The following is a 48,826-nucleotide window of genomic DNA, read 5'->3' on the forward strand; positions in this document are numbered from 1 at the left end:
ATGTCTCGATCGGCCGCGACGTCGAAAGCCAGGTGCTGGCCCGCGCTATCCACGCCCATATCCATCATCGCACCTTCATCAACGGCAACCGCACCGTCGTCTTCCCGGCCAGCCCCGGAAGCTACGCATCCGAACGCATGGGCTGAGAGATGGTCGAGGTCATCGACGGCAAGCTTGTAGCTGCATCCGTAATTCAGACGGTCAAGAGTGCGACGGCAGCGCTGGAAAAGATGAGCGGCGTCACCACCGGCCTTGCGGTCATCATCGTCGGCGACGATCCGGCAAGCCACGCCTATGTCGGCTCTCCGGCCGGAGAGGTTCCCTTCGATCCATTATGCGATCTTCTTCGCACAGAATGTGAACACAACGGCAACAGACCGGACACTGGCTTCGAAAACGCTCGCCGTGCCAGAACCGTTGACCCGCTATTTCAGTGTCAGTTATGGAACCGACCACCGGTGATGAAGCCAGCGTGCATTTCCAGGCCGATGGCCGAGTTAATGCCATAGGCCGGCTTGCCCGGTTGGCTGACTTCCCCGTAACTCTCGGTCGTTCGCTTCGCACCGGCGGCCGTATAAGCCTTGTCCTGTGCGATGATGGTGCTGGTTATCTTGCCGCCGTCCATGCGTTCGAACGCGATCAGTTGCCCCGCTTCGTCCGTCACGGCGATGCACATCGGCACCCCAATTGCTTCAGCACGCGCTCGCGCACCCTCGAGCAGAACGCGGGCGTCGGCCAGGCTCAATCTCTTAATGGTCAGCACATCGTTCTCCTTCGATTTCAGCGGAGCGCAGCAAGCGCGAACAAATGCTGCTCAGGGCGTTTCGCTAGAAAAGCAAGCGCGGCGGCGCCGACGAGACCTGAATTCTGGCCCAGCGCGGCACGCACTACGTTCACGTCCTTGAAAGCCGGCATTGCCCATTGGGCGATGTAGTCCTGGATGCCGGGCTGGAGGCGATCGAACTCGTGAGAAATCCCGCCCCCCACGACGACGATATCGGGGCTGAAGATGTGGATCAGGCTGGTAAAGCCCCGCCCGAGAATTTCCGCCTCCTCCTCGATCAGCTTACTGGCAAGGGTATCGCCGTTCCGTGCCGCCGCGAAGACGTCCCGCGCGTGAATCTCTCCGCCGTTCTTTCCGAGCGTCGTCTCTTCGCAGCCGATGGAGCGCGTCCGGGCGCGCAGGGTGAATGCCGTGCCGGAACCATAGGCTTCGAAACAGCCGTGATTGCCGCAGGGGCACAGCGCGCCGTTAGGCTCGACCGACATGTGGCCGATGTGCGCGGCCATGCCCTTGCGGCCCCGCACAACTCGCCCATCGGCAATGACACCGCCGCCGATGCCCGTGCTCACAGTAACGTAAACAAGGTTTTCGAGCCCTTTGCCCGCCCCGAACTGCCACTCGCCGATCGCCGCGGCGATACCATCGTTTTCGAGACTGACCGGAAAGGCAAACCGTTTCTGCAGCTCCGCCTTCAACGGAAAATCAGTAAATCCGGAGAGGGTCGGAATATCCCTTGCGATGCCGCTGACCGTATCGATCGGACCCGGCGTCGAGACGCCGATGCCCACGACCACGGAAGGCTTGGCTGCCGCCAGCAGGTTTTCGGTCAGCCCGCGAATTTGCGAAAGGACACGCTCAGGCCCGGCGTGGGCCTCCGTCTGCTCTTCCATGCGCGCCACGATCGTGCCGCGCTCATCTATGAGAGCCGCACGAACCTGCGTTCCCCCTAAGTCTATCCCGATGGCGATCTGATGCATGTTCAAACCGTGCGTTAGAGTGCGCGTAGCCACGCCATCCGCTCTTCGAGCGATGGAGCATTAAATGCCAGAGAACCGAGGACGACCGTTTCCGCGCCCGCCTGGCGCAGCAGCGGTACCGTGTGCTCACGGATACCGCCATCGGCAGCAAGGACGATACGGTGCGTCGCGCCGCTGGCCGCGATGACCCGGCCGGCTTCCTGAAGCCGCTCACCGGCCTTTTCGTCAAGTCCCTGTCCCTTGACGCCGATGGCCGTGCCGAGCAGCGTCACGAAATTCAGGCGTGGAACGAATCTGGCGATGCGCTCCACGGGTGTCTCGACCCTCAGCACCATTCCGGCCGAGACGCCGCGTCGGTCCAGAAGATCGATCGCCGTATCGGCAACCGCCTCGTTTTCGACATGGATGCTGATGAGATCGCTGCCGGCATCGGCAAACTGCTCGATCTGCGGCAACAGCACATTGTCGGACACCATCAGGTGAACATGGATCGGCCGCGAGGAGACCTTGCGCACGCCCGCTACCAGATCAGGGAAGAAGAGCATCGCAGGCGCGAAGTGACCATCGGCGACATCGATATGCAGGACGTCGACAAACGGTTCCACACGCGCGAGATCATCGGCAAGCCGCACGAGATCGGCCGACCACACGGAAAACTCAGCGATCAATCGGTCGCTCGGCAGGTTGGCGATCCATTTTCTATTAGGCTTGCTCATATCTCAGACTCTTCAGGAAATTGCCCATCGCAAGCCGGAAATCGGCAACGTACTTCTCCCGGTTTTCCACTTTGGGCGTAATTTGAACGAGGCGTGCACGGGGTATGATGCGGGCCAGGGTGTGCGCGTGGGTGAGCGGGTGAATCAGGTCCTTCTCATGACCGATCACCAGCGTTGGAACTTCAAGGTTGCGAACCTCAGCTTCCGTCACATCCGGCCCATCGCCGGAAATCGCGGTCAGGAGTGCCGCGGTCACCTCGATCGGAGTCCGTGAAAAGAAACCGGCAAGCGATGCCAGATTGTCAGGCGCCTCCGTTGCGAGGCGGCGGCCGATCGGTCCGTCGAGAAAGGCGACCTTTGCCTCTTCAGGCGGCATGGTTTTCAACAGTCTGCCCACTTCGGCATTCGGCGCCATGTTTTCCGGCCCAGCCTCAATAACCCATGCAGGTCGAGCAACCACAAGTCCGTTGACGAGATCGGGCCGCTTGACCGCAAGTCGCAGCGCGATTGCTGCCCCCATCGAAATGCCGCCGATCACCACGGGCTCCTGCAGATTGCGTTCGATGTATAATGCAATGTCGTCCGCGGACGTCGCGATCGACAGCTTGTCGAGCCTGCCCGGCTGTGAGCGGCCATGGCCCCTTGCCTCCACCGTAATCCGGCGCAGCCCCGGCTCGGTCGGAAAGGCTTCGCGCGTCTGGCCAGCATCGCCGCAAAGGCCGTGCTGAAAGACGACGGTCTGCCCTTCGCCGGCTGCGTCGACATTCAGCAGCGTGCCGTCGGAGGTTTCGAACGGGCCGATGGCCGTGCTCATGAGGCCACTCCGTCCTGCAGATGGTTTTTCAGGAAAGCTGAGACGCCGGGCGCTTCGCCTACCGACAGACCGTGGGTGATCAGGCTGCCTTCAAAGCCGATGCTCTTGAGACGGCCGAGGTAATGGCCGTAGTCGAGCACGCCCTTGCCGGCTGTCGCGAAGCTGCCGTCCGGATTGCGATCCTTGGCATGGGCCATGACGATGCGATCGGCCAGAAGGTCAACGGCGCCCGATACGAGAGCGCGCTGCTCTTCAAGGCTTGCGATCTCGAAGAGGTTGGCCGGGTCGAGCACAATCTTGATGCGCGGACTTTTTATTTCGTCAATGAGCCGGCGAGCCTTCGCCGCCGAATTCACAACGTTGGCAAGCTCCGGTTCGATGCCGAGATCGACGTCGTAGCGGTCGGCGATACCAACCGCCGTTTCCATGGCTTCCAAGAGATCGCGCCATGCTTCTGGCGTATTGTTATCCGGATGCTCCTTCCACTGATCTACAGGATCGCCCGTGCCGGTGCACAGCGTGATGAGCCTGGTGGACATGCCCGCGCAATTGCGCGCAATGACCTCAAGCTTAGCGTGACCGACGGCGCGAACGTCCCGGTCGGGGTGGATCATGTTGTAGGTGCCGGACACAGCGACAACGTCCACGCCGGTAGCGTCTGCTGCATCGCTTACCGCTTTGGCCTGCGCTGCCGAAATGTCTTCCGGCATGGATGGCAGGCCGGAACAGGCCATGTTGTATTGTGCGCAAACGAACCCGGCCGCCGCGACAGCCTTGAGGACCATTTCGGGATCGTTGCCATCAAAGGTCTTTGCAAATATCCCGAGCTTCATCACACGCCACCCGTGGCGTCGGCAAGTGCAACAGACTTCCCGCTTTCAACGGAGCGGGCAATCGCGACCATAGCCTGGACCGAGGCCAACCCGTCGTTGATGTCGGCACCTTCCATCGGTGCATCGTCGAGAATGGTGCGTGCGAAGCCTTCGACCTGGCGGCGGTAGAAGTGGCCGTCGGCGCCGAGAACCCGGTGGGTGGCACCATCTGCCTCGCGGAAGATATCGACCTCGCTCGACTTATAGTACCAAGGGTTGTACGTCTTGCCGAGAATGCTGCCGTTCTTGCCATAGATCTGGAAACCTTCGTGCCAGTCCATGCGTACCTGAACCGTCAGATCGAGATGGCCGAGTGTGCCGGAGGCAAACTCGACATCAATGAACCAGCACCAGATGCCGGAGCGCTCGGAAAGCCGCGCGTTCACAGACACAATATCGCCGGCGAAATAGCGCGCGGTATCGATCAGGTGGCAGCCATGAGCCAGCATATAGTAGCGGCGAAGATCAGCCTTGGGGTTCGTAGAGGGCCGCTTGGCATGTGCGCTGGTCACGATCAGCGGCTGCACCGCATCCGTCATCGGGTAGCGGTGAGTATTGTCACAATACCAAGCCTTCAGCGCGATCAGATCGCCCATCTCGTCACGGATGAAAGACTTGGCAGCCTGCAGGCCTGCGTCAAAGCGCTTCATGTGACCGACCTGGAAGGTCTTGCCGGACTTTTCGACGGCGGACTTGAGGTCCACGCATTCCTCGACGGTGACGCCGACCGGCTTTTCGCACAAGACATGCTTGCCCGCTTCCAGTGCTCGAATCGAGGCCGGAACGTGGAAGGCATCGGCCGTTGCGATGATGACGGCGTCGAGATCCGGATCAGCCAGCATCTTGTCGTAGTCGTTATACGATTTTTGCGCACCGTGGGTGATCACCATGCGCTCGCGCAAATCGTCCGCGACATCGCAGATAGCATAGAGATCGGCGTTTGCGGCCTTCGTGCAGGCTTCGAAATGCGCTGCCTGGGCGATCTGACCGGCTCCGAGCACGCCGACGCGAAGGCGTCTTTCCTGTTTTGCTGGCATTGGTAAGTCCTTGGGTCGTTAGCGTTTAGAGAGCGACGCCGGTCTCGGCGTCGAAGAGAACTGCTTTTGATAGATCGAGTGCGAAGGATGCTTCCTCTCCGATCCGGACCGGGGTGCCGGTGGGCAGGCGCGACATGATTTCGCGCTCACCTGTGCGCAGGGCCACGAACACGTCCGGGCCAGTGGGCTCGATGACATCCACATGCAGCGTCAGTGTTGGATTGGAGGAGTTGCCGTCCGTCGCCAGTGAAATCCATTCCGGCCTGAGGCCCAGAAGCACTTCCCTGCCGGGGGCAGGCATGTCGATGACTGAGGTGGGGACCGGCAAAGTCGTATCCGCGCCTTTAATGGAGAGGCACTGGGAGCCGGAGGTGACTACGGCGGGGAGCAGGTTCATTGGCGGCGACCCCATGAAGGTCGCGACGAACACGTTTGCGGGCCGATCGTAGATGTCTTCGGGCGTACCGAACTGCTGCAGAATACCGTCCTTCATCACGGCAATGCGGGTCGCCATCGTCATGGCCTCGATCTGGTCGTGTGTGACGTAGACGATGGTTGCCCCGAGTCGCTGGTGCAGTTTCTTGATCTCGGTGCGCATTTCCACACGCAACTTCGCATCGAGGTTTGATAGCGGCTCGTCGAAGAGAAAGATTTTCGGCTCGCGAACCAGCGCTCGTCCCATGGCAACACGCTGACGCTGCCCGCCCGAGAGCTGGCCTGGGCGCCGCTTGAGCAAGTGGCGGATCTGAAGCAGATCTGCAACCTTGCCGACGCGCTCGACCCGTTCGGCTTTCGGCATCTTGCTCATCTCCAGCGAAAAGCCGATGTTCTGCTCGACCGTCATTGCCGGGTAGAGCGCATAGGATTGAAACACCATGGCGATGTCTCTTTCCTTCGGTTCAAGGCCCTGCACAGATCGACCATCGATGGTGATCGAGCCCGTTGTGTGCTCGTCCAGCCCCGCGATAATGGAGAGCAGGGTCGATTTACCGCAGCCTGAAGGACCGACAAGGACAAGGAACTCCCCGTCTTCAATGGAGATGTTGATGTCCTTCAGGACCGTCAGACTCCCGAAGCTTTTGTTGATGTGATTGATCGCCAGGTTGGCCATCGTCGTTATCCCTTCACTGCACCGGCCATCAGACCACGAAGGAAGTACCGCCCTGCCGCCACGTAGATAATTATGGTGGGCAGCGCGGCGATCATCGCGGCGGCCATGTCTTCGTTGTAAGCTTTGGTGCCTGTTGATGTATTGACCAGGTTGTTCAGCGCGACCGTCACCGGTTGACTGGAGCCGGCTGCGAACGAAACGCCGAACAGAAAGTCATTCCAGACCCCCGTGAACTGCCAGATGATGGACACCATCACGATCGGCCAGGAGATCGGCAGTAGTATCCGGAAGAACACGGCCCAGAACCCGGCCCCGTCGATACGTGCCGCCTTGAAGATCTCCGCCGGCACGGTCACGAAATAGTTTCTGAAAAACATCGTCGTGAAGCAAATCCCGTAAACGACGTGAACGAGAACGAGACCGGGTATCGTGCCGGCGAGTCTCAATTGCCCCAGGAGGCCGGCCATCGGGATCAGTACGATCTGTAGTGGGATGAAGCAGCCGAACAGGACCAGGCCGAAAAGGATATTGTCGCCCCTAAATCGCCAATTTGCGAAAATGTATCCGTTCAGTGCTCCGAAGCCCACCGACAGCAGTGTGGCCGGTATGACAATCAGGAAGGAATTGCCGAAGTAGCCCTTCAGCCCCCCGCAGGTAACCCCGATGCATGCTGAATGCCAAACGTGCTTCCATGCTTCGAAGGTGATCGCTTTCGGAAACGACAGAATATTGCCGGACCGAATTTCGTCCATGCTTTTCAGGGACGTGAAGATCATGGAAACAAGGGGCGCCAGGAAAACCGCGGCTGCGATAATCAGGCATCCATAGATAAAGCTCCGGCCGAGAATACGGGTCACTTTTATGTCGGTGCCCTTCGATAGGATTGCGGCGCTTTCCGCATCAAGTCGCAGGCTCATTGCGCAGCTCCGAATAAAGATAGGGGATGATGATGCTTGCCAGAGTAACGAGCATGACGGTCGCGCTGGCCGCGCCGACCGCGAGCTCGTTACGCGTGAATGTCATCGAATACATGAACGTCGATGGAAGTTCGGTGGACACGCCAGGACCACCCTTCGTGAGCGCGACGACAAGGTCGTAGCTCTTGATGGCGAGATGCGCCTCGATCACGAAAACCGTGAGGAAGGCTGGCCGGAGGGCCGGAATGATGATGCGCGTGTAGACCTTGTGTATGGGCGCCCCGTCTATGCGGGCAGCGCGAAGAATCTCGGCATCTATCCCGCGAAGGCCAGCCAGGAAAAGCGCCATGACAAAGCCGGTTACCTGCCAGACGCCGGCGATGACGATCGTGTAGATCGCGCGGTCGGGCTCAATCAGCCACTGAAACGAAAAAGACGTCCAGCCAAGCTCGCGCATCATGTGCTCCAAGCCGAGGCCGGGGTTCAACAGCCACTGCCAGATGACGCCCGTAACCACGAATGAGAGCGCCATCGGGTAAAGGAAGACAGCCCGGAACACACCTTCGAAGCGAATACGCTGATCGATCAGGATGGCGATGAACAGGCCAAGGCAGGTCGCTCCAATGATATAGAGACACCCAAAGATCGCCATGTTTTCAATGGCCGTGATCCATCGGGGGTTTTCAAAAAGTCTTCCATACTGTCGCCACCCAACGAAAGTGAAGTTGGCGAACATCTTTGATCCGGTGAAGGATAACAGCGCCGTGTAGGCGATGAAGCCATAGACGCAGACCGTGATGACCGCCAACGATGGCGACAGGACGATTGCTGGCATTACCTTGCCAAGGCGTTTTGAAAAGGACATCGGCTGGCTCGGAATCAACAGGTTGGCGTCCCCGTCTCCGACGGGCGCGCAACCTCGCTGCAGGATACCCCCGCCGCCTCGTGGACGGCAGGGGCAGGGAGGAGCTGGTTACTTCGCAGCCTGGATGGAGCTGATCAGCGCAGACACGGCATCCTTGGACGACATGTCCGAGTTGAAGTGCTGAGTCACGACGTCGAAGATCGCGCGCTGGATCGACGCGGGCTCCGCGTGGCCGTGAGCAAGCGACCCCATCAGCGTGCCGGCCTTCTCGGCCGTCTTCAGGTCGGCCATGGATTTCTGAGCGCAGGCATCGAACTTGTCACCCGGCACGTCGGAACGCGCTGGGATCGATCCTTTCACGAGATTAAAGGCTTGCTGAAATTCAGGCGACATGACGCTCGATGCAAGTTTGGTCTGTGCATCGACCTTGTCGGCACCAACCGGGAACATCGCGAGAAAGTCCGTGTTGAAAAGGAACGAGCCCTCGGTTCCTGGCGCGGTAACGCAGAGGATATCGACGCCCGGTTTCATGCCGGCCTTGACGATTTCGCCCTTGGCCCAGTCACCCATGAGCTGCATTGCTGCATCCCCCTTAAGGACCATTCCAGTTGCAAGGTTCCAGTCGCGGCCGGAAAAATTCGGATCGACATAACCGCGGATCTTGCGCATTTGATCGAAGACCTTGACCATTGTGTCCGAGCCAAGCGCGGTCTCGTCCAGCTCGATGATCGCTTTCTTGTAGAACTCCGGCCCGCCGAGCCCCAGAACCACGTCGTCAAAAATCGTCGTGTCCTGCCAAGGCTGTCCGCCATGCGCCAGCGGCGTAATTCCCTTGGCTTTGAGCTTTTCCGCAACCGCGTTGAACTCGTCCCAGGTTTTCGGTGGCTCCAGCCCGTTGTCCTTGAAAACTTTAGCGTTGATCCAGAGCCAGTTGGGCCGATGTATGTTAACCGGAACGGCCTGCCACTTCCCATCATGAACAGCGAACTGCTTGATCTGATCCGGGACGACCTTGTCCCATCCCTCTTTTTGGGCAACCGAGGTCAAGTCGCCGAGAAGACCCTGCTCGGACCACTCGTTAACGGCCATTCCGAGCAGCTGAGCAGCCGTCGGGGGATTGCCGGCGGCGACTCGCGCTTTGAGAGTGGTTGTTGCAGCTTCACCGCCGCCTCCGGCGACCGGCATATCCTGCCAACTGACGCCCTTCTTCTGCAGATCGTCCTTGAGGACGCCCACAGCTGCAGCCTCTCCGCCCGATGTCCACCAGTGCAACACCTCGACGCTTTCAGCCGCAAACGCATGGCCGCTGACCGAGGCGCTCAGTGCAGCCGTCAGGGCCGTTATTTTGAACGATAAACGCATGTAGTCCTCCTCCAACCAAACCGGCACCATGCCGGATCTCAGACAAACGACGCTCCTCTCGTTTGTTTCGATTGCAAACAAACATACTAGGGTTTATGAGTCAAGGGAGTTTGTTGTGGAGTCGAACAATGCTCGTTGGGATTACGTTTCTGCTGATATTTCAGCTCTTTGGCGAAGTCATCGCCTATTACCTCCATGGCCTCGTACCCGGGCCAGTTATAGGCATGGCTTTGATATTTGGCGCGCTGACAGCATCGAAGAGAACTCCGATCGGCAAGCTGATGCAACCGACCGTCTCCACATCCCATGCCCTATTGGCGAATTTTGGAGCCCTGTTTGTTCCAGCCGGCGTTGGAATCATCCAGCATTTGGACCTCCTTGCCGAAAGAGGCCTGACGCTTTTCGTGACGATATCCGTCTCAACAGTTGCGACGCTGATCGTCACCGTGTGGTGCTATCTGGCGATCAAGCGGCTGATCGGGGGGACAAGCCATGGATGAAGGCTTGTGGGTTTACCTTGCAGCGTCCCCGCTCTCTTGGCTTTCCGTAACGCTGTTTGTCTGGATAATCGCGCTCAAGATCGCAAGGGCGCTTCCCGCCAATCCTCTTGTCAATCCGGTTCTGCTGTCGGTCGTGACGATCGCATGCCTGCTTTCTGTCTTTCACATTAGATACCAGACCTATTTCGCCGGCGCGCAGTTCATTCATTTTCTGCTAGGGCCAGTGACTGTGGCGCTCGGTATACCGCTTTATGAAAAGCTTCATCTGGTCAGGGCCAATCTTATTCCGATGGTCGTGGCGCTGTTTGCCGGAAGCCTGACGGCGGTGACTTCCACGATTTATTTGGGCCGCTTCTTCGGCTTCGATCAGACGGTCATCGCTTCTCTCGCTCCAAAATCTGTCACGGCGGCGGTCGCCATGGCTATCTCGTCTGGTTTACACGGCGATCCTGCCTTGACCGCCGCCGTCGTCATTATGGCCGGCATTACTGGCGCCGTCGTTGTGACCCCGCTGATGAACGCGATGAAGATCCGCGATTACAGTGCGAGAGGGTTCGCCGTAGGGCTTGCATCGCACGGAATTGGCACCGCTCGTGCCTATTCGGTTGACCCGGTGGCGGGTCTTTTCTCAGGACTCGCCATGGGCTTGAATGCGCTCGTCACTTCCTTGATTGTACACCTCTTTTTGTGAGTCTGATTTAACTGGAGGACACCAATGTCCATGCCGCGCGCCGTAAGGCACATTAACGAGGTCAGGGCGCTGGATGTTGTTTTTCGCCATGGCAGGATCAGCCGGGCGAATATCGCCAAAGAGCTCGGCATGGTTCGCTCGACGGCAAGCAGCATCGTTGCCAGCCTGGCCGATGAAGGATTGCTGGTGGAAGACGACTCACAGGATGACAAAAGTGCCGGCACGGGCAGGCCCGGGACGTTTGTTCGCATCAATCCAAACTATGGGATGTTCATAGGCGCAGATATCGGCGTCGGTCGCATGAACGTCGTCGCTCTCGACATGGAGGCGTCGGTCATTGCGCAGTCGACGGCGGACTTCAGCCTCCTGGAGGCAAGCCCCGACGTCGTGGTGCAGAGGTTGGCGGATGTCGTTGAGAATATCAGGCAACGGCTCGGCAATGAATATCGCATCCGCGGCCTATGCCTGACCGCCCCGGGTGTTATAGATCGCAATGGCACGGTTTTGCGCGCTCCCATTTTGGGATGGCGGCAAGAACCGATCCTGGAGCGATTACAGCAGCGCCTGCCCGAAATTCCTCTGCTGATTGCCGAAAACGATGCAAACGCCTTCGCAATTGCCGAGATCTACCAGTCCAAGGACGAGCGCGGCGAGACCGAGATCTACATCTATCTGGACGCCGGTGTCGGCGGGGCGATTGTGAATTCCGGTCAGCTTCTCCGTGGACAGGATGGCTATGCCGGTGAGCTTGGCCACATCATTCTGGGTGACGAGGGCTTCGTTGAACTGGCAACCGTTTCGGGATCGTTCGAGAGCTTCATCGGGCGCGAAGCTGTGCTTGCGCGCTATCGCTTTCACGGTGGCTCAGCAGATGACATTCAAGCATTCATGGAAGCCGCCAGGCGACAGGAAAAAAGCGCTCTTTCGACACTTAAGGATTGGTCGTTTTATCTCGGAAGAGGAGTTGCGACCCTGACAAGTATTTTCAATCCCACGCGTATTGTACTCGGCGGACCGGTCGCCGCCCTTTTCGACCTTTGCCGTGAAGAGACGCTCGAGAAAGTGGCGCGCAATCTCCTCGACGGGCATCCGATCCCGGAAATAAAGCTCTCGTCGCTCGGCCTCGAAGGCCCCGCGATCGGGGGCGCATCAATGCTGCACAAGCAGATGTTGTCTGTAGACGAAAACCTTGTCTTCCGCCGCCCGAAAATGGAGGCTGGACGCGCTCAATGATCAGAATGACATAAGCCCAAGGCCCCGTTGACGAGCCTCGGTTTGATGCGTTCGTAACTCTCAAACTGGTGGTGGTCGACCTTCATCCGCCGCTTATGCGTCTCGGTAATGATGCAGACCTGACAACCTGCCGCGGTTGCGGCGGCAATCCCCACTTCGGCATCCTCGAAGACAAGGCAACGTGCGGGTTCGACCGAGAGGCGCTCGGCGGCCAGAATGAAGCAATCAGGCGCCGGCTTTCCCCGCTGTACGTCCTCGGCTGTTACGAGTACCGCTGGTGTCGGCAATCCGGCCGCCTCAATCCGTCTTTTGGCCAGTGCGGAAGGCGCAGAGGTCACGACGGCCCATCGGTGAGATGGGAGGCTGCTCAAAAAATGCTGTGCACCGCCGATTGCAATCACACCGTTGATTTCATCGATTTCCGCCTGTGTTATGGCGGCAGCCTCGGCCTGCGGATCGACATCCGGTAGGCCGAGGGAAGAGATTGTTTCGAAGGCCCTGCGCCCATGGATCGTGGGTAGAAACACTTCTGGATCAAGCCCGAACTTCCAAGCCCAAGCGCCCCAAACCCGTTCAGCAGCGGCAATAGAGTTGAGGATCGTTCCGTCCATGTCAAAAAGGAAGGCGTCGAAAGAAGAGGCGAAAAGATCGGGCAAGATGACACCTGACGTTGGATTGCCGCGTGGATTCCGATTTATTCGGGCGCAATGACACCTTTGCGCAGAATGACACTGCCATAGAAGCGTCGCTCTCCAGTGACCACGACCGTATGGGCGGCGCGGACGCGGTCCTTGAATTCATCCGGCTCGACTGCGGTGAGTTCGACCGCCCTGCCCTGCGCTTTCTCAAGGCCGGCACTGTAATCTTCGAAAACGGGCAGGATCTTGGCGGCATCGCCTTCAGCGATCATGCGCCATGCCACATGCGGTTCCTGTTCTTCCAGTGGAAAGATCTTGAGGATGGCTTCCAGCGCCCGTGGCCCGGAAACGCCGTCGAGACGGATGAGGCGATCATCGCCGGCATCGCACGGGAAGTTCGCATCGACGATAGCAATATCGTGCCGATGCCCCATCGCTCGGAGAGCGTAAAGCAGTTCCGGAGAGAGAATGGGGTCGATTAGCTTCAGCATCTGCTTCCTCCACTGGCTGGCTATTTGCGTTTGTATTATACAAATACAAATTTGGAGTCAAACCCGTTTGGCGTTCCGCGTCGAATTAAACGGCAGGCAGTTCGGGAAGGTCGAAGAGGCTCTCGCGAAGAAGAGCGGCAGCGCCAATGGCAGCTCCATCCCCACCGAACCGGGCAACGGAGATAGGGGGGACGTTGAAGCCGTGGACGAGGTTTTCAGAGAGGAGGCTCTCGACGCGCTCTGCCACCTTTGGGTAAAGGACGGCGAGTGGCCCACCCAGCACGATCGTTTTCGGGTCGAGAATATGAATGAGGTTAAGGATGCCGGTTGCCAGTCCCAAGGCCCATTCATGAAGAGCCTGGTCGAGAGCCGGAGATCCTTCCCGGGTCACGAGTTTGGCAAGACCTTCCGGGATTGGGACACCATTCTCGATGAAGGGCAGAAATCTTTGGTAGCCAGCGAGGATTTCGAACGTGTGCGTGGCCGCCATTCCAGGCCGCCCACCCATCACCATGTGCCCGACTTCCCCTCCAAGTCCGTGTGCGCCCTCGACGACCCGCCCCTGCCGCAAATGCGCGCTGCCAATACCCTGTGCAAGCAATAACAGCAGTACGTCGCTCAGATCGCTTTCCGACGAGTCGGCGGCGACCGCGCTTGCAAGAGCCACTGCGTCATTGCAAATTTGAAGCGGCAGCGAGGGTTTCATCGCTTCCGACATGGCTGAAACGACGTCGACGTCTCGCCAGCTCAACCATGGCGCGGAGATGATTTTCCCGTCGCGCACGATACCCGGCGCGGAAATACAGACCCCGCGCACCCTCGATGCCCGGACCTTTGATACGTCAACCAGTTCCTTCGGCAAGGCGGCGAGCAATTCGATCACCCGCTTCGGCTCGTGATAGCGGTCGGCAATCGACACGATCCGCTTGGCAACCACGCGCATCGAAAAGTCGATCAGAACCGCGTTGATCTCGGCCGAGGAAATATCGAGACCGATAAAGTAGGCGCCTGCCGGATTGAGCGATACGAGAGCCCCGGGGCGCCCGGCTCCATTGGCCTCGGCGCTTTCGTTGAGGTCGATAACGAGATTTTCTGCAAGAAGCTGCTTTATCGAATTGCCGACGGTCGCGCGCGTCACGTTCAGTTCGCGCGCAATATCTGCGCGCGACAGAGGAACGTCTCTGCGCAGGACGCGCAGACAACGCACGGCATTCATGTGTCTCAAGACACTGTTCGTCGTCAAGTTTCCTCCCACTGACAGCATTGTCGATCAGGAGCTGTTGTCAGGCACCGGCAATGCACTCGAATCATTGCTTAAAATACACCTCCACGCACTAGCAGATGGCAGCGTGCAGGCAAAGGTTTGAGCGAAGGACATCGTCATGCAATCGACCATCCCCCGTCCACCAACAGGTTGGCGCCAGTCACAAGGGATGCGGCAGGGGATGCGAGGTAGACCACGGCTCCGACAACGTCATCGGTATCACCGATCCGCCCGAGCGGGATATGGCCCACGGTACGTGCATAAAAATCCGGATCGGCAAGGACCGGGCGGGTCGAATCCGTCCATATGAAGGTGGGCGAGACCGTATTGACCGTAATGCCATATTGCGCCCACTCGGCTGCCAGGCATCTGCTCAAGTGGTTGATAGCCGCCTTGCTCATGCAATACAGGGCTTCACCGCGAAGCGTGACGGTCCCGGCCTGTGAACTGATGTTGATGATGCGACCGCTCTTCCGCTCGATCATATGGCGGGCAACCGTTTGCGTGACGAGGAAGGTGCCTTTGATGTTAACATCGAGGATCTGGTCAAGCGCCTTTTCGTCGACGAGTTCCGCGAGGTTTCCCGGCGCCACGCCGACGTTATTGACCAACACGTCGATTTTTCCGAATGCCGCGACAGCTTCGGCAACCGCTTCGGCGATTTGACCGCTGTTTGAGATGTCCATCGTGACGGCGAGAGCGCGTCGGCCAGTGGTCTTCAGTTCCACAACGAGATCGGCAACCGCCTCCACGCTTCGCACGCCGATGACCACATCGGCCCCGGCGGCGGCGCAGGCGAGTGCGATCGCGCGACCTATACCACGCGCCGCGCCCGTTACGAGAGCAACCTTCCCGTCGAGACTGAAGTTTGGTGCTTTGACTGTCATATTTCTTTCCATTCTCGGGTTGGTATGCCTCATGCCGTCGCGGCAAGGCGAGCCGGCTTGCGGCCAAGGATGATCATTTCGAGCGCGTCGTCCTGTGTCAGGTCTCGCGTCGGATAGGAACCGACAACGCGTCCGGATTTCATCACGGTGATCCGGTCCGACAGCGCGAAGACATCGTGCATGTCATGGCTGATGAGGAAAATACCCAAACCCTGCTTTTTGAGTTCCTCAATCAAGATGCCGACGTTTTTCGTTTCCTCGGGTCCAAGGGCGGCGGTGGGTTCATCCATGATGAGAATGCGCGCGTTGAAGTGAAGTGCGCGTGCGATCGCCACCGCTTGCCTTTGACCACCTGACATGGATCGGACGGACGCGTTCAGAGAAGGTATCCTCAACCGCATGCGCTCTATCGTCTTTCGTGCCCCATGCTCCATCGCTTCCGTGTCGAGGAAACCGAAGCGGTCGGTCTGCTCCCGACCGAGGAAAAGGTTAGAGACCGCATCGAGATTATCGGCGAGCGCCAACGTCTGATGGATCGTCTCGATCCCCAGTTCCTGTGCATCGTGGGGGGACCGGATATCAACGGTTTCGCCGTCGATCAGGATCTCGCCGCTGTCTGCGGGAAAGACTCCCGACAGCATCTTGATGAAGGTGGATTTGCCAGCACCATTATGGCCGAGTAGCGCGACGACTTCGCCCGGCATGAGCGATACACTGACATTCTCGACTGCGTGAACGCCGCCAAATGCCTTGTTGACGTTTCTGGCTTCGAGCAACGGAGTCGTCATGATGGCCTCCTTTCGCGCCACATTGTATCAATCCAGACGGCGAGTACGAGAACGCCCGCAAGCACCATGCTCTGCAGCGGGCTCGCAACTCCCATCAGGACCATCGCGCTTTGAAGACTTTGCATGATCAAGGCGCCAATGCAGCCACCAAGAATTGTACCGGCTCCTCCGGCAAGCGACGTCCCACCGATCACTGCTGCCGCGATCACATAGAGCTCCATCATCGTGCCCGCTCCGCTGGCTGCGGCGTTCAGTCGGGCCGTAAGAACGATCGAGGCCAATCCAGACAGGAACCCCATCAGAACGAAGACTTTCAGGACGACGCGTTGGGTATTGATGCCCGTCAACCGCGCGCTGAGTGGATCGCCGCCGACGGCGAACACGTGGCGTCCAAACCTGTGCTTTTTGGCGATGACCGTCATAAGCATCGTCACCGCGATCAGGATGAGAACGGGAACGGCCAATCCCATCGACTCTGTCGTTCCAGGCCGATAGTAGCTGTTCATGACTGCCACTAGACCGAATGCACAAACGCACCATAGTGCCGCCGGAACAATGTCGGATGCCGTTAATGCATTCTGTATGCCAAGCGACTTTTTGCGCTGGTACCTGCGAACAAGGTTGAAGACGACATAGGCGGTGACCGCGCCGGCCGCAGCCCAGCTCAGGGTGGCTCCAAGAACTCCGTTCTGTCCCCCGCCGAGATTCTGGAACGTCGAGCTCAGGGGGGCGATCGTGGTGCCATCGTTCAGTTCATAAGCAGCATTGCGCAGGAATAGCAGGCCACCCAGCGTAACGACGAACGAGGGTATGCGCGCGTAGGCGACAAGCGCGCCCTGGATCAAACCGATCACCATACCGCCCGACAGCATGACGAGGCAGGAGATCCACCAGGCGTGCGGGCTGTCGGGGAGCCAGCTGCTTTGCACGAGACCACCGAGGACCCCGAGAAAACCGACCTGAGATCCGACCGAGAGGTCGATGTGTCGCGTCACGATGACCAGGATCATGCCCGACGCCATGATGGCCACGACCGAGACCTGCAGAGAGAGATTGAACAGGTTTCGAGGCGACAGGAATACGCCGTTGGTAAGGATGTTTGCGCAAAGCCATATCAAAGCAAGGACGGACACCATCGCCACAAGGCGAGTGTCGCGGCCCCATCCCCCGACTGCTTGTAGCAGTCGGGGGAAAAGCTTCGTCGAGCTGGACGCAGGTTGAAGAACAGATGTCATGACAGAACTCCAGCTGGAACTGTTTATTCGCAGGCTTTTGGCAGGTTCTTCGTCACGCCTTTGCAAAGCACGTCCTTCGAGATCCAGCCGGCCTTGACCACGAGGTCGAGGTTGTCGCGCGTAATGGCGACGGGATCGAGAATTATTGCGGGCTGCGAAGCGCCGGTTGATGTCTTGCCAGGCTTTACGCCCGTCACCCCATCAATTTTTGTGCCCTTGATGATTTCGACGGCAGCATTCGCCGCGACGGTTCCAAGTGCGTTCGCGTCCTTCCAGACGGTCATCGTCTGGTCACCTTTGGCGATGCGATTGAGGACGTTCTTGTCGCCGTCCTGCCCGGAAATGCCGACCTTGCCAAGAAGGTCCTGGCTGGCGAGTGCTGCTGCCACGCCGTTGGCGATGCTGTCGTTCATCGCAAGCACTGCATCGACCTTGTTGTTCGTCGCTGTCAAGACTTGTTCCATGAGCGACTGCGCAACGTCCGGCTTCCACTGCTCAACGTTCTGCTGGGCAACGATTTTGATATCGCCTCTGTCGATTGCGGGCTGGATCGCCTGCATCTGACCGCTCTTGAAAACCTGCTGGATCGTCTGGGCAGGGTCTCCGTCCATCGCAACGTAGTTGCCCTTTGGCACAGCTTTCAGGAGAGCCTCGCCCATGACACGGCCGACAGCCACGTTGTCGAAGCTTGTATAGAGGACGTCGCCGGTGTCGATCGGAGCATCGTAGGCAATGACGGCGATGTTGCTGCGCTTGGCCTCGTCGATAACAGGAATGATGGCCTTGGCATCCTGAGCTACGACGACAAGCACCTTGACCCCACGTGCAATCAGACTTTCGATGTCTCCTGCTTGTTTCTGCGGGTCGCCCTGCGCATCGATGCCGACATAGGAAACTCCGGCCTTTTCGAGCACGGACTTCATTGCCGCTTCGTCGATTTTCCAGCGTTCATCCTGAAAGTAACGCCAGCTCACACCAACCGTGTCTTGAGCGGCAGCGGCAGTCGTCATCAAGGCGACAGCGGTCGCGACGCCTGCGAGCATATGTGGAAACTTCAGCATTCCGTTCCTCCCGTTGATAGAGCTGGCGCGCGATCTCCCGACGCGGGCCACAGCGCGAACTCCCATCGCGCATTTGTATTTGTTTAAAGCAGATACATATTAGAGTCAATTGGGCTGTTATTGAGATTTCATCGCCGTTTCAACTGCGCGATAGTTTTAGCAGTTGAAGAGATTCGAACCTCTAACCGATATGTTCTTCTTGGATCGCACCTAGCCCGGCTGATGCAATTCAAACGAGGTTTGGTGGCGCTCGATCCCGGGGACTGTTTGACCGAAGGAAGTTCGTGTTCGCTCATGCTTCGGATGATCGAACATCTGCTCAGGCGGTCCCTCTTCCAGAATCTTTCCGCGATGGATCACACGACCGGTCAGTGACTTCACGTGCAAAGCCCATCCGGTGGGTGACGACAAGCATCGTCATGCCGCTGCCAGCCAGCTCCCGCATGACATCGAGAACTTCGCCGACCATTTCCGGATCAAGCGCACTCGTCGGTTCGTCAAAAAGCAGCACCTTCGGCTCCATTGCCAGGGAGCGGGCGATCGCCACACGCTGCTGCTGACCGCCGGACAACTGGCTCGGATATTTTCTGGCATGTTAATTGGTCGCGTTGGTGAGGGCCGCAGCTGGCTTTGCTCTTGAAGGGAATCGAGCTATCGACCCGCCTCAGTATAAAACTAAGGCTCTGAAATCCTTTCTTTGGGATCGTAGGCTTAGCTGATACCGGGTGGCAAGATCTCAGCGCAATCTCCTGCAATGCGGTGCCTTGCCGAGCGGCGCTTAGCGTAGCTTCACCCGATTAAGTGAAATATCAACCTGGCAGAAATCCTGTCGCTCGGTAGCTTTCGACCATTGCATCGAACAGCGAGATGTCGGACCTGCTGCGGGCCAGGAGCTGCGCTCCCGCGACAGCGGCGAAGATCGCCCGCGCCCGCGCTTCGCTCCCCTTCTTATCCGTCAGGCCGGCATCGAGCAGCCGGTCCACAAGCCAGGCGATATTGACGTCGGCGAAGGTCTGCACCTCTTTGCGGACACGTTCCGGGAGATCGTCGTACTCCGCCCCAAGGAAGCTGCCAAGGCACAGGCGGTTGCCATTTTCCAGCGACATCCGGAACGTCTGAGGATACTTTCGAAGACTGGCTTTGGGATCGCCCTCCTCCTTCGCAACTTCAACCAGCCACGCTTTCGTGTCCTGCCAGTAGCGCTCGGCGATCGCCGCAGCGAGATCCGCCTTGCTCGGAAAGTGGTGGTAGATGCTGGCGGCCTTGATGCCGACCTCGGCTGCAAGCTCGCGCATGTTGAGACCGCCATAGCCGTGCGACTGGGCGCTCAAACGCCCCGCCGCGAGAATGGCTTCCCTTGCACTTCCGCTCATGCCGATATTCCTTCCGCTTCACCTAACAAATGTTAGATAGGGGTTGACGACGAGATTGTAAAGGCCTAGCTCTTGTCTGCCTACCAACTGTTAGTTAGATAGAACGCAATGAGCAACGAACTGATCTATTCCGACGCCACAAGGCTTGCCGAACTCATCCGCCGCAAGGAGATATCGCCCGTCGAGGTGGTACAGGCGCATCTCGATCGCGTCGAAGCGGTCGATCCTAAGATCAATGCGATTGTTACCGTGGCGGAGGGAGCCCTCGAGGCGGCCCGAAGAGCCGAAGCCGCAGTCCGAGCCGGCGAAGAACTCGGTCCGCTGCATGGCGTGCCGTTCACTGTCAAGGATTCCATCGATACAGAGGGTGTCATGACACAGCGCGGCTCACCGATCTTCAAGGGACGTTCGCCCGACCGCGACGCGACCAGCGTCGCGCGCCTGAAGAAGGCAGGCGGCATTCTGCTGGCCAAGACCAACCTGCCAGAGTTCTCCTACTGGATCGAAAGCGACAACCTGCTCTCCGGGCGCTCGAACAATCCATGGGATCTGGAGCGGACGCCGGGCGGATCGAGCGGCGGCGAGTCTGCCGCCATCGCTGCGGGCATGTCGCCACTCGGTCTTGGGACCGATCTTGCGATCTCGGTGCGGGGACCTGCCGCGCAGACGGGGATCACCTCGATGAAGGCGACGCACGGCCGCGTGCCGATGACCGGTATCTGGCCGCGTGCGCCGCGCCGTTTCTGGCACGTTGGTCCGATGGCCCGGTCAGTGCGCGACGTCGCTCTCGCCTTCTCGCAGTTGGCAGGACCAGACGGCGAGGATGCCTTCTCGTCGAGCACGGTTCCGTTCGACGCCGGGATCGGTAGACAGCCGTTCCGGCAGCTCCGCGTCGGATGGATGGTTGGCCCTGGGTTTGGCCCGGTCGATTCGGAAGTCGTCGCTACCGTCAAGGCGGCGGCTGAAGCACTGAAGGATGTCGGTCTTTCAGTCGAGCATGTCGGTATCCCAGCTCTCGAGAAGGACTTCGCCCTCGACGTCTTCAACCGTCTGCATGTGATGGAGATGAAGCCCGCTTTCCGCAAGGCGACCGCAGGCCGTCGGGACGACGAACTCTACAAGATGGCGAAGACGATGCTGTCGCTGCCCGACACGTCCATGGACGAATACATTGAGGCCGAGCAGGCGGCCGAGCGGCTGCGCGATGGCTATGCCGATTACTTCTCCCGTTACGACGCGCTGATCACTCACGTCCTGCCGATCCCGGCCCATAAGCACGGTGTTGAAGAGTTCGTAATCGATGGTCAGACGGTGGATGCGACCTATCTTCAGGGCGCAACCGTGCCTTTGAACGTCACTGGCCTTCCCGGTGTCTCAATGCGGTTCGGCAGCAGCAGGGAAGGCCTGCCGATCAACGTGCAGATCGTTGGCGCGTGGCAGGCGGAGTCGACCATCCTGCATGTCGCCTCGCTGCTGGAGAGAGTCAGCCCGACGCGCGGCCAGCACCCGACGCTCTGAAAATCTGCCCATCCGCACGGCCTTCTCGACTGGGAAGGCCGTGCTCCTATGCGACATCAGTGATCGGTCACCCCCGCCACCGGTCTGCGCGACCGCCATCCCGTCGCGCGCCCTAAGGTAGTCCTTTAGGCGGTGGCGTTTTTGTGTGAAGTCATGCTCTGCCGACCGATTTTGGCCGATGTCGATCGGATCGAGCGCCATCCGCCTTTGTCTCAAGCGCTGACCGGGATCGGGTTATCGATTATGCTGCGATTGAACACTTCGAAGAAGCCATGTTCGTTCGCGCCCGGATTGTCGCGCAAGGGCTTGATGGCATCGACGATCACTTCGGGTGCATTTGTGGCGAGCGCGACGAGCGTCTGCTCGATAAAATCGGGTAGCGGCATGGCGCGCGGGTCACCGCTTTTATAGATCAGGTCGGTATCCACCCACGGCGGGGCGATTTCCTGCACGCGCACTGTGGTGTCGCGCAGTTGAAAGCGCTGCGACAGAGCAAAGGAATGAAGCGCCGCCTTGGTCGCCGAATAGATCGCATTACCGGCGATCGGAACGAAGGCAAGCACGCTGCTGGTGTACAACACGGTTGCCTCGGGTTTCGTCTTCAGATGTTCGATCAGCGCAGAGGTCACACGGATGGGCCCAAGCAGGTTGGTGGTGATCAGGTCCTGCATGAGGGCGTCGTCAACCGGTCCGGAGACATCGTCGAAGGGCATAAATCCGGCGTTGTTGAACACCACATTGAGATCGGGGATGATTCTCGATCAGTTCCCTCGCGGCGGACTGGATGCTGTCGAGGCTCGAAACATCGAGCGCGATGGCCGCCATGCCGGGGTTGGCTGCGGTCACTTCGTCGAGCAGTGCAGTGCGCCGTCCGGAGATATCACCTTGTTGCCAAGGCGATGCAATGCTTCCGCCAGACCCCGCCCGATGCCGCTCGTGCCGCCGGTGATGAAGATGGTGTTGCCAGTCAGTTTCATGGGGTCAGTCTTTCACTTTAAAGAGGGTTGGAACGTTTTCAGGCTGCGGTCGTAAAGCGCGGAGCTGGCCGGGTGGCGGAGAGCTGCGGGCCGAGGGCGCGACGCGCCGCCTCATAGGCATTCCACAGCTCGATATCCCGCAGCGCAGGGATGGTGCTGGTCTCGCCCTGATCGAACCCGGCAAGGGCGGCATCGACCATGTCCTCGGCCTGCATCACGATCTCATTGGGAAGATGCTCGACCGGCAGACCGCCGAGAGCCCAGAAATCGGTCCGTGTCGCGCCGGGCAGCACGGCCTGAGCACGGATGCCGCGGTCTGAAAGTTCGTGGTTGAGCGAGGTGGTGAACGCCTGAACGAAAGCCTTTGTCCCGCCATAGACGCCGTTGAGCAATTCTGGCGCGACCGCAACAATCGAGCCGATGTTGATCACCGTGCCGCCGCCGCGCGCCACGAAGCCGGGCACTGCCGCGTAGGTCAGGCGCATCAAGGCGGTCACGTTGAGCCGGACCATGGCCTCCATACGATCGACATCGCTTTCCAGCAGCGTCGTGTGGGTGCCGATGCCGGCATTGTTGACCAGCGCAGTGATGCTGGCGTCTTCGCGCAGCACCTTCTCGACGCCCGCAAGATCGGCCGCGTCGCCCAGATCGGCAACAAGAACTTCAACCGCGCGGTTCGTCCTGTCCGAGATCTCCGAGGCGAGCGACTGGAGCTTGTCCTTGTTACGGGCAACAAGGATCAGGTCGTAGCCCCGCGCGGCAAGACGGTCGGCGTAGATCGCGCCGATGCCGGTGGACGCACCGGTGATGAGTGCAGTTCCCTTGTTGGTCATTGGTCTGTCCTTGTTCGAGGAGAAAGCGCCATCGCTTTCGACAAGGACGTTATGGACCAAACGATATTTGTCCGATATGACGTATAAACTACGTTCTTAGGACATGCGCTTTGGAGGGCTTAATGCCTCACGTTTCCATGGTGCTGACGCCGGGCTTCCAGTTTCTGGCGCTCGGCGTGCAGGCCGCCTTCGAGCTGGCCAATCTGTTGCGGGATGAGACTTATTACACCCTTTCGATCACCTCGGTCGAAGGCGGACCTGTCATGTCATCCAGTGGTTTTGCCGTGCCGACGACCAAGCTCAACGACGTGGGACAGGTGGACACGCTGCTTCTTCTGGCGGGCCTCGTACCCCCTCCGCAGCAGGATGAGACGACGCTCGCGACTTTACGCGCGATGGCCAAGGCATCGCGACGGGTCGCGGGGCTCTGCACCGGATCGTTTCTGCTAGGGCAGATGGGCTTTCTCGACGGACGGCGCGCCACCACCCACTGGTCTTATGCCAAGGAGATGCGCAAGGCCTTTCCAAATGTGCGGGTTGAGGACGACCGTATCTTCATCAACGAGGGGCCGGTCTGGACATCGGCCGGCCTGACCGCGGGCCTGGATCTTGCCGTGGCATTGATCGAGAAAGATCTGGGACGCGACGTGGCAAGCGCCATCGCCCGACGGCTGGTGATGCATCATCGCCGCGCCGGGGGGCAGTCGCAGCATTCTGAATTGCTGCAACTCGCGCCCAGCAGTGACCGCATTCAAAAGACGCTTATCCATGCAAAGACCCACCTCGCCAACCTGTTGACCGTCGAAGAACTGGCTGAGGTCGCGGCACTCTCGCCCCGCCAGTTCAGCCGTGCCTTCCATGCCGAAACGGGCCAGACGCCTGCCAAGGCCGTCGAGCAAATCCGCCTTGAGGCCGCTCGCCTGATGATCGCGGAGACCCGTCATCCCATGGAGAAGATTGCGCAAGAGTGCGGCTTCGTCGATCTTCGGCGCATGCGCGATGCGTTCATGCGCCAGTATGGACAGCCGCCGCAGACGATCCGACGGCTGGCAAAAGCCGCCTGAGAATAGCCGCGGAGGTAAAGCTCTTGATGCGGATCGAACCACTGACCTTGATGTTCAACGATCCCCGAACAGCTTAAACATCTGGCATTTTGATCATGAAGCATTGCAGCGTAGGTGATCAGTAACGTCGACTTTGCTCTTTTAACCGAAAGTCAGACGTGACGATGCGCTGAACGATTTCAACTCACTAAGCGATTTTAGCGAGCGCCCTTTATCGATGGATGCCGCAAATTCGGCGCGATGGCAACCACCGGATTGTGAGAAGCACTCAGTAAGTAAGAGCGAGGTGTTAGGTTTCGCGCAGCACACCTGGACGTCGGAGCATGTCGTAACTCTCTATGAAAAGATTCTTGACATCGAGATATATATTATGATTGAAGGCATCAACAGTTTTCTGATGGGCGGCATCAAAACAGAACGTTCGCCGAGTATGAACCAACGGGCCAAATCGGCATGCTTTTAAAGATCCTCGCATATTGCGCTCTTGCGACCCTCTGTGCCGCCACGGGAGCGACCGCTACCGAACTGCCGAAGCGGCAATCAGGCCTATGGGGGTTCGAATCTCCGGATAATCCGTTCATCAACGGTTCTCTTTGCGTTGACGATACAAACACTCACTTTATAGACACCGATGTCTGGAACGGATTTGATCAGGAGTGCAAAACAACCGACAGTGAAACGGACGGGGCAGCCGGGGAATTGCGAGCGATCTGCCACTCCCCTGCGACGGGCGAAACAAAGCTCACCGTGACGTATGACGGTGATTTTCAGAAATACTACCGGTACGCAGTCGTCGCTTTGTTCACGGGACTTGATGGTAAAGAGGACAGCTTTTCCTCAATTGGCGAAGCAACGTTCCTGGGACAATGCCCTGGCGACATGAAGGCGGGATCACGAAAGCCTGGCTTGAGACCTTCGTGAGGAGCGCTAATACATGCTACTCTCTTTCCAGCAAGCTTCTTGAACTCGAGTTACGTTAATGAGTCATACCATCAACAATCTGGACGCTGCCTCGGCAGCAGCCGAGCAATGGCGGAAAGAGCGTCCGGACATTGATCCCTTTCCCATGGAATTGCTCGGGCGGCTGGGCGAAATTACCCTACTCATCATGCGTGATCGCCTCACTCCGTTTTTTATGGAGCATGGCTTGCAAAGCGGGGAGTTTGACGTTCTGGCAACGCTGCGCCGCTCAGGCGCACCGTACGAACTTACGCCTACCCGGCTTTATGAATCCGCCATGCTCTCCTCCGGCGGCATGACGGCTCGCATTGACCGGCTTGAGCGAGAAGGCCTGGTGGAGCGGCGGCGCCATCCGACCGATCGACGTGGCATACTGGTGGCACTGACACCGAAAGGTGTCTCTTTGATCGATACCATGCTTGCAAAGCATGTCGAAAACGAGCGTCTCGCATTGGCGGGATTGACGGCGGCCGAGCAGCAACAGTTCAACGCCCTGTCGATCAAGCTACTTGCGGGCTTGAGGTTGAAAACATCGTAGTCACTTCTTCCGGGCACCGCGCCCAAGTCATACACGCTTCTCCTGACGGGAATCAAACGAAGCAAGGACAGTCCAAATTGTCTGCAATTAACCGATCCCGGTTTTTCGAATTATATGTCGCTTCGGGAGTTGCCTTGACACTCTTCCTTTGCGGGGGATCATCCGCTTCTGCCGACGGTGGAAACGGTAAGCGGCTCTATTCTGAAAGATGCGCCATATGCCACGGAACAGATGCGAAAGGTACGGGACCTCTGGCTGACAAAAGTGTTCCACCAACGCCAGACCTCACCACTGCCACGTTCAGGAAGCGCCTGTTCGACTACCCGGGTGTCATTGTATCATCGGTAATCCTCCGCCCGAACGGAAATCTGATTCCTGACACCCTGCGAGCCAACGGTGTAAAACTACCGTCCCATGCGTGGACGGTTAACGATTTTCGGGACTTGAACGAGTACCTGACCAAGGTGATTTTAGAGCACTGATTTCTTTCATCGATAGATTCCCATCCTGCCAGCAGTACAAAAACCGGAAGATGTTTAACTGACATGTCCTCCTCGTCCTTTCGTTTGAGAAGGTGAGACCCCGGCGGGACAACTTGCCATCAACGCAGATCGCCCACACGGATGTTTTCCAGCCGCACGGTATTCACAACATCGAGAACGGCGGCAACCACCACATCGGGCCGAGCGAACTGGATGTAGTGTCCGGAATCCGCCAGCAGCTGGTGCCGGCTGCGCGTTGACCAGGAAGACTCGTCTTCATGCAGCTTCCTCCAAACCTCACGACGACGTGTGTCGTCATGCCGTGACATGTTCTCTGCTTTTAGAGCGTCGTTGCTGAGCGGCGCCATTGCCGTGAGCACGAGCAACGGACGATCACCCAGCGTGCGGAGACTGCCGGCCTGCTCCAGACTACGATCGACGTTCAAATTCTCGGACACCACGGCCGCCAGCGATGTACTGATAAAGGCCTTCGCCTTCTCTGTGACGTGTACCGGAACATCATGTGCTCCGTCAGCCGTCGCCATGAGGCGGATGATCCCGGTCCGTGCAAGGCTCGCCGCGAACTGCATGGCCTCACTGGTGGAGTCCAGCTGGCCGTTTGCGCCTTCGGCGAATCGGGCGACCTGATCCGGATGCGAGGCGCCGACGAACACCAGGCCCGCCACTTGATCGCCGAATTTCCGGGTGTAGGCCATGCTGTAAGGTCCACCGATCGAATGGCCGACCAGAACGAAAGGTCCCTTCTCCCCGGCATTAAGCAGAACGGCCTGAAGATCCTCTGCCACGGCATCGGCGTGCTGCGGCGAGGACTTCGGCTCGCTCCACATAATTCCGGCGCGATCATAGGCACAAGCGCGGGTCACGCGGGCGACGCTGTCGTGTACCTTAGCCCACGAAAGCGTCCCGTAACCGTCCAGTCCCGCCTCGAAAATGACGGCCGGCGATCCCTGTCCACGGCAATCGAGGTGGATATTGCGTCCTCCGATGTCAATCAGTCTGCCCGGGGTCGGGTATTTTGCCCAGGTCCAATGCCGCGACAGCATCTCGTAGACATAGCTCACGGCGACCGGCAGAACGACCAGCGCAACCAGGCCCGAGGAAAAGAGCTTGAGTGAGAGCTTCATATAGACCGCCGGAATGGTCGAGAGATCTTCAGTGCCATGATATGGCTCCGTGAGAGAGGACATAATATTGCGAAGAAATTCAGAGCTCAGGTCCGGGAACGCGATGGCATCGGGCATAGACTGGAACGGGAGCTTACAAGGGTTTGACCATCCGAATAGATTCGGCCATGAAACCCTCACGCTCGTAGAAGTGGACAGCGCGCTTATTGTCGGCGAATACGTCCAGGTTCAGAAACCTGTATCCCTGTCGGCGCGCCCACATCTGTGCTTCATTGATCAGCCGACGGGCTTCACCTGTTCCTTCAGCTTCCTCAACAACGCCGATGATGGCGACGTGGCCGCATGCCTCATCGGTTACCCCATCGCGACCTGGGATCAGATGGACGTATCCAAGCGCTCGATCTTCAGCGGTTACAGCAATGAGAGTCAGCGCGCCCGGAGCGGCCTCCTCCAAGGTCGAGGCGATAAATCTTTCCTGGAAAACTTTCATCGTGTCGAGCGTGTGCCAGGAGGGACGTGGCACGCTATAGAAACGAGGCGCAAGACCAAACAGAAACGCTTTATCGCCTGCGGTCGCGTCTCTGATCGTGACGGTGTGGGACAACTCCGGATCCTCACTTACTTTCGGGCAAGCTGGTGAGAGCTGGACGTTTCCCAGGCACCCCAGCATCTCCATTGGAAACGGGTCGATACCAGGAGGCTTCCGGTCTCCACTGCGCTGCCGCAGATGCTGCCCGGTCCAGGTTCTTGAAATCTTCTTCCATATGATATATCTCGATATTAAGATTCTTTCTGTTGCGATAATATCATATGCATAATTCAGACATCGATCAACCACACATCGCTCAGCGGTTTTTCACCTCGAACACTTTTGCAATTATCGCCGTTGTCGCTGTTGCGCTGAACTTGCGGCCGGCACTTGCGGCTTTGGGCCCCGTTCTCGACCGGATCGAAGCAGGATCGGACCTGACATCGACCGGCGCTGGGGCGCTGACGACGCTTCCGGTTTTTCTGATGGGCCTGGGCGCACTGGCCGGCTCTTCCCTGCAGCGATGGACAGGAGAAGGACGAGGCATTGCTTTCGGGGTGGCGATCATCGCGCTTGCCTGCGTAGCCCGGCTCTTCTGGTTTTCCAGCGCCGGGCTTCTTGCCAGTGCGGCGGCAAGCGGTCTGGGCATTGCTGCCGTTCAAGCGTTGATGCCTGGGTTCATCAAGCGGGTCTTCCCGCTCGATGCAGGCCGCATCATGGGATTGTACTCAACCGGCATCATGGGGGGCGCAACCCTGGCAGCCGCGACAGCCGCCGGGTTGTCCCGTTTCGTGGGCTGGGAAGCAATGCTGGGACTGTGGGGACTGCCTGCGCTCCTTGCCCTTGTTCTGTGGCAAGGGGCATCGTCTTCGTATGCCTCCGTGCAACGGACGGTATTCCGCCAAGCCGTTGGTCGACCACCGTCACGAAGCGGCAGAGCCTGGCTTCTGCTCGTTTTTTTTGGCGTAGGCACGGGCGCCTATACGCTTGTCCTGGCATGGCTGCCACCCTTCTATGTTCAACTGGGGCGCAGCGAAGATGTCGCCGGCTATGTGCTCGCGGGTCTTACGCTGATGGAGGTTATAGCCGGTCTTGCTGTATCGGCATTCATCAACCGCTTTCCTGATCGGCGGGGACCGCTGGCCGCCGCTCTCTGCTCCATCCTCGGGGGCCTGATCTGCCTTATCATCATGCCACTGACTTTGGCCCTTCCGGCGATGATCCTGCTTGGGCTGGGGATCGGCGCGCTGTTTCCTCTGTCGTTGATCGTGACACTCGACCACGCCGACGAACCGGCAAGTGCCGGTCGGCTCTCGGCCTTCGTCCAGGGAGGCGGCTACATGATCGCAAGCATCATGCCCTTTGCAGCCGGTTGGTTGCGCGGCCGTTCAGATGATTTGTCACAAGCCTGGGTCATGATGGCTGTCGGGGTCGGTCTGCTCATCCTGCTCGCGATCCGATTCTCTCCCGAGGAGCGCATTATTTGACCGCATTCGCGACAAACCAGACCACAACGCTTTGCGTTGCAAAAGATCCCCCTATCATTTGATCCAAGAGACCGGAAGTTTCAAGAATGCGGTTATGCCGCCCCGACAACAATATTGATGAGGGTGCAATGAAGCAGGAGAAACAACGACTGAACTACGTCCTGTTTCTGGTTGCAGGATCAGGACTTGTGACCATCGCACGCGCAATGACGCTCTCGTTCCTGGCCATCAGACTGCAACAGTCGTTCGGGCTCGGTCCTGCCGTTATCGGTGCGCTGCTTGGTATTGGTCCGCTGTTGGGCGCTGTCGCGGCTCCTTTCGCTGGTTCCCTGTCGGACAGGGTCGGTCGCAGGACTATGCTGACGCTCACCCTGTTTTCAATGGCGTTTGCGCTGATCGGTATGGGATTGGCTGAAACCGTCGTCGCCTTTTGCTTTGCCCAGGTCGTTGCCGCAGTCGCGCTCGCGATCTATGAGCCGATATCGCGCGCGTTGATGAGCGACGTGTGCCCGCAGCCGCTGCGCCTCAAATATTTCTCATGGCGCTACACTGCGACGAATGCCGGCTGGGCCATCGGCCCGCTGATCGGCATTGCCGCGGGTGCGGCCTCCACCACTCTTTTCATCATTGCAGGCGCTGTCTATGTGGCGTTCGCCATCGCCTTGCAGCTGTTGCATGTGCCCATCTATCAACGTGATGAAGTTCCTCAGGCAACCGCACCCATCCCATTGCTGGAGAGCCTTAGGGCTGCGATCCGCGATCCCCGGCTGGCCCTCTTTGTCGGTGGCGGCACCCTGCTGATGGCGGTTTATGGCCAGTGGTCAGCGACGCTCGCTCCGTACCTCACTAGCCATGTCGCTGGAGGCATGGAAATTTATGCCTATCTCGTTTCGATCAATGGCGCAGTTGTCCTGATTGGGAATCCATTTGCCCGCAGGTTCCTCGAACGCGCGGGCGCTCTCAACGGCCTCGTGATCGGCTGCATTTTGTTTGCCTTGGGTGAAATCGGCTTCATGAGCGCCGCCGGGTTTTGGGGGCTGGCGATCGCGATGGTTGTCTTCACGATCGGAGAGATTCTGGTTGTGCCCTGCGAATACATGCTGGTCGACGGAATTGCGAACGACCGAAACAGAGGCAGCTATTTTGGTGCTCATTCGTTCTCGACTGTCGGCAACTTCATCGGACCGACACTCGGCGGCGCCATGCTTGGTGCGTTTGGCGGGGCTGGCATGTTCCTGCTGTTTGCCGGTTTTGCGGGGCTCAGCGCCATCTTATTCGCCGTTGGCACGCGCATGCCGCCTCCGAAAGTGGCAGCACAGCAATCCCCGGCGGGTTCATCGGAAGCTACCGTCGAACCACATATTCGCGGCATATTTCTTGTCGCATGAATCGTGCAGTCGCGGGGACGGTGTTCACCTCAATTAAATTGGAGAAATTTGATTGGTGCGCTTGAGGCGCGTCTGGTCATTTACCGGCCGTTGGGCAAAACGATTACGGTAAATCACGGGGCTGACCCCATAACATCGACCAAACTGAAGTCTCAGGTTTTCGGCGCTTCCAAGTCCGGTCACTCTGGCAATCTCATCAGGTGCGGTAGTACTGGTTTCAAGCAGGATGCGGGCTTGCTCCAGCCGCTCCCTCAGGATCCACTTGAGCGGGGATAAACCGGTCAGGGACTGAAAGCGACGCTGAAAAGTACGCTCGCTCATACCGGCGTGGCGGGCGAGAGAACTGATTGTGTGCGGATCTTGAAGGTTGGCCAGAATGTGATCGAGGATCGACGACAGCCGATCGGCCTCTCGCCTCAATGGCACGGGCCGCTCGATGAACTGGGACTGGCCGCCCTGACGATGGCTGTACATCACCAGGCGGCGCGCCACGCTGTTGGCAAGCTCCGCCCCGAAATCCGTCCGGACGATATGCAGGCACAGATCGATGCCAGCCGAACTGCCCGCCGATGTCAGGATGTCACCCTCATCGACATAGAGACAGGTCGCGTCCATCTCGATGGCAGGATAGCGGCGGGCCAGGTGCTCGGCGAAACGCCAATGCGTCGTGGCACGGCGGCCATCGAGCAAGCCTGCAGCTGCCAGCACGAAGGCGCCGCCGCAGATGGAGACGATCCGGGCGCCGCCCCGATGAGCGCGGACCAGGGCGTCACATATCTGGTCGGGCACAGGCGCATCGGGCCCGCGCCAACCGGGGACGATGATCGTTCCTGCCTGATGCAGATCGCCCTCAGTGCCTGTCGCAGTAATCGCCAGACCACCGCAGGCTTGAAGAACCTGATCCTCCAGCGAGACAGATTTGAACTGATACCAGCCGGGTCCTGCCTCCGGCCGATGCAGTCCAAAAACCTCGGCCGTGATGCCGAACTCAAAGGTACAGAGACCATCATAGACGAGGCTGACCACACGCTTATTTGCAGGAAAGGATTGGATCTCGTTTTTTGGCATGAATGCCGTCTTATCTGGCAATTCTGCCACTGGCAACTCGCGTTGTCGGCGTGCGACACGGGTCACTGGCCAACAAACCACGGAGGAAGCGCAATGAACCGCGATACCGAGTTGCTAGACGCAATACAGACCTATTTCGATGCCCTCTACGCCTGCGATCTCATACTCTTCGACAAGGTCTTTCATCCCGCCTGCAGCCTGTTCGACGCGGACGAAGGCACAATTACGGTTGACCCGATCGCCGACTATCGCCAGGTGATCGCAAAGCGTGAATCTCCCGCAAGCCGCTCGCAGGATCGCGAAGACGAGATCATCCTGATTGACTGGCTTTCGCCGGCTGCGGCCACCGTAAAGGTGAGGTTGCGGATTCATGCGAACGTCTTTGTCGATCATCTTTGCTTCGTGCGGGGCGTTGACGGCTGGCGGATCGTTGCCAAGGTCTGGCATCTCGAAAGTATACGGGCATCCTTGTAGTGGCCAAGATAGAAGCAGGAGATCAAGAACCATGATTTTGTCGTACGAAGAACGGTCGCCATCAATCGATCCGGAGGCTTGGGTTGCTGAGGACGCGACGGTCTGTGGCGATGTTGTTATCGGCGCAGGTAGCAGGATCATGCATGGCGCTCGCCTGGTGGCGGAAGCCGGGGGGTCCATACGCATCGGACGCAATTGCATCGTGTTCGAGAACGCGGTTATCCGCGCCACCAGTCGCCATGATTGCTCCGTTGGGGACCACTCTATCGTTGGTCCAAACAGCCATGTGGTTGGCGCCCAGATCGACGCCGAAGCTTTTGTCGCCACCGGAGCCGCCGTGTTCCACGGGGCGCAGATCGGACATGGATCGGAAGTCCGCATCAACGCAACCGTGCACCTGCGAACGCGGTTGGAACCGGGCTCGACCGTGCCGATCGGATGGGTCGCTGTCGGTGACCCCGCGCAGATTCTGTCGCCGGATCAGCACGAAGCCATCTGGGAAATCCAGAAGACATTGGATTTTCCTGGCTTCGTCTATGGCGTGGATAGAAGCGCGCCCGATGTGATGAAAACAATCACCTCGGGCTTGTCCGACACTCTTGGAAGGCATCGACGCGAAACCGATTGTTGATGTCGCGGCCGCACCGCGCGGCGCACGTCGGCCCTCGCCTGTTCTACCAGGCAGTTTGCTCATGCCACGAACGGGACTGCGGCTTCCCGTTCCAGCGCCGCCGCGACCGAAGGGCGAACCTCAATCCGCCGCATGTAAGCTGCGACTTTCGGCCAGTGGCCGAGGTCGATGTCAAAGCCCTTCATCCAGCCGAGGACCGTGAAGAGGTAAGCGTCCGCGACCGTGAAGCGGTCGCCCATCAGATACTCCCGCGTCGCGAGACCGGTTTCGATGAGATCGAAGCGCCGGGTCAATTTTATCTCGAAGAGATCCCGTACCGTCTCCGGCAGGTCTCTGTTGAACAGCGGGCTCGATCCAGCATGGATCTCGCTGGTGACGAAGTTGAGCCATTCCTGGAGCCGGGCGCGCTCCACGGTGCCATTGGCTGGAGCCAGACCCAAACCCGGATTCAGGTCCGCCAGATACTGGAGAATCGCCGGCCCCTCGGTCAGAACGTCCCCGGTGTCGAGCGCGAGCGCCGCCACGTAGCCTTTCGGATTGATGGTCAGGAAATCGCCAGGCTCTGACATGAGCTTTGTCTGGTTGTCGACCCGGACGAGATTGTAGGGAAGCCCCAATTCCTGCAGCACGATGTGGGGAGCGAACGAGCAGGTGGCACTGGCGAAATAAAGTTTCATAGGAGGTTTCCATTGTTATCGGCGGTTGGCGGACATTGACAGATCCCCTGGAATAAGAAAAATTACTGCCTTAGATTTCTGATATAAGCGTTGCTACTATGAACCTGACCCAAATCCGTAGTTTGATTGCGGTCGCCGAGGCGGGAAGCTTTACCGCGGCAGCGACGAATGTTGGCGTCACGCAATCAGGCATGAGCCAGGCGCTGGCGATGCTGGAGGAAAGCTTGGGCGTGAAGTTGTTGGCGCGCCACCGGCATGGTGTCGAACTCACTGCTTTTGGAGAGCGAGCGCTCGACCATGCCCGCGCTGCTTTGGCGCATCTGGACGCCATCGGAAAGGAGGCTGCCGAGGCCGCCGGCGAGGAAGCCGGCTCCGTTCGGATCGCGGCCTTTCCGAGTGTTTTCTCCACTGTGCTGCCGCCTCTCCTGCGACGCTTCCGCTCCCTCCATCCAGGCATTGAACTGATTGCACTTGAAACGGATGACAGGGAGGTCGAGGCCTGGCTTGAGGCCGGATCCATCGATGTCGGCGTCGTCCTCAACCCGCGAGCGGACAGCGATGCCGTAGTGATTGGACAGGATGCGTGGATCGCTGTTCTACCAACGGCGCATCGCCTTGGACGACGTGAAACCATCTCGCTCGCTGACTTGGCTGCGGAACCGTTTGTGCTCGCTACCGGGGGGTGCCACGTCCATGCCCGAACCCTCGCCGAAGCAGCCGGCCTTTCGCTCGCAGATGTGCGAATGGAGGTGCGGGACTGGACCAGTGCGGTGGCGCTGGTCAGGGCAGGTGTGGGCGTCAGCCTCGTACCGGAATCGACCCTACCCGAGAAACGGAAAGGCCTCCGGACGGCGCGGCTCGATCCGTCGTTGTGTCGCCGCTTCGGTTTGGTAGCGTCCCGGGTGCGCAAGAATGGGCGGGCGGCAGACCTCCTGATTGAATTGGCCCGGGGATGAGAGCCTGCTAACGGGTCTTCAAGTCATCTAGCCCTGATCCTTTGTCCTTACATGGCAAAGATTACCAAGGACCGAGCGCTAGCCTTGGCGCTCATATAGGCTCAAAGCTGAATCACTAGGTACTACAGCTCTTGAAGGGATGCGAACCCGCGGCCCGTCGGGTACGCCGTCTTGCAGCAGTTGAAGAGCTCCGGACCAGACGCGGTGGATCGGCAGGGTCACATCCGTTGGAAACGCCACTGGTCCATCGTGCGGGTACGTCTCAATCTTCGGCGCGTCTTTCAACCGGCATCGGCCGACTTGCGCTGCTCAGGGCCACCGGAGCAGCCGCGCACCGTCACAGTCAACCTGCGCTTCCCATAGTGTATAGAGCTGTCGCTGAATTCCCGTCAAACGTACGCTGTGGCAAGCTATCAATCTTCTGTTCCTTGACCCGTATAGCTGTCGCTGGGGACGGCATTGGCGGAAACATTGCTGCGTCGCTGTGCATGATGGCGAAAGACCGCAGCGGTCCCGTGATCTTGCTCCAGATCCTCTTCAATCCTGCCCTCTCCGACAAGTTTGATACACCGTCTTACCAGTCCTTCGCCGAAGGACCCTGGATGACGGAAAAGCTGATGTCGCAGTTTTTTGACGAGCTTGCACCATCGGCGAGCGTGCACGTACCGTCCCCAAAGGACGCGTCTATTCGCAGCCTTGAAGGGATGCCGCCAACATTGATCATGACGGCTGAAAACGACGTGATTAGAGATGAAGGTGAGGCCTATGCGCGTAAACTGATGCAGGCCGGAGTAAGAGTGAGCGCGGTAAGGTTCCTGGGCACGATCCATGATTTTGCAGTACTGGACCCGCTGGCAGATACCCCGGCCGCACAAGGAGCCGTTTCGTATGCCGTAGCGGCTTTGAAGAGCGCGTTCGAGCGATGACCCTGCGGCTCGCGCCGGGGCGGTTGAGAAAGGCGTCAATGTCTCCGCCGGAACGGATGCAACGCGCGTCGCTTCATACAATCCGTGGGTGTCCCTCTATTGGATGGTCACTGGCAAGACGGTCGGCGGCATGCAGCTCTATCCCCGCGCCAACTGCCTCGACCGCGAGACGGCTCTGCGCATGTGGACGGAAAAGGTCACCTGGTTCTCGAACGAAGAAGGCAAGAAAGGCCGGATCGAAGAAGGTCAGTTCGCAGATCTGATCGTGCCAGATAAGGACTTCTTCGCTTGCGCGGAAGATGAGATCTCCTTCCTCACCTCTGACCTCACGATGGTCGGTGGCAAGGTGGTCTATGGCGCCGGAGTCCCCGGCATCGCTTTCTCCAAATCAGTATCCAACTTCAGCAAACAAGGAAATTTTGAAATGTCAGATGGTTTTGTAACCACGAAAGATGGTGTGAAGATCTACTACAAGGACTGGGGTGCGAAGGACGCTCAGCCGATTCACTTCCACCACGGCTGGCCGCTCTCCTCGGACGACTGGGACGCGCAGATGCTCTTCTTCGTGCAGCAGGGCTACCGTGTCGTCGCGCACGACCGTCGAGGCCATGGTCGCTCTGCGCAAGTGTCCGACGGCCATGACATGGACCATTACGCAGCAGACGCCTCGGCCGTGGTCGAACACCTGAATCTCAAGAACGCCGTCCACATCGGCCATTCGACCGGCGGCGGCGAAGTCGCCCGCTATGTGGCGAAGTTCGGCCAGCCACAGGGACGCGTGGCAAAGGCGGTACTCGTTAGCGCCGTTCCACCGCTGATGCTCAAGACAGCGTCGAACCCTGGCGGCCTTCCGATGGAGGTCTTCGACGGCATCCGCAAGGGCGTCGCCGAAAACCGCGCGCAACTATTTCTGGATTTCCCGTCCGGGCCCTTCTATGGCTTTAACCGCCCGGACGCCAAGGTCTATCCCGGCGTTATTCAAAACTGGTGGCGCCAGGGGATGATGGGCAGCGCAAAAGCCCATTACGACGGCATCAAGGCCTTCTCGGAGACCGACCAGACCGAGGACCTCAAGAAGATCTCCGTCCCGACCCTCGTCATGCATGGCGACGACGACCAGGTCGTTCCGATCGCCGACTCCGCGGAACTTTCGGTGAAGCTTCTCAAGAACGGAACGCTCAAGGTCTATAAGGGCTATCCGCATGGAATGCTTACCACGCACGCCGATGTAATCAATCCGGACCTCCTCGCCTTCATCAAGGCATGAACGCCTTTTGCCCGCCCTCCAGCTCGGATGGCGGGCCATTCTTTCTGCTGAGGAGATTTACATGAAACGCATGCCGCTATCCGTGCTGCTGAGCTTCAATGGTGGCTACGTTGACACCGCAGGCTTTCTCGCACTCCAAGGATTGTTCCCAGCTCACGTAACCGGAAACTTCGTCACGCTCGGCGCGACTGTAGCGATGGGGAGTTCTGGCGCTCTTCCCAAGCTTTTGGCACTGCCAATGTTCTGCTTGGTGGTCCTCATGTCCAGAATTGCCGGTCTTCTTCTTCACCGGGCGGGAAAACCTGTCCTGCGCTGCTTGCTCACGGTGTAGGTCGTCCTGTTGTTCGCGGCTGCGGCTTTTGCCATCGTCTACACCCCCTTCGGCGCGTCCACGCCGATCATGTCGGCTACCTGTTCCGGCTCTCCGAAAGGGAGATGATCGAACGGGATCGCCATAAGGTCGAACGCCGGATCAAGGCTGCTAAATGCCCTGTCGTGAAAAGCCTCGACAGCTTCGACTTCGCTGCCATCCACAAGCTCAACAAGATGCAGGCTGCGAATGGATCGAGCGTCGGGACAACGTCATCGTTCTCGGCCCCAGTGGAACCGGCATGACGCATGTGGCGCTCGGCCTCGGGCTGGCGGCCTGCCAAAAAAGCCTCTCTGTCGGCTTCACCACAGCGGCCGCTCTGGTCAGTGAAATGGTGGAGGCCCGTGACGAGCGGCGTCTGCTCCGCTTCCAGAAGCAGATGGCCACCTACAAGCTGCTGATCATCAACGAACTGGGCTTCGTGCCGCTGTCCAAGACTGGCGCGGAATTGCTGTTCGAGTTAATCTCACCACGCTACGGGCGCGGTGCCACCCTGATCACCAGCAATCTTCCATTTGACAAATGGACCGAGACCTTGGGATCCAAACGTCTGACCGGCGCGCTGCTCGATCGCATCGCCCACCATGTCAACATTCTCGAAATGAACGGCGACAGCTATCGTCTCGCCCAAAGCCGAGCCCGCAAGGCAGGCTAAAACTCTTCTCAAAAAATCGCCGCCCCGGCATGAGCCCCGCTCGGGCTACGCCCTCCCGGGGGCTCATGCCGGCGCTATGGTGGCCGACTTTTGCTCCGCTCCGTGGCAGGTTTTTAATCCGCCGTTGACAAAAGCGAACCCCAGCTCGCGTTTCCATTGCTCATTTTTGGTTGCGATGAGTTCGGCAACCGCCAGGTTAACCCCTCCGAAGCCGATGAGCGAAACATTGTAGATAGTCATGTAAAGCCTCCATCAGTGTTATCCACGAAGGCTCCCATTGCCAACTTACGTTAGCATTTCGACCAAACTGCTTACCGGAGTGCCCACTTCTGTGCACTCCGCACGGGGGTTGACCAACTCAACATTCCAGAACGTTCACGGCCAATACGTGCGATCTCTGACGTCTCTAATTGTCCAATGTCATGGACGCTAAGTTATGTTTTTGCTATCTTCTGAGACGCGCGGTGAGTGACTAACTTCTTGCCATGAGAACGGGAAAAAGCGAGGCAGCCGATCCATTCGGCTCGAGCGCTGGCCGGCCTCATCATCAAAGAAGGAGCCAAGTTATGAAATCGCTTACAGGTAAACGTGCCTTTGTCACTGGCGCCAGCCGCGGCATCGGCGCCGCAATCGCACGCCGCTTCGCAGCGGAAGGCGCATTTGTCGCCATCGGCTACGAGCGGTCAGCCGAGGCCGCCAACGCCATCGCCAACGAAATTGAAGCAGGCGGCGGCCGCGCCGTCACAATCCAAATGAATGCTGCCGACCCGATCTCGATCAAGAAGGCGGTTGACCAGGCCGCCTCCGAACTTGGCGGCCTAGATGTCCTCGTGAACAATGCCGGCATTATCAGCTACGGCACGCTCGAAGAGGTCACTCTTGAGCAAATCGACGCCATGCTGCACGTGAACGTGCGGGCGGTCATCCTCGCGAGCCAGGCAGCGCTGCCCCACATGTCTGACGGCGGCCGTATCATCTCGACCGGCAGCAATCTGGCCACACGCGTGCCGGACGCCGGCAAGGCTTTGTATTCCGCTAGTAAGGCAGCGTTGCTCGCCTGGACGCAGGGCACAGCCCGCGATCTCGGCCCGCGCGGTATCACTGTCAACCTCGTGCATCCTGGCTCGACCAATACTGACATGAACCCCGCCGACGGTCCTCACGCCGAAGCCCAACGTCAGCGCATGGCCATCAAGCAATATGGTCGGGCCGAGGATGTCGCCGCAGCCTTTGCTTTCCTCGCAACCGACGAAGCGCGGTCCATCAACGGGACGGGTATCGTTGTGGACGGTGGAGCAAACGCATGAACTCCGCCGGCGACCATTCCGAACATCTCTTGAACAAAGCCCTGCTTTTGCTGCACCGGCGATAACAATCGTTGTTGCCTCCGTATTCATCGTTGTCGGGCTCCTTCCCCTGGTTTCGCAGGATCTGCGCATCCCCCTTGCAAAGGAGGGAGAACTGGCGGGCTGGTGGGCATTTCGGCGGCGGTCGCCGGTCCCTTCGTCACGTTGCTTGCGAGCTGGATGGCGCCGCGGGTAGGCGCTTCGCCGAAGGAAGCTTTGCTGGTCGCTTGGAACAGTAATTATGGCAAAGCTGATAGCGACGCCATACTCGCCGAAATCGGGATCGCCGGCTGAGATTGCGATTGTATCCACCGACGGACATCGGCGTCCTGCAAAAGACGCATCAAATCATCTATCTTCGCCTGCGTAACCTGGGCGGGTGCCGCGATCGACGAAGATGAATTCTTCTCAAAGAGCGCCTGGGCCGAAGACGCGGAAGCGATGAGCAGAAAGAACAATACGGTGAGCCATCTCATCGGAATTCTCCAATAGCTGTCAATCTCGGGCCTCGACCCGCACTTTGGCAAAGAGATGCCGGGGCACCCTCTCGTGACGCGCCGGCATAGATTCAGGTTACCCGATCATTCGTTTGGCTCGTTCGATCAGAGCCTTCGACTGATCATCTCGGCCATCATGATCGTGGTCACATTGGTCGGTGCTGAAACGATATCGGGCATGATGGATGCGTCGACCACATGCAGGTTTTCCGTACCGCGGACTGCTCCATTCTCGTCAACGACGACGGTAGGATCTTCGGCACTTCCCATCGGAACGGAGGACGTGGGGTGAGAATAGCCGTCGACCTGCTCGATGATCGCTTTCTCTAGCGAAGCGTCGTCATCGACATCCTTTCCAGGGAACATCTCCATCTCGATCATGTCGCTGAAGGGTGCCGTTCTGCCGATCCGGCGCGACAGCTTTACGGCTTCCATCATCCGGCGCAGATCGCTTGGATCCTGGAAGAAGTTGAAGCGGATCAGCGGCATGGCGCGTGGATCGCGACTAGCAAGGCGGATCGATCCGTTGGACTTTGGCAGTGTTACCGAGCAGGCAAGCACAATCGCACCGCCCGTCGGACTTTGAGCCGGGTCGAAGATATGCGTTCCCGAGACGTGTAGATCGAGCTCATCCGGGCCAGCCTCGCTGGAATTGGTCCAGACAATGGCCCCTGCCGCTGGCGTCATCGAACTGGCATCCGGCTTCAGAGCGTAGATATTGTAGTAGAATGGGTGTTCCTTCAGCAGGTTTCCAACGGGTGCGTCAACGACAACCGGAATATCCAGCTCGCGCAGATGCGAGGACGGCCCAATACCGGAGCGCATGAGGATAGCGGGGCTGCCATAGGTCCCGGAGGACAGGATGATCTTGCCGCCGGTGATCGTCTCCCCGCCGATGAGCTTGATGCCAATGGCACGACGCCCGCTAAGGAGGATGGAATCGACCTCGGCATGCCCCATAACTGTAAGGTTCGGCCTGCAACGCACATCGTCCGTTAGGTAGGCCATGCCGGTGTTGATCCGGCGGCCATCCACGACGTTCAGCGGATAGGGCGAAACCCCGTTCTGCTCGGCACCGTTGAAATCGCTGATACGGGCGAGGCCTGCAGCTTCCGCCGCCAACACGAAGGCTTGCATCGACGGCGTATTTTCTCCCATCGTTCTCTGTCGGATCGGGAACGGACCAGAACGACCGTGCCAGGCGTCATCTCCGGTCGGAGTATTCTCGAGCGATTTGAAGACTGGCAGGACGTCTTCAAAGGTCCAGCCCTTGACTCCGCGAGCTGTCCAGCGTGCGAAGTCGGACCTGCGCGCACGCATTGCGACAGCCGCATTGACAGCCGAACCACCACCGAGAACCTTGCCGCGCAATGCCCTGACATCATGCCCGAGACCAAAATGATCCTGCGTGCGGTAGCCCCAGTCATGCTCCGCATCGCCACCCACGCGGTTCGCATTAGCGATGACGTCGGGAAAGTCGGCGGCCGCATAGGCCGGGCCGGCTTCGATGAGCAGGACCTTCCTGCTGGCATCTTCGCTCAATCGGTTCGCCAGAACCGCGCCGGCAGAACCTCCTCCTGCGATGATGACGTCATATGTGGTAACGGTTGGCATATCCATCTCCTCTAGCAGTTGGCCCAATTTCGCCTCAACCACGGTTGAAAGCGGCGAGCATGAACTGTGCTGCACGGTCGAGTGCTGTTCTGGCGCTCTCGATATGCTCGACGTCGAGCTGGAAAACGTGGTGCATGCCTTCCCAGATCTCGAGCTGGACAGGGACGCCAGATTGAGCTGCGCGGTCGGCGAATTGCCGGGAGTCATCGAGCAGGCGCTCATCGGTGCCGACCTGGATCAGCAATGGCGGCAGTTTTTTAAGATCACCCAGCAGAGGCGACGCCAGCGGATCGGAGGCGCTGAACGAGCCGATATATTTTTGGGCGCAGTCCTTGAGGTAGTCATAACCGATCAGCGGATCGACAACGGATTGATCCACCATCGAAGCGCCAGAGAGGGTCAGATCAACCCAGGGAGAAAACACGACGCCGGCGACTGGCTTCACGTCCGAGTTCCCGTTGCCGAGTTGCGTCAACGTCACCAGCGAAAGTCCGCCGCCGGCAGAATCGCCGACGATAGCGATTTTTTGGAAGCCCTGAGCGATAAGCCAGTCCCAGGCAGCTAGTGCCGTGTTCGGCGCCGTCGGCAAAGACGCTTCAGGCGCAAGTGGATACTCGAGGATGAAAGCCGGAACCCCGGTGCGGGCAACGATCTGGCTTACAAAACCGCGATAGGCTTGCGACGAACCAAGAACGTAGCCGCCACCATGGATATAGAGGAATGCCTTGGAGGTGCTTGCCTGTTCCGGACGAACCCACCAGCCGCTGACGCCACCCTCATCGACAGCTTCGAAGCTTACGCCGTCCACAAGTGGGCTTGCCGAGATGAACGCTTCGTAAGTGGTGCGCAGGTCGCTCGTGGCCGATGCCCAGAAATCAGCAAACCGCTGGCGAAGGGCGTCTTCGCGGGCACGCTCTACGTCCGAAATCGTGACGACTTCGGTCTTGGCCTTGATATCAGTGGTCTTCAGAATATCCAGCATGGTCTTACTCCGTTTGTACCGCTCGTCCGGCGGCGTTCGAGGATTAGGATTTCGGGATTGCCCGATGTAAAGTCGCCGTCGAAGGCGCCTTCAGGCGCCGCCGTTGGTCTTCATCCAAGGCAGGATTCAGGGGATCGGTTTTGCCGCGAGAAGTACGAAATGAGCCTCTTCATTGGCCTCGATGTGAACTTCCGTTTCCGATCCTGCAGCCACCGTCGTTGCGGTTCCTGCAGTAAGGTCTCGGCTCTCGCTGGCCGCTTTGAGCGTGATCGTGCCCGAGACGGCATAGATCCATGCCCCCCCGGCCCTCCGGCATCAGATGTGAAAACTGTCCGCCTGAATGGAGGAAGCCATCCAGCATGGTCATTTCCTCCGGCGTTCCCTGGGCACCGGCGACGTGACCGCTGCGGCCAAGAACGACGCGGATACGAAAGTCCGGCGTTTCGATGACTGGCATGCTAAGCGCTTCCACATGAAGCGCTCGGGCCGGTTCCCTCTTCAGGCGCTCCGGCAGATCGACGAAGATTTGCAGTGCGTGGGTTCTTCCACCTTCCTCGGGCTTTTCCTCATGCACTGCACCGCTCGCCGCAGCCAACCAGTAAAGATCTCCTGGCTTCAAGGCGACATTATTCCGGAGTGTATCCCGGTTCAGAAACGCCCCTTGGGAATCTTCGAAGATAGCGGTGACAGCTGATATACCTTTATGAAGATGCGGGTCGAAGGTAGGGGCCGTCATGACAAAATGATCGATCATGAGAAGCGGGTTCATCCGACCATCGAACATCTTCTCGGAGAAGTGGATTGCGACGAATCCGCTGCCGATTTCACGTGGCAAACCGGTGACGATCGCACCTATTCTCGCCGCATCATCCCGCGGGATCTCAAATGTTGCAGCCGTTTGCATCTCGTTCGCTCCGTTGACAGGTGTCTGCCAACGAATTTGCGGCCAACTGCATCGGACGAGAAGTCGCTAATGTCCCAACCTTGCGTTCAAGAAACTGGACGATCCCTATAACAAGACTGCTTTCGGAAATTCCGCAGCCAGATGATCGAGAAAAGCGCGAACCGATGGAAGCAGGCCTTGCCGGTAAGGAATAAGTGCCGTCAGTGTGGAATCGCCTGCTAGCCAATCCGGCAGGATGCGCCTGAGGGCACCGGATTGAACTGCTGCCCTGGCGATGTAACCTGGTAGAGCGACCACACCAATTCCTTTGATGGCCGCTTGCTGAAGACCAACCATGTCGTCTCCAATCAGTCGGGGTGTCAGCGGCACCACAACTTCGTCTCTCGCCTGGCGCGCATGACGTAATCGCCAGACCGGCGAAACCCCGGTCCTCATCATGAACAGCGACGGATGAGTCTGGAGATCTTGAGGGCTTTTTGGAGCACCATTTTTTTCGATATAATCAGTTCCGGCAAAGAGATACCAGGGGGCGGGCGCAAGCGTCCGCTGGACGAGGTTGGAATCGGGAAGAGGATCGGAATGCGCCCGGACCGCGAGGTCAAAATTCTCACCGACGATATCCACCGTGCGGTCGGCAGCATGGGCGAAGATATTGACCTTGGGATACTTCACCAGAAAATCGGCAATAATATCCGCCATGGCAAACTGCATCGTTGCGACACCCGCCGTGCAGCGCACAGTGCCGGTCGGCTCGGTTAGCCGGTGCCTTATTGTCGTTTCCGCCATTTCGGCTTCACGCAGCATGGCGACGGCGTGGCGATAAAAGTCGCTTCCCGCGTCCGTCATACCGAAACGGCGTGACGTTCGGTTGAGCAAGCGGACCCCGAGTTCCTTCTCGAGCTCCTGCATACGGTGGCTGAGTGTCGACTTCGGCACCCGAAGTGTTCGGCCAGCTGCCGTGAAGCCTCCGCGATCGACGATTTGCACATAGTAAAAGAAATCATTTAAATCGAGCATCACACATCGTTCATTTGGTCGGACGTTGCGTTGTAGTTTTGACGGTTTTTGAGCCATTCGTCCAGACACTAGCTAATGCCGGATACTGAATTTGAGGGATTTGCTGTCTAAGGGTCGCGTTAAACGACTCTCTTGTTCACCTACCCGCTAGCGAGGAAGCCGATGTCTGCAGGCCATGAGCCACTAGCTCGCATTGACACGGTCTTGAGGGTTCGTCCCGAGCTCCAGTACTTTTGTCATTTCAGGCTCGTGGAGCCTATCCCATCCCGATGCAGGCTCAGGATGGGCAGCATTTCATATCGTCATCAGGGGCGATGGAGAGCCCGGATTTAAGCTTGTCACGCTCAAGGCAGGAGATGTGATCTTACCGCCACAGCCTGCAGACCAAGGGATGTAAGGCGCCTGCACAATCGCCATTGAGATACCGGGCGGACCGTGCCCTGTGGCGAAATCGGCGATCATTTGGTCAACGTATTCGCCGTGGCGCTGCAGATTGGTGTCACCCCGTACGATCGGCAGATGCGGAGCCGATGCGGCCTGAGAAAAAGCCGGAACGGAGAAGCTTGCTGAGGCAGCCAGAGCTGCCTGCAGGAGGTTTCTAGTGACGGTCATGGTTTGATCCTCTGGCGCAAGGGAATGCCTTTGGCTGCATCGGGTCCGATGCCCACTTGCGTAACGTTGATTTTAAGAGTGCTCGAAAGAAAAGTCGATTGGGAGCGTGGTCCCTGTTCAGGCTTTAGCGATGACAGAGTGTGAGAACTTCGTGCATTTGGTTCGTCTGCTCCTTGCGTTGCGATGAACAAAAGTTAGGAAGAACCTCAGGCATTGTGGATGGCCGTGCCGCCCATTCTCTTGTCCCAGAGGATCGTTTTACGATGGCCAAGTGCGGTCGAGTTCAGGCGCGTCTACGATCGGGCCGACCCGACAGATCTGCATTGAAACGACGAAACTAACATCACGCCGTCGTCCAATGGGTAGGACTTTAGGTTGCGTTTTTGCTGACTTTTGGGCTGCTCGTGACAAGGCTAACTTATCCTGGTCACGAACGAAATGAACCGCCGCGAGTGAGCTGAGCGGTTGAGTTCAAAAGGAGAAACGCAATGACCAACCGCACCTACGAACCTCTTACCGCCGACAATGCCGCCGTCATTCTGGTCGACCATCAGGTTGGTCTCATGACAGGCGTGCGTGATTATTCCACTGGCGAACTCAAACACAATGTTGTCGCGCTCGCAAAGGCGGCGAAGGCCTTAAACCTGCCGATCGTCGTCGTCACCACGGCTCGCGACAGCATGTGGGGGCCGACCATTCCCGAACTCGTCGAAGCGCTGCCGGGCAGCGAGATCATCGACCGTTCCTCGGTCAATGCTTATGACGACGAACGCGTCGCCAAGGCAATTGAGGCAACCGGCCGCAAGAAGTTGATCTTCGCGGGCATTTCTCTGGAAGTCTGCGCGGCTTTCCCGGCCATGACGGCAGTCGCTCGCGGCCTCGACGCTTATGTTGCGGTGGATGCTTCGGGCACCTTCAGCGAAACCAAGCGGCAAGCGGGCCTCCTTCGCATGCAGCAGGCGGGCGTCATCCTGTCCGACTACGCCACCCTCATGGTGGAGATCCTCAAGGATAACGGCCGCCCGGAAGCCGGAGCCGTCTACGCCGCCCTCGACATGCCCTGGGCCACTCTTGTCGGCCAGGTCGCCAAGGCATACGGCAAGTAAATCCCAACGACTATATCCGACCATCACGCGTCGCGAGACCTGTTCGCCTGAGCGGCTTAGCTAGCCGCTTCTGTCACGAACTCGACCGGTTTCGCGCTTGCGGTCACTCTTGCCAGAACTAGGAACGTTTCAACGGAGAGCTAGATATGGGCTAAGTAACAACAAACGACGGTACGGAGATCTTTTTTAAGGACTGGGGTCCAAGGGAAGCTCAGCCGAGTCTGAAGCAAAGCGCCAGTCTTCAACGACCATCCACTCCTCTGCGGTAACAGTCGACTGATGAATCTCTTAGCGGAGGCTGCCGGGCTCATGTCGCGAAGGGCCAACCAGGGCGAGGAGTGCTGAGCCGAGATCCTCAGATCTGCCCGGCTTTGCCCTGAAGAATGCTACGTTGGTCAGTTCAGCCATATCCGTGCTCCTCGCCCACGTCTGGTTACACCGCGTCGAGGGCAATAATCCTCGACTTGGCCGCAGCCTGCCACTGTGCGGCGAGCGGTGCATATTCCGGCGATGCGAAAAGCTGACGGATCGCATCCTTGTTCGGAAACTCGATGATGAGCATGTTGGTGGCGGCCCAGCCTTCCAACTCCAAGGGGCTTTCATCAATGGCGATAAGCTTGCCGCCGGCTTTGCCGACGAGCGGCAGTGCCTTCGACCGGTAGTCTTGGATAGACGTCATGTCGTGGATGTCGAGATCGACAACTAGATAGGCAGACATAGGTTTTTCCTTTTCTGTCGGGTATTTTTGGTTTCCGGGACTCACGGCGCTGTCAGGGGAGATGGCGCCATTTGACCATGCGGTCCTTGAGATCGAGCGTGCCGCCGTCGACGGTGAACGTGCCGTCACCGCGGTGATGCATCATTCGCCGCTCTTTGCGGTTCTTTGATCCAGATTCTCGTCGCCTCAAGGATGAAGAGGCTGTAACGGTCCGAGAGCCGGCTATCGACGACCCGACATTCGATGTTGGACAGGCAGTCGGAGAGGAGCGGGGCTGATACGTCCTTGGCAGGTAGGGTTTTTAGACCGAACCTCTGGAATTTATCCACCCGATCGCCCGAGCAGTTCCCGACGTCAACAACGGTTTCGGCGAGATCCAGACCGGGTACAGCTATGACACACTCTCCGGTTTCCCGCAGAGCCTGATAGCTGTGATCCCAGGGCCCAATGACACAACCGATCAGCGGCGGGTCATGCTGGATCATCATATGGAAACTCATCGTCATCACGTTGGGCTTGCCGTTATCACTCGTTGAGACCATGACGATCGGGCCAGGTTCCAGAACGCGATAAGCTTGAGATGCGGGTAATTCCTTCATGACAATCTCCCTTGAGAGGTCCCTGCATCGAGGCAGGGACCCTTCAGGACCGGTCTGTTACCAGCCCTGTTCTACTGGCAGGACAAACAGTTCAGCGACATCGACATGAGCCGGGGCCTGGGCCGCGAAGACGATGGTGTCGCCAATATCCTCGCCCTGGAGGAAGGTCATCTGGCCGGCCAGTTCATCCATCTGCTTGCGATACCCCGGATCGGTGATGTGATCGTAGAGCTCGGTGGCAACGGCGCCCGGCTGGATGCAGGTCACGCGGATGCCGTGTTTCTGGCCGACTTCCATGCGCAGGCCGTCAGAGAAAGCGGTGACCGCATGCTTTGTCGCGCAGTAGACCGAGAGGCCCTTGAAGACCTTGCGACCAGCAATTGAGGACATGTTGAACACGTGGCCGGAATGCTGCTTGATCATCTGAGGCAAAACGGCAGCCGTCGTGTTGAGCAAGCCCTTGACGTTCACATCCACCATTCGCAGCCACTCGTCGACCTTGAACTGGTCGATATCGGAGAGCGGCATCAGGCCGGCATTGTTAACGAGAATGTCGATCGAACCATACGCGTCGATCAGCTTTTTGACACCCGCGTCGACCGAAGCCGTATCGACAACGTCCAACTCGATCACAAGAGCTTCGCCACCTTTCGCTTCGATCTGTTTCTTAAGGTCTGAGAGCTTGTCGGTGCGGCGTGCAGCGATACCGACCTTAGCACCCGCTTCAGCAAGCTTTGCAGCAGTCGCCGCGCCGATGCCACTCGATGCGCCGGTGACCAGTGCGATCTTTCCGTTAAGGTTGGGCATTGTCTTCACTCCTTGTCTGAAGCCCACCACCGCGGTGGGCGTTTCGTTTTGACAAGGATGAAATTATGCCTTCCACCTCCAACCTTCTCTCGGGTCCTTGCTCGACCTGTCGCGATCTTGCTCGAAATCGCCACAGGAAAGAGAAAATCTAGCCTTGCCGGTAGTGGCTCGGCGGCAGACCAGTTTCCCGTCGGAAAACCTGGGCGAAGTGACTAGGGCTGGAATAACCGACAGACATGCCGATCTCGATGATGCTGGTACCCGTCCCCTGCAGAAGAAGCTGTGCCCGCGCAACGCGCTGGCGAATGAAGTAGCGCGAGGGCGAGAGCCCGGTCGCCTTCTTGAACAAACGACTGAAATGAAATTCGCTCATGCCGACCGTCTCGGCCAATTGGACGAGGTTGAACGGCTCGGCTAAATGTTCTTCAAGATAAGCGAAGGCCCGCCGAAGCTTAAAGCCGGGAAGTGCATTCTGGCGATCATCTGCAGCTTCACTGGCCGCGTAGTTCCGGATCAGATGCACGGCAAGGCTCTGGGCAAGACCCTGAACGAACAACTGGCTCCCCTTGCCTTCAGACGTCAGCTCCTGATGAATCAATGCAAGAAGGTGTGACAGCTGCGTGTCCTTGCCCCCCGAAATGTCGCGCAGCGCAGGAGGAGCGGAGCAGCCTAGCACTTCGTAGGCAACGCGCTCGAAAAGCGGAACTGAGAGATAAAGGTGCATGACTTGGAAAGGTGCGTCGCCGATGGCGCGCCAGCGCATCTGGTACGGTGTGGGAGAACGGGTCAGGAAGAAATCGCCCGCCGACACCGTATTGGCAACCCAGTCGCCATCCAGGTCCCGCTCCTCGACGACCGCTTCACCCGAGATCACCCAGACGATGAGTGGTTCTGCGACTGCGGGAACAAGAAATGGCTTGTCTTATGATTTCCACGCTTCTTGTTGAGATAAAGAAGCGCCGGAGAGGACGGCCATCCTTCTCCGGCGATGGGGGACGGATCGTGAAATGGCAGGTCGACGTTCTTGCGAATGCCGGGCCGAGCTAGAGTTTGATCGCCCCCA

At 58.6% G+C, this 48,826-nt stretch carries 51 protein-coding genes and 8 pseudogenes; 22 read left to right on the plus strand and 37 right to left on the minus strand.

The annotated features are described in order from the left end of the window. Nucleotides 1-146 (plus strand): annotated as a pseudogene (gene purU, locus HJB91_RS28725) (formyltetrahydrofolate deformylase); the annotation flags it as partial. Between the two features lie 3 nt (nt 147-149). Next, a pseudogene (locus tag HJB91_RS28730) lies at nt 150-305 on the plus strand (tetrahydrofolate dehydrogenase/cyclohydrolase catalytic domain-containing protein); the annotation flags it as partial. A gap of 131 nt (nt 306-436) precedes the next feature. On the opposite strand, the gene HJB91_RS28735 reads toward HJB91_RS28730, so the two are convergent. The 10 genes from HJB91_RS28735 to HJB91_RS28780 form a co-directional block, all read right to left on the minus strand. Then, complete coding sequence (locus HJB91_RS28735) at nt 437-763, minus strand: heme-binding protein (RefSeq protein ID WP_221127752.1); 327 nt, start codon at nt 761-763, stop codon at nt 437-439. A 17-nt stretch (nt 764-780) separates the two neighbouring features. Next, nucleotides 781-1,761, minus strand: a complete 981-nt coding sequence (locus tag HJB91_RS28740) for an ROK family protein (protein WP_221127824.1) — start codon at nt 1,759-1,761, stop codon at nt 781-783. Nucleotides 1,762-1,775: 14 nt separating this feature from the next. Then, nucleotides 1,776-2,477 carry a ribulose-phosphate 3-epimerase gene (locus HJB91_RS28745; protein WP_221156650.1) on the minus strand — a complete coding sequence of 234 codons (702 nt, stop codon included), beginning with the start codon at nt 2,475-2,477 and terminating at the stop codon, nt 1,776-1,778. Beyond that, entirely contained in the window at nt 2,464-3,291 is an 828-nt protein-coding gene (locus HJB91_RS28750) for an alpha/beta fold hydrolase (protein WP_221156651.1), read from the minus strand. Before HJB91_RS28750 ends, HJB91_RS28745 begins: the two co-directional genes overlap by 14 nt. Then, on the minus strand, nt 3,288-4,124 hold the full coding sequence (locus tag HJB91_RS28755; RefSeq protein WP_207245486.1) for a sugar phosphate isomerase/epimerase: 837 nt from the start codon (nt 4,122-4,124) through the stop codon (nt 3,288-3,290). Before HJB91_RS28755 ends, HJB91_RS28750 begins: the two co-directional genes overlap by 4 nt. Further along, on the minus strand, nt 4,124-5,200 hold the full coding sequence (locus HJB91_RS28760; protein ID WP_207244640.1) for a Gfo/Idh/MocA family protein: 1,077 nt from the start codon (nt 5,198-5,200) through the stop codon (nt 4,124-4,126). The genes HJB91_RS28755 and HJB91_RS28760 overlap by 1 nt, the downstream gene beginning before the upstream one ends. A 25-nt stretch (nt 5,201-5,225) precedes the next feature. Then, nucleotides 5,226-6,311, minus strand: a complete 1,086-nt coding sequence (locus tag HJB91_RS28765; protein WP_221156652.1) for an ABC transporter ATP-binding protein — start codon at nt 6,309-6,311, stop codon at nt 5,226-5,228. A gap of 5 nt (nt 6,312-6,316) precedes the next feature. Continuing rightward, the gene (locus HJB91_RS28770; RefSeq protein ID WP_409079597.1) at nt 6,317-7,174 is read right to left on the minus strand and encodes a carbohydrate ABC transporter permease; all 858 of its coding nucleotides are present in this window, start codon (nt 7,172-7,174) and stop codon (nt 6,317-6,319) included. A gap of 37 nt (nt 7,175-7,211) precedes the next feature. Then, entirely contained in the window at nt 7,212-8,093 is an 882-nt protein-coding gene (locus HJB91_RS28775; protein ID WP_221156653.1) for a carbohydrate ABC transporter permease, read from the minus strand. 108 nt (nt 8,094-8,201) lie between these two features. Further along, on the minus strand, nt 8,202-9,455 hold the full coding sequence (locus HJB91_RS28780; protein ID WP_221127826.1) for an ABC transporter substrate-binding protein: 1,254 nt from the start codon (nt 9,453-9,455) through the stop codon (nt 8,202-8,204). A 128-nt stretch (nt 9,456-9,583) separates the two neighbouring features. Between HJB91_RS28780 and HJB91_RS28785 the strand changes: the two genes are divergently transcribed. The 3 genes from HJB91_RS28785 to HJB91_RS28795 are packed head-to-tail and all read left to right on the plus strand — an operon-like array spanning nt 9,584 to nt 11,879. After that, nucleotides 9,584-9,955, plus strand: a complete 372-nt coding sequence (locus HJB91_RS28785) for a CidA/LrgA family protein (RefSeq protein ID WP_207244644.1) — start codon at nt 9,584-9,586, stop codon at nt 9,953-9,955. Beyond that, complete coding sequence (locus tag HJB91_RS28790; protein ID WP_221156654.1) at nt 9,948-10,646, plus strand: LrgB family protein; 699 nt, start codon at nt 9,948-9,950, stop codon at nt 10,644-10,646. Before HJB91_RS28785 ends, HJB91_RS28790 begins: the two co-directional genes overlap by 8 nt. Nucleotides 10,647-10,670: 24 nt before the next feature. Beyond that, nucleotides 10,671-11,879, plus strand: coding sequence for an ROK family transcriptional regulator (locus tag HJB91_RS28795; RefSeq protein ID WP_207244646.1), 1,209 nt, complete (start codon nt 10,671-10,673; stop codon nt 11,877-11,879). Here HJB91_RS28795 and HJB91_RS28800 read toward each other — a convergent pair. The 9 genes and pseudogenes from HJB91_RS28800 to HJB91_RS28840 all read right to left on the minus strand — a co-directional run bounded on the left by HJB91_RS28800 (nt 11,873) and on the right by HJB91_RS28840 (nt 19,616). Further along, a complete protein-coding gene (locus HJB91_RS28800; protein WP_259667438.1) occupies nt 11,873-12,535 on the minus strand; it encodes an HAD-IA family hydrolase in 663 nt (220 codons plus the stop codon). The two genes, HJB91_RS28795 and HJB91_RS28800, sit on opposite strands and share 7 nt — an antisense overlap. 38 nt (nt 12,536-12,573) lie before the next feature. Then, the gene (locus HJB91_RS28805; RefSeq protein WP_221156656.1) at nt 12,574-13,008 is read right to left on the minus strand and encodes an RbsD/FucU family protein; all 435 of its coding nucleotides are present in this window, start codon (nt 13,006-13,008) and stop codon (nt 12,574-12,576) included. A gap of 85 nt (nt 13,009-13,093) precedes the next feature. Continuing rightward, nucleotides 13,094-14,224, minus strand: coding sequence for an ROK family transcriptional regulator (locus tag HJB91_RS28810; protein ID WP_221156658.1), 1,131 nt, complete (start codon nt 14,222-14,224; stop codon nt 13,094-13,096). Between the two features lie 164 nt (nt 14,225-14,388). Beyond that, nucleotides 14,389-15,159 (minus strand): SDR family NAD(P)-dependent oxidoreductase, encoded by a 771-nt coding sequence (locus HJB91_RS28815; RefSeq protein WP_221156703.1) that lies wholly within the window; start codon nt 15,157-15,159, stop codon nt 14,389-14,391. A 29-nt stretch (nt 15,160-15,188) separates the two neighbouring features. After that, complete coding sequence (locus HJB91_RS28820; RefSeq protein WP_221108444.1) at nt 15,189-15,947, minus strand: ATP-binding cassette domain-containing protein; 759 nt, start codon at nt 15,945-15,947, stop codon at nt 15,189-15,191. Continuing rightward, a complete protein-coding gene (locus HJB91_RS28825; RefSeq protein WP_221156660.1) occupies nt 15,944-17,182 on the minus strand; it encodes a sugar ABC transporter permease in 1,239 nt (412 codons plus the stop codon). The genes HJB91_RS28820 and HJB91_RS28825 overlap by 4 nt, the downstream gene beginning before the upstream one ends. Before the next feature lie 23 nt (nt 17,183-17,205). After that, nucleotides 17,206-18,243 (minus strand): substrate-binding domain-containing protein, encoded by a 1,038-nt coding sequence (locus HJB91_RS28830; RefSeq protein WP_221156662.1) that lies wholly within the window; start codon nt 18,241-18,243, stop codon nt 17,206-17,208. Nucleotides 18,244-18,453: 210 nt separating this feature from the next. Next, a pseudogene (locus HJB91_RS28835) lies at nt 18,454-18,832 on the minus strand (ATP-binding cassette domain-containing protein); the annotation flags it as partial. Nucleotides 18,833-19,052: 220 nt separating this feature from the next. Beyond that, complete coding sequence (locus HJB91_RS28840; RefSeq protein WP_221156664.1) at nt 19,053-19,616, minus strand: TetR/AcrR family transcriptional regulator; 564 nt, start codon at nt 19,614-19,616, stop codon at nt 19,053-19,055. Nucleotides 19,617-19,724: 108 nt separating this feature from the next. Between HJB91_RS28840 and HJB91_RS28845 the strand changes: the two genes are divergently transcribed. After that, on the plus strand, nt 19,725-21,134 hold the full coding sequence (locus HJB91_RS28845) for an amidase (RefSeq protein WP_221156667.1): 1,410 nt from the start codon (nt 19,725-19,727) through the stop codon (nt 21,132-21,134). 212 nt (nt 21,135-21,346) lie between these two features. Here HJB91_RS28845 and HJB91_RS28850 read toward each other — a convergent pair. Together HJB91_RS28850 and HJB91_RS28855 are read right to left on the minus strand one after the other, a co-directional pair. After that, a pseudogene (locus HJB91_RS28850) lies at nt 21,347-22,111 on the minus strand (SDR family oxidoreductase). A gap of 38 nt (nt 22,112-22,149) precedes the next feature. Next, nucleotides 22,150-22,944 carry an SDR family oxidoreductase gene (locus HJB91_RS28855; RefSeq protein ID WP_221156669.1) on the minus strand — a complete coding sequence of 265 codons (795 nt, stop codon included), beginning with the start codon at nt 22,942-22,944 and terminating at the stop codon, nt 22,150-22,152. 122 nt (nt 22,945-23,066) lie between these two features. On the opposite strand from HJB91_RS28855, the gene HJB91_RS28860 reads away from it, so the two are divergent. The 4 genes from HJB91_RS28860 to HJB91_RS31315 all read left to right on the plus strand — a co-directional run bounded on the left by HJB91_RS28860 (nt 23,067) and on the right by HJB91_RS31315 (nt 25,988). Then, on the plus strand, nt 23,067-24,008 hold the full coding sequence (locus tag HJB91_RS28860; RefSeq protein WP_221156671.1) for a GlxA family transcriptional regulator: 942 nt from the start codon (nt 23,067-23,069) through the stop codon (nt 24,006-24,008). Between the two features lie 453 nt (nt 24,009-24,461). Beyond that, the gene (locus HJB91_RS28865; RefSeq protein WP_221156672.1) at nt 24,462-24,929 is read left to right on the plus strand and encodes a hypothetical protein; all 468 of its coding nucleotides are present in this window, start codon (nt 24,462-24,464) and stop codon (nt 24,927-24,929) included. Nucleotides 24,930-24,987: 58 nt separating this feature from the next. After that, on the plus strand, nt 24,988-25,506 hold the full coding sequence (locus HJB91_RS28870; RefSeq protein WP_259669982.1) for a MarR family winged helix-turn-helix transcriptional regulator: 519 nt from the start codon (nt 24,988-24,990) through the stop codon (nt 25,504-25,506). Nucleotides 25,507-25,640: 134 nt separating this feature from the next. Continuing rightward, nucleotides 25,641-25,988, plus strand: a complete 348-nt coding sequence (locus HJB91_RS31315) for a c-type cytochrome (protein ID WP_409079596.1) — start codon at nt 25,641-25,643, stop codon at nt 25,986-25,988. Between the two features lie 119 nt (nt 25,989-26,107). Here the strand turns inward: HJB91_RS31315 and HJB91_RS28875 are convergent, their stop codons facing one another. Both HJB91_RS28875 and HJB91_RS28880 read right to left on the minus strand, forming a co-directional pair. Then, the gene (locus HJB91_RS28875) at nt 26,108-27,250 is read right to left on the minus strand and encodes an alpha/beta fold hydrolase (RefSeq protein ID WP_221156674.1); all 1,143 of its coding nucleotides are present in this window, start codon (nt 27,248-27,250) and stop codon (nt 26,108-26,110) included. 16 nt (nt 27,251-27,266) lie between these two features. Next, the gene (locus HJB91_RS28880) at nt 27,267-27,737 is read right to left on the minus strand and encodes a GNAT family N-acetyltransferase (protein WP_221156676.1); all 471 of its coding nucleotides are present in this window, start codon (nt 27,735-27,737) and stop codon (nt 27,267-27,269) included. Between the two features lie 206 nt (nt 27,738-27,943). Between HJB91_RS28880 and HJB91_RS28885 the strand changes: the two genes are divergently transcribed. Both HJB91_RS28885 and HJB91_RS28890 read left to right on the plus strand, forming a co-directional pair. After that, nucleotides 27,944-29,149 (plus strand): MFS transporter, encoded by a 1,206-nt coding sequence (locus tag HJB91_RS28885; protein ID WP_221156678.1) that lies wholly within the window; start codon nt 27,944-27,946, stop codon nt 29,147-29,149. Nucleotides 29,150-29,277: 128 nt separating this feature from the next. Continuing rightward, nucleotides 29,278-30,537, plus strand: coding sequence for an MFS transporter (locus HJB91_RS28890; protein WP_221156679.1), 1,260 nt, complete (start codon nt 29,278-29,280; stop codon nt 30,535-30,537). Nucleotides 30,538-30,570: 33 nt separating this feature from the next. Here HJB91_RS28890 and ftrA read toward each other — a convergent pair whose 3' ends face one another. After that, nucleotides 30,571-31,626 carry a transcriptional regulator FtrA gene (ftrA, locus tag HJB91_RS28895; protein ID WP_409079598.1) on the minus strand — a complete coding sequence of 352 codons (1,056 nt, stop codon included), beginning with the start codon at nt 31,624-31,626 and terminating at the stop codon, nt 30,571-30,573. 72 nt (nt 31,627-31,698) lie between these two features. Between ftrA and HJB91_RS28900 the strand changes: the two genes are divergently transcribed. Further along, a complete protein-coding gene (locus HJB91_RS28900) occupies nt 31,699-32,079 on the plus strand; it encodes a nuclear transport factor 2 family protein (RefSeq protein ID WP_221156681.1) in 381 nt (126 codons plus the stop codon). A 31-nt stretch (nt 32,080-32,110) separates the two neighbouring features. Next, nucleotides 32,111-32,710, plus strand: coding sequence for a gamma carbonic anhydrase family protein (locus HJB91_RS28905; RefSeq protein WP_221156683.1), 600 nt, complete (start codon nt 32,111-32,113; stop codon nt 32,708-32,710). A gap of 59 nt (nt 32,711-32,769) precedes the next feature. Here the strand turns inward: HJB91_RS28905 and gstA are convergent, their stop codons facing one another. Beyond that, a complete protein-coding gene (gstA, locus tag HJB91_RS28910) occupies nt 32,770-33,387 on the minus strand; it encodes a glutathione transferase GstA (RefSeq protein ID WP_221156685.1) in 618 nt (205 codons plus the stop codon). Nucleotides 33,388-33,485: 98 nt separating this feature from the next. On the opposite strand from gstA, the gene HJB91_RS28915 reads away from it, so the two are divergent. From HJB91_RS28915 to istB, 6 genes and pseudogenes are all read left to right on the plus strand, one after another. Beyond that, complete coding sequence (locus HJB91_RS28915; RefSeq protein WP_221156687.1) at nt 33,486-34,343, plus strand: LysR family transcriptional regulator; 858 nt, start codon at nt 33,486-33,488, stop codon at nt 34,341-34,343. A gap of 362 nt (nt 34,344-34,705) precedes the next feature. Further along, nucleotides 34,706-35,269, plus strand: coding sequence for an alpha/beta hydrolase fold domain-containing protein (locus HJB91_RS28920; RefSeq protein WP_311044451.1), 564 nt, complete (start codon nt 34,706-34,708; stop codon nt 35,267-35,269). Between the two features lie 10 nt (nt 35,270-35,279). Then, a pseudogene (locus tag HJB91_RS28925) lies at nt 35,280-35,612 on the plus strand (amidohydrolase family protein); the annotation flags it as partial. 81 nt (nt 35,613-35,693) lie between these two features. Beyond that, the gene (locus HJB91_RS28930; RefSeq protein ID WP_221156708.1) at nt 35,694-36,536 is read left to right on the plus strand and encodes an alpha/beta fold hydrolase; all 843 of its coding nucleotides are present in this window, start codon (nt 35,694-35,696) and stop codon (nt 36,534-36,536) included. Nucleotides 36,537-36,597: 61 nt separating this feature from the next. Next, the gene (locus HJB91_RS28935; RefSeq protein ID WP_221156691.1) at nt 36,598-36,867 is read left to right on the plus strand and encodes a DUF1275 family protein; all 270 of its coding nucleotides are present in this window, start codon (nt 36,598-36,600) and stop codon (nt 36,865-36,867) included. Then, nucleotides 36,849-37,561, plus strand: a pseudogene (istB, locus tag HJB91_RS28940) (IS21-like element helper ATPase IstB). Before HJB91_RS28935 ends, istB begins: the two are co-directional and overlap by 19 nt. 63 nt (nt 37,562-37,624) lie before the next feature. On the opposite strand, the gene HJB91_RS28945 reads toward istB, so the two are convergent. Beyond that, nucleotides 37,625-37,801 carry a hypothetical protein gene (locus HJB91_RS28945; RefSeq protein ID WP_221156716.1) on the minus strand — a complete coding sequence of 59 codons (177 nt, stop codon included), beginning with the start codon at nt 37,799-37,801 and terminating at the stop codon, nt 37,625-37,627. 326 nt (nt 37,802-38,127) lie between these two features. Between HJB91_RS28945 and HJB91_RS28950 the strand changes: the two genes are divergently transcribed. Beyond that, nucleotides 38,128-38,868, plus strand: a complete 741-nt coding sequence (locus tag HJB91_RS28950) for an SDR family NAD(P)-dependent oxidoreductase (protein WP_221156710.1) — start codon at nt 38,128-38,130, stop codon at nt 38,866-38,868. Between the two features lie 278 nt (nt 38,869-39,146). Here HJB91_RS28950 and HJB91_RS28955 read toward each other — a convergent pair whose 3' ends face one another. The 6 genes from HJB91_RS28955 to HJB91_RS28980 all read right to left on the minus strand — a co-directional run bounded on the left by HJB91_RS28955 (nt 39,147) and on the right by HJB91_RS28980 (nt 44,533). Beyond that, on the minus strand, nt 39,147-39,383 hold the full coding sequence (locus tag HJB91_RS28955) for a hypothetical protein (protein ID WP_207244664.1): 237 nt from the start codon (nt 39,381-39,383) through the stop codon (nt 39,147-39,149). Between the two features lie 126 nt (nt 39,384-39,509). Beyond that, nucleotides 39,510-41,024 carry a GMC family oxidoreductase gene (locus HJB91_RS28960; RefSeq protein ID WP_221156712.1) on the minus strand — a complete coding sequence of 505 codons (1,515 nt, stop codon included), beginning with the start codon at nt 41,022-41,024 and terminating at the stop codon, nt 39,510-39,512. A gap of 28 nt (nt 41,025-41,052) precedes the next feature. Beyond that, nucleotides 41,053-42,000, minus strand: a complete 948-nt coding sequence (locus tag HJB91_RS28965; protein WP_221156693.1) for an alpha/beta hydrolase — start codon at nt 41,998-42,000, stop codon at nt 41,053-41,055. A 169-nt stretch (nt 42,001-42,169) separates the two neighbouring features. Beyond that, nucleotides 42,170-42,904 (minus strand): pirin family protein, encoded by a 735-nt coding sequence (locus tag HJB91_RS28970; protein WP_221156695.1) that lies wholly within the window; start codon nt 42,902-42,904, stop codon nt 42,170-42,172. 105 nt (nt 42,905-43,009) lie between these two features. Then, a complete protein-coding gene (locus HJB91_RS28975) occupies nt 43,010-43,978 on the minus strand; it encodes a LysR substrate-binding domain-containing protein (protein WP_259668684.1) in 969 nt (322 codons plus the stop codon). A 237-nt stretch (nt 43,979-44,215) separates the two neighbouring features. Next, nucleotides 44,216-44,533: a hypothetical protein gene (locus HJB91_RS28980; RefSeq protein WP_221114140.1), complete on the minus strand. Its 318-nt coding sequence runs from the start codon at nt 44,531-44,533 to the stop codon at nt 44,216-44,218. Nucleotides 44,534-45,021: 488 nt separating this feature from the next. Here HJB91_RS28980 and HJB91_RS28985 point away from each other — a divergent pair, with 488 nt between their 5' ends. Continuing rightward, nucleotides 45,022-45,639 carry an isochorismatase family protein gene (locus HJB91_RS28985; RefSeq protein ID WP_221114139.1) on the plus strand — a complete coding sequence of 206 codons (618 nt, stop codon included), beginning with the start codon at nt 45,022-45,024 and terminating at the stop codon, nt 45,637-45,639. A gap of 433 nt (nt 45,640-46,072) precedes the next feature. Here HJB91_RS28985 and HJB91_RS28990 read toward each other — a convergent pair whose 3' ends face one another. The 5 genes and pseudogenes from HJB91_RS28990 to HJB91_RS29010 form a co-directional block, all read right to left on the minus strand. Continuing rightward, nucleotides 46,073-46,357: a DUF1330 domain-containing protein gene (locus HJB91_RS28990; RefSeq protein WP_221156697.1), complete on the minus strand. Its 285-nt coding sequence runs from the start codon at nt 46,355-46,357 to the stop codon at nt 46,073-46,075. 52 nt (nt 46,358-46,409) lie between these two features. Then, nucleotides 46,410-46,956, minus strand: a pseudogene (locus HJB91_RS28995) (flavin reductase family protein). 57 nt (nt 46,957-47,013) lie between these two features. Beyond that, nucleotides 47,014-47,763, minus strand: a complete 750-nt coding sequence (locus HJB91_RS29000; RefSeq protein WP_221156714.1) for an SDR family oxidoreductase — start codon at nt 47,761-47,763, stop codon at nt 47,014-47,016. A gap of 148 nt (nt 47,764-47,911) precedes the next feature. Further along, nucleotides 47,912-48,682 (minus strand): annotated as a pseudogene (locus tag HJB91_RS29005) (helix-turn-helix domain-containing protein); the annotation flags it as partial. Beyond that, nucleotides 48,634-48,826 (minus strand): hypothetical protein (locus HJB91_RS29010; protein WP_221156699.1); only part of this gene is annotated, 193 nt, incomplete at its 5' end. The pseudogene HJB91_RS29005 and the gene HJB91_RS29010, both read right to left, overlap by 49 nt.

This window comes from Rhizobium sp. NLR10b (assembly GCF_019685435.1).
Taxonomy (GTDB): Bacteria; Pseudomonadota; Alphaproteobacteria; order Rhizobiales; family Rhizobiaceae; genus Rhizobium.

Excerpts from the sequence above, each read along its gene's own strand:
- HJB91_RS28950 (WP_221156710.1), top strand. The coding sequence starts at position 38,128 with ATGAAATCGCTTACAGGTAAACGTGCCTTTGTCACTGGCGCCAGCCGC.
- HJB91_RS28780 (WP_221127826.1), bottom strand. The coding sequence starts at position 9,455 with ATGCGTTTATCGTTCAAAATAACGGCCCTGACGGCTGCACTGAGCGCC.
- HJB91_RS28845 (WP_221156667.1), top strand. The coding sequence starts at position 19,725 with ATGAGCAACGAACTGATCTATTCCGACGCCACAAGGCTTGCCGAACTC.
- HJB91_RS28815 (WP_221156703.1), bottom strand. The coding sequence starts at position 15,159 with ATGACAGTCAAAGCACCAAACTTCAGTCTCGACGGGAAGGTTGCTCTC.
- HJB91_RS28930 (WP_221156708.1), top strand. The coding sequence starts at position 35,694 with ATGTCAGATGGTTTTGTAACCACGAAAGATGGTGTGAAGATCTACTAC.
- HJB91_RS28820 (WP_221108444.1), bottom strand. The coding sequence starts at position 15,947 with ATGACGACTCCGTTGCTCGAAGCCAGAAACGTCAACAAGGCATTTGGC.
- HJB91_RS28760 (WP_207244640.1), bottom strand. The coding sequence starts at position 5,200 with ATGCCAGCAAAACAGGAAAGACGCCTTCGCGTCGGCGTGCTCGGAGCC.
- HJB91_RS28775 (WP_221156653.1), bottom strand. The coding sequence starts at position 8,093 with ATGTCCTTTTCAAAACGCCTTGGCAAGGTAATGCCAGCAATCGTCCTG.
- HJB91_RS28890 (WP_221156679.1), top strand. The coding sequence starts at position 29,278 with ATGAAGCAGGAGAAACAACGACTGAACTACGTCCTGTTTCTGGTTGCA.
- HJB91_RS28885 (WP_221156678.1), top strand. The coding sequence starts at position 27,944 with ATGCATAATTCAGACATCGATCAACCACACATCGCTCAGCGGTTTTTC.
- gstA (WP_221156685.1), bottom strand. The coding sequence starts at position 33,387 with ATGAAACTTTATTTCGCCAGTGCCACCTGCTCGTTCGCTCCCCACATC.
- HJB91_RS28790 (WP_221156654.1), top strand. The coding sequence starts at position 9,948 with ATGGATGAAGGCTTGTGGGTTTACCTTGCAGCGTCCCCGCTCTCTTGG.
- HJB91_RS28830 (WP_221156662.1), bottom strand. The coding sequence starts at position 18,243 with ATGCTGAAGTTTCCACATATGCTCGCAGGCGTCGCGACCGCTGTCGCC.
- HJB91_RS29000 (WP_221156714.1), bottom strand. The coding sequence starts at position 47,763 with ATGCCCAACCTTAACGGAAAGATCGCACTGGTCACCGGCGCATCGAGT.
- HJB91_RS28875 (WP_221156674.1), bottom strand. The coding sequence starts at position 27,250 with ATGCCCGATGCCATCGCGTTCCCGGACCTGAGCTCTGAATTTCTTCGC.
- HJB91_RS28860 (WP_221156671.1), top strand. The coding sequence starts at position 23,067 with ATGCCTCACGTTTCCATGGTGCTGACGCCGGGCTTCCAGTTTCTGGCG.
- HJB91_RS28985 (WP_221114139.1), top strand. The coding sequence starts at position 45,022 with ATGACCAACCGCACCTACGAACCTCTTACCGCCGACAATGCCGCCGTC.
- HJB91_RS28870 (WP_259669982.1), top strand. The coding sequence starts at position 24,988 with ATGAGTCATACCATCAACAATCTGGACGCTGCCTCGGCAGCAGCCGAG.
- HJB91_RS28965 (WP_221156693.1), bottom strand. The coding sequence starts at position 42,000 with ATGCTGGATATTCTGAAGACCACTGATATCAAGGCCAAGACCGAAGTC.
- HJB91_RS28990 (WP_221156697.1), bottom strand. The coding sequence starts at position 46,357 with ATGTCTGCCTATCTAGTTGTCGATCTCGACATCCACGACATGACGTCT.
- HJB91_RS28975 (WP_259668684.1), bottom strand. The coding sequence starts at position 43,978 with ATGGCTCAAAAACCGTCAAAACTACAACGCAACGTCCGACCAAATGAA.
- HJB91_RS28740 (WP_221127824.1), bottom strand. The coding sequence starts at position 1,761 with ATGCATCAGATCGCCATCGGGATAGACTTAGGGGGAACGCAGGTTCGT.
- HJB91_RS28750 (WP_221156651.1), bottom strand. The coding sequence starts at position 3,291 with ATGAGCACGGCCATCGGCCCGTTCGAAACCTCCGACGGCACGCTGCTG.
- HJB91_RS28745 (WP_221156650.1), bottom strand. The coding sequence starts at position 2,477 with ATGAGCAAGCCTAATAGAAAATGGATCGCCAACCTGCCGAGCGACCGA.
- HJB91_RS28840 (WP_221156664.1), bottom strand. The coding sequence starts at position 19,616 with ATGAGCGGAAGTGCAAGGGAAGCCATTCTCGCGGCGGGGCGTTTGAGC.
- HJB91_RS28915 (WP_221156687.1), top strand. The coding sequence starts at position 33,486 with ATGAACCTGACCCAAATCCGTAGTTTGATTGCGGTCGCCGAGGCGGGA.
- HJB91_RS28945 (WP_221156716.1), bottom strand. The coding sequence starts at position 37,801 with ATGACTATCTACAATGTTTCGCTCATCGGCTTCGGAGGGGTTAACCTG.
- HJB91_RS28785 (WP_207244644.1), top strand. The coding sequence starts at position 9,584 with ATGCTCGTTGGGATTACGTTTCTGCTGATATTTCAGCTCTTTGGCGAA.
- HJB91_RS28960 (WP_221156712.1), bottom strand. The coding sequence starts at position 41,024 with ATGGATATGCCAACCGTTACCACATATGACGTCATCATCGCAGGAGGA.
- HJB91_RS28905 (WP_221156683.1), top strand. The coding sequence starts at position 32,111 with ATGATTTTGTCGTACGAAGAACGGTCGCCATCAATCGATCCGGAGGCT.
- HJB91_RS28795 (WP_207244646.1), top strand. The coding sequence starts at position 10,671 with ATGTCCATGCCGCGCGCCGTAAGGCACATTAACGAGGTCAGGGCGCTG.
- HJB91_RS28935 (WP_221156691.1), top strand. The coding sequence starts at position 36,598 with ATGAAACGCATGCCGCTATCCGTGCTGCTGAGCTTCAATGGTGGCTAC.
- HJB91_RS28970 (WP_221156695.1), bottom strand. The coding sequence starts at position 42,904 with ATGCAAACGGCTGCAACATTTGAGATCCCGCGGGATGATGCGGCGAGA.
- HJB91_RS28955 (WP_207244664.1), bottom strand. The coding sequence starts at position 39,383 with ATGAGATGGCTCACCGTATTGTTCTTTCTGCTCATCGCTTCCGCGTCT.
- HJB91_RS28755 (WP_207245486.1), bottom strand. The coding sequence starts at position 4,124 with ATGAAGCTCGGGATATTTGCAAAGACCTTTGATGGCAACGATCCCGAA.
- HJB91_RS28765 (WP_221156652.1), bottom strand. The coding sequence starts at position 6,311 with ATGGCCAACCTGGCGATCAATCACATCAACAAAAGCTTCGGGAGTCTG.
- HJB91_RS28805 (WP_221156656.1), bottom strand. The coding sequence starts at position 13,008 with ATGCTGAAGCTAATCGACCCCATTCTCTCTCCGGAACTGCTTTACGCT.
- HJB91_RS28855 (WP_221156669.1), bottom strand. The coding sequence starts at position 22,944 with ATGACCAACAAGGGAACTGCACTCATCACCGGTGCGTCCACCGGCATC.
- HJB91_RS28825 (WP_221156660.1), bottom strand. The coding sequence starts at position 17,182 with ATGACATCTGTTCTTCAACCTGCGTCCAGCTCGACGAAGCTTTTCCCC.
- HJB91_RS28980 (WP_221114140.1), bottom strand. The coding sequence starts at position 44,533 with ATGACCGTCACTAGAAACCTCCTGCAGGCAGCTCTGGCTGCCTCAGCA.
- HJB91_RS28900 (WP_221156681.1), top strand. The coding sequence starts at position 31,699 with ATGAACCGCGATACCGAGTTGCTAGACGCAATACAGACCTATTTCGAT.
- HJB91_RS28810 (WP_221156658.1), bottom strand. The coding sequence starts at position 14,224 with ATGAATGCCGTGCGTTGTCTGCGCGTCCTGCGCAGAGACGTTCCTCTG.
- HJB91_RS28865 (WP_221156672.1), top strand. The coding sequence starts at position 24,462 with ATGCTTTTAAAGATCCTCGCATATTGCGCTCTTGCGACCCTCTGTGCC.